The following is a 57,671-nucleotide window of genomic DNA, read 5'->3' as shown; positions in this document are numbered from 1 at the left end:
ACCTAGATAAACTGAAAATAGAACAAAACGGCCAGATGGTTTCCTACCGCGACATACTTGAACAACAGGGCATTAGCAATGTAAATGGCGCCGCCGCTGGTGAAGGTGAGATGTCAACATTGGCCAAAGGCTTGTTTATTGAAGGTCGAATGGATCGCGGTTCATTTGATGGCGATGCCAGTTCCGTTGGAAGTGATTATGACACCAACGGCTTAACTATTGGCTTTGACTACCGGTTTAATCCAAACCTGCTTGCCGGGGTTGCACTGGGCTACACTGATAACAATACCGAGCAAGATAATGACCAAGGTGAAACTGACACCGAAGCAACGTCTCTGTTTCTCTACGGTACTTATTATCCTACCAACAATGTATTTATCGACGGTTTAGTAGGCTATAGCTGGGCTAATCATGATATTAGCCGTAACTTCGGCGGTAATACCATGACAGCTTCTACTGATTCAGAAACTCAATACCTGATGGTGAAAGGCGGTTACAACTACGCTGTTTCAAACAGCTTGCAAGTAACTCCTACTCTCGCGGCTAACTACGAAAAAGTTAACGTAGATGGCTATACCGAAAGCGGTGTTGCACCACTGTCTGTTGGTGATGATGAGGCCGAATCTGTACGTCTAACACTCGGTGGCGAACTGGTTAAATACCTGCAAGTGAAACAGAAAGATGTTGAACTCAACGCTAATTTGGCTTTTGTCAAAGAGTTTGCGGATGATTCACGTAGTGTTGCGGTTAACTTTGTCGGTGGTTCATCTGTATTGAATATGGATATCAGTGAACTTGATCAGGAATATGTCACTCTAGGCCTTGGTACAACCGTATGGCTGTCTAAGACATCTAAACTGGCTCTGAGTTACAATACATTTATCGATAATAGTGATGTTGAAAGTCATAGCCTTGCAGCACAATTCCGCTATGAATTTTAACGGTAACTTACGCTGAAAAGCATTGTTAAAAAAGGCCATTGCCTGACGTTTGTCAGGCTTGGCCAAAGGGCGATACTAACACTGTGTATCGCCCTCTTTTCTCTCTTCATACATGGCTGCCAATCTCAGCCAACACAACCGAATCCAGCGCAGAGTTCAGCACCTGGATTTACGTTTGAAAAAATTCGTTCTACTGAATTTGACCACTGGCTTGCCACCCCTGAAAACACCATAACCAACCTTCGCTGCTTAACCATTTATCTTGAAGGAGATGGTATTCCGTTTTTAGCGCAGGGTAGTCGCATCTCGGCCAACCCCACCGGGTATAAAAACCCACTGTTACAGCTCAGCCAAAAAGATAATGAAAATGCGGTCTGGCTAGGACGCCCCTGTTATTTTGGCTTACAAACAAGCCGCCATTGTAACCCCCATCTATGGACCTTTGGCCGTTACTCGGAAGAAGTGGTTCGCAGCCTCACTGAACTGGTTAAGACACTCGCTGTGGATAAACCAGTTATTCTTGTGGGCCATAGCGGTGGCGGAGTACTTGCAACTCTGGTTGCTCAAAGATCACCACAGGTAACCGCAGTCGTAACACTCGCAGCCCCATTAGATACCGATCGCTGGACAGCATCACATGGTTACTCCCCTTTATACGATTCAATTAACCCTGCACAACTCCCTTCTCGAGCTGATATCTATCAACTTCACCTGACGGGCAGCCAAGATACCCAGGTTACTTTTCAGCATCAGCAAAAATACCTCCAGCATAATCCCTACGCTAAACATGCAAAACTTGCGGGTGTTAATCACCCACTGGACAATTTAGCCTCTAAAGACTGGCTAGCTTTAATACAGCAAGTAAGAAAAGCCAGTGGCTGTTACATGAACCACTAAGAAACCTTTCAAAGGATATAAAAAAACCGGATCAGATGATCCGGCTATGGAAAAGGGAAATGAATAACGCTATTAGAATGACTGGGTCACCCGAATCCAAGCGCTACGACCGGGTTCAGCCACTTGGAATGGATCAGGATTGATCGAATCATCACGACTTTCATGCACGGTATACGCCTTGTCCATCAGATTATCCACACCGGCTTGTAGGTTTAAGCCATTATCAAATTCATATTGAGCATGCAGGTTAACGACGCCATAGCCCGGTGTTTTACGTACATCTTGACCACCACAGTAACCGCTACCGGCTAAACAGATATCATTCTGATTAGACACCAGCTGCCACTCGACGCCCATTTGCAGACGGTCTTGCTGATAATCCAATGAGGTATTGAGTTCTAAAGGCGCGATACGTGATAGCGATGTGTCATCATCCAGATTATTACCCACCGTCCATGCTAAGGCACTACCTAACTGCCAATTGGCATTGATTTGATAGCCAGCTTCTAACTCAGCACCGTACAGTTCAGCGTCAACATTGCGATAAATATCGCGGCTTTTAGAGCCTACAGCGACGGTCTGCCGTAAAATATAATCATTAACTTGATTATACCAGCCGGTTGCCGACCAGTTCAGCGTATCAAGATTACCCTGCAGGCTGACCTCTATTTGATGATGCTTTTCAGGTTCTAACAATGGATTGCCTATCCAGTCACTGGTCATCGTTGACCGAGCCATATAGCGCTCCGTTGCATCGGCGGTACGAACACTGCGAGATAAAATAGTTTCAACACTATACTGGTCGTTTAAACGGTGGGTCCAACTAGCGAAACCGCCCACATTATCTTCATTGCGTTGCTCACCGGCTCCGGCAGGCGCGCCAGCCATCGACCAAATCGCCGCTGGCGTCATACCACCTACCACTTCATTCCGACGTGTTGCGACAGCACTAATATGATCATAACGCAGCCCTGCACGTACAATATCATCTGTACTCAGAACCTTTTCACCCTCTGCGAAAACACCCGTTTGATCAATTTCAACACCAGGCCAAAGCAGACGACTTGCTACTCCAGCACTGTTCTGCAACTCTGCATCGCGGTCATTGTTTTGCATATCTACACCAAAAGTCCAAGCAATATCCGCCGCCTGAGCATCAAAGGTTAACCGCCCACCTTCGGTATCGGAGGTAGAAGGCGCCTGCATCTTCATCATTCCGGCGGGACGCAGGCTATAGTTATCCATATTGTGCTTCACATCCGACTTATACAGCTCCAGCTGGACTTGCTGCAACACCCCCTGCTCAAACTCATGAGTGAGTTTTAAACGAGTAGTATCAGCATCAGCATAAGGGGAATCCATGCCTGCACCCGCAAACAGAACATCATCCTCTTCCTGCTTTTCATAGCTAGCTTCGATGGTGGTGAGATCCGTCAGGCGGTAACCCACCAGCAGCGATTTCGATAAGCTTTCAAACGATGAGCGAACCTCATTGCCATCCCCATCATCATAGTTATCAGCTTCCGCTTTATGCGCAATAACTCGGATATAACCCTCATCGGAACCGGCCGCAACATCCGCTCCCAGTTCATAACGATTACCATTACCGTGATAACTAGCGCTCAACTCACCGGCATAACTATTGTTATCAAATTGAGGCCATTGACGCTCAAACAGAACGGTACCACCGGAACCGCCGCCACCATAAACCACGGTACGGTTACCCTTAATAACGGTGACGCTGTCATAGCTATCCACCGAAGTATAAGAGGTCGGCGGATCCATACGGTTAGGACACCCTCCGTGGATATAAGCACCATCCAACAGAATATTCAGTTGAGTCTGGCTCTGCCCTCGAATCACAGGATCAATCGAACGCCCCCCCATCCGAATACCAGACACACCACTCAGGCTCTGCAACAGCTCACCACCATCAGTCGTTGGCGATGCCTGAACCGCAGCGGTTTCACTGTGTACCGTATTCTCAACCTGCGGGAGGCCTGATGTTATTTCAATCACGAGAGGTTTATCATCATGGCCTGCAAAAGCCTGTGCCGAAATCGTCGCAGCAATAGCCAGCGACAGCGTTGTTTTGATCATACAGCGTTCCTTAGCAGCGGAAGGTTATAAACTGCGCGTATTGTAGAGTGACCACCCTCTACTGAGATGTGACAGGATGCCGCAGTTGCTGTGACATAATGACGCACCAATTAAAAGGAACTTATTGAAAGCGAGTTGGGAGTCAACAGCGCGGGACTATTCCTCCCCTAAAGCACGCCTAGAATCGAGAGATGTAAATCGTATTCAAGGCTGCTGTCGAACCTCTGTTATTGCACTAAATGCCCCCATATCAAATAACCGGAGTAACAACAGCCTACTGCCGATAAAAACTCCGAAGTATTGTGACTTAAACGTATTCGAGTCCTCTGAAAACCAGCTACAATTCATCTATTACCTCAGCCAACCCCCTACTCATCAGTAGACCCATACAAAGCATCTGCGGTAACGATAAACAAGACTCTAGGACGTTTAATGATACCTTTCGACATTACCGCTGCAATTAACATCATGGGACTATCAGCCTGTGCCGTATTCGCCATCTCAGGTGCGCTTGATGCCGCACGTCAGAAGATGGATATTTTAGGCTTTATGCTTATAGGCACTGCCACCGGGTTGGGAGGCGGTACCCTACGGGATGTATTACTGGGTAAACTACCGGTGCTTTGGATCCGAGAACCCGTCTGGATTATCGTCTGTTTGATAGCATCCGCTGTTACCTATTTTATTGCCCCCAAACTGGCATCAAGAACACGAGCACTGATCTGGATGGACGCCGTGGGTATCGCCTTGTTTGCTGTCGTCGGCACTGAGATCGCCCTGGTATTCGGCACTTCTCCCCTTATCGCTGTCTGCATGGGGGTAATGACTGCCAGCTTTGGTGGTATTGCCCGCGACCTGCTCTGCGGTAGCAACCTGACCCTAATGAATGAAGAGCTCTATATCACCACCATGTTGGCCGGCTCCGTCACCTATTTAATCCTCGGCGAACTCAACCTACCCGACAACTATGACCTGATAGGCGGTTTTTTGGTGGCCTTTGTACTGCGAGCCTTAGCTATTGTGTTTGAACTAAAACTACCCAATATATACCACCGATAACCCCGTCATTTACGACGCTCAATTTAAAGGTGGCTGGTGTATGCCACCGGCTAAACCATAGGATTAACGATATGGATTTCATTCAAACCCAACAGGCTGGATTTGCCCTGCGCCACGGCACCCCAGATGATGCCGCCTTGGTCGTTGCTTACATGAAGAAGTTAGGCGCCTATCAAAAAATGTTGGATAAAATCACTGCAACCGAAGCCAGTATTCGTCAACGGCTAAAGAATAAGCAAGGCGAAGTGATTTTTGGCGAACTTGAAGGCGAGACCGTCGGTTTTATCTATTTTTATCAAAACTCGTCAGCTTTCACAGGACAATCGGGATTATATATTGATGGTTTCTTTATCGATCAACAGGTCCAGTCTAAAGGACTAGGACAGACGATGATGGCCTATATATCAAAACTGGCATTACAGCGCGGCTGCCAACGGCTGGAGTGGGGATGCCTCGACTGGAATGAACCCGCCATCAAGTTCTATCGACAAATGGGAGCATACAGCGTTGATGAGATGACGATTTATCGTTTTTCAGCAGAGCAACTTGCCCAGCATGCCGCACGTTTTTAACCTTAGGATTCAAACGCATTAGGCTCTGTACCTTCTAACAGGCCTGCATGTTGACAGAGCAGAGCATCTTTCCAGCCCTGAAGCCGATAATCGTCAGTGGCACGGGGGCGAGAAAGATCAACGGTTTTATCGAGAATCACCCGGCCGGGAGCCGAGGAAAGAAAGATAATCCTATCGGCTAGTTGAATCGCTTCATTAAGATCATGAGTTACAAACAAAACTGTCGGTTTTTGTTCAACCCATAACGCATATAACAATCTGCGTAATTTATCGGCATTCGGCGCATCCAACGAAGCAAACGGCTCATCTAACAACAGTAGATCTGGCTGAGTCAGAAAAGCCCGAGCAATACTTACTCGGCGCTGCATGCCTCCTGACAAGTGCTTCGGGTAACAGGCTGATTTACCCGCTAGACCTACCTTTGCCAACATCGATTCAATCGCCGCCGCATCTGCATCGGGCTGCACCAAACGCAGGTTCTCCGCTACGGTCAACCAAGGCATCAGTCTAGGCTGTTGAAAGATATATCCCAGCTTACAGTCCGGCTTATCCTGCAAAGGGCAACCATTAAGCTTAATCTCACCGGGCGCACTAGGCTCTAATCCAGCAATCATATTTAACAACGTGCTTTTACCGGTGCCTGAGGGGCCAAGCAAAGCCACAAATTCACCGCAAGACAGTTTAAACGACACGGCATCAAGCACCTGATCAGGGCTATTGCGATAAAACTTACCCAACAGTGAAATATCAAGACTGACCATATCCCCCCCGAGCGATATAACGATCTAGGGGACGCATAATCAGTCCCTCTAGCAGCAAAACAATAGCGGCAAACGCTAGGGTATAAGCGAGAATACTGGCGATATCAAAAAACTGGAAAAAACTACCCAACTGAAACCCCACCCCATCACTGCGACCAAGCAACTCAACCACCAGTACAATTTTCCAGATCAACGACAGGCCTGAACGGGCTGAAGCCATAATAAATGGATAAAGCTGGGGTAGATAAACCTTAAAAAAGTAACGCGCTGGCGCTACCCGAAACACTTTCGCTACCGCCAGTAAATCTTGGTCAACCACCCGGGCACCTTCACGTACCATCACCACCACGGTAGGAATTTTATTAATCGCCACGGCAGCAATAGCTGCCGCTTCAATCAAGCCAAACCAAACATAGCAAAGAATAATAGTCACTAACGCTGGTACATTAAGCGCCAGAATCAAGATAGCATCACCTGCTGCATTCAAGCGAGGAAAGGCCCCCATCATCATGCCAATGACGACACCCAGAGCCATCGCAATGATAAAACTCAGTAACACTCTGACCATCGTCACTAACAGATGATGCAGCATATCGCCTTCAAGCAGATGGCCACGTAAACTTGCACACACCTCAAACACACTCGGAAAACGACTATCATTCAGCAACATAGCGGCAAACTGCCACAGAAGAAACAATACCAGCAGTGGTAACACCGCCAGCGCTAGCCGCCGACACCTCACCATTATGGCACTCTCCGCGCATCAACCTGACGCATCCCCAAGGTAGCATCCGGCATCCAAAAGAGTGCCCGGTCTAATGTCTGCGCCCCTCCGGTAAGTTTTTTACCGCCCTCCTGAGCCAAGATCCCATACAGTGTTGCCAGTCCGTCCAGCTCGGTAACACCAAATTGTTGTTGCACTCCAGCACGATAGCCCTGCTTCAGCGCAGTGAAAATGTGTTCGTCTTCGGCCCGCGTTAAATGCCGAATACGTTGCCACTCCGCATCAGACGTTAATAATATCTGCCGAGCTGCCCGAGAGGCATTTAAAAAAGCACCCAGCGACGCCTGCTGTTGCTGCAGCATCTCATCAGTAAAGATCCACCCTAAAAGAGGCACCTGATGCTTCACACCTAACCCTTTAATCATTTCCTCGACGGTAAGAATGGGTTTAAAACCACGGGCCTTAAGCCGTGCGCTATAATGCCAAAAATTGAGACTAGCAGGCAGCTTGCTGTCATACATCAACTGATTCAGTAAAGGTGGCGCGGCGAATACCGGCTCTATGGCAGCGACCATATCTCGACCGAGTACCTGCTTACTATAGGCCTGCAGCAGCAACCAGCTTTTATCCACAGAGCCGCCGGCAATGCCTAATCGCAGTCGCTTTGCCTCCGCGTTTTGCAACCAATAATTTAGTAACTCATCAAGGGAGGATGCAGGGCTATCTGCTTGAACATAGAGCCCCCCTGTTGCTGAAGATACCGGCGAAAAACCAAATAGCCGTTGATTGAAGCGCTGACGGTTAACCCACACCCAATCACCATAGATAAGATCCACAGCCCCGCTTTGTAAGGCGACTGCACTGGCATTTTTGCTCCCCACCGGCATCACCTCTAAGGAGAAGTGGTATTTTTCATCGAGTCGATGATGGCGTATCACATCCATTTCCCAATTAACCGTACCAAATTGCAATACCGCCACCCGCACTAATGGTCGTGTGTCCGCATATAACGCTGCCGATGGCATTAATATCAGCGCAGTAACGACCATGCTGATGGCGTACGTTCTTAGCTCTTTAAACGGCACACACATAGTAAGCCGTTTTAACCCTGTCGTTGTTATCACTGACATGCCTAAAATAAACGCGCTTAAGATACGCCCCATAAAGGGCCTCAATATCAGGCTGAATGCAGCAGCGTAATAGACAATCTTCATAACAGCCTCCCAATGATTAAATGCTCAGATACCGTGCCCGTTCGGCACATCTATCGCTCATCACCCGATAAGAAAAAATGGGCATATCGTATAAAACACCCTGAAGGGGAAAGAATAAATAAGGTATCAGATACGATAAGCCAGACAACACAACCCCATAACACTGCTATCGGTAAACGGGCTTAAAGGTCTCAAGGAACAACGGTCTCTCATCTAACGAGGTTAGCAAAAACAGACTCCGTTAATCATTGTACGAAATAACTAAATACACCGTTAAATAGGGCTATAAAGCAACGCGAAATACGAACACAACAAACACACCTCAGGTACAACACAATCCGTTCGAGCAAAGTAGCGCTGTATCCTGACGGCGGTTTTACATACACTGTTAATTACCCACACACTCCCTAATGAATAATGTTTCAAACCATGATGCAGCCTCAGACACCGCATACAACAATCACTCGCCAACAATCTTCCACCGTGGTCGGCGGTTGGTCTGTGGCCGTGGGACGGGCTTTGGATGCATTAGGGTATGATGGCGATCGTTTACTACAGGCAGCAGGTGTCGATCTAGCGAAAAAAAGAGACAACGATATTCGTTTCTCCTCTGACAATACCCGTCAATTATGGCGTTTGGCGCTGGCGGAAACCGGCCAAGAGGATATCGGCTTACGGGTGGCTGAATATGTTTGCCCAACCACCTTTCATGCACTAGGATTTTCACTCTGGGCCAGTAGTCACCTGCTCGATGCACTTCAACGCATGGTGCGTTTTGAAGTCTTACTCAATGATGGTTGTACTCTGTCGCTTAAGGCGTCAAACAAGCAAACCTTCGACTTCTGCATGCAGGTAAAAAAATCCGCTCAGCAACCTTTGGTCGCCGATGAAGGTGTCGATTACTTTCTCGGCGCGGTGGTGAAAATGTTTCGCGATATGTCCGATCAGCACTTTTCACCCCAAGCGGTCAGTTTTACCCGCTCAACCCCAGCTAATCCCCTCCGCTGGGAAACTTACTTCCAGTGTCCGGTACTGTTCGGCCAGTCTTGCAATCATCTGCAACTAAGTGCCGAACAACTTAATCGCCCTCTCCCCGCAGGCAACCGTTTATTGGCAGAGCAAAATGACAAGCTGGTTGAAGAATATCTCCAACGACTACAGATGGCCGACCTTCGTGGCATCGTTCGCAGTGCTCTGATTAATCTGATGCCCCTCGGACTGACAACCTTAGATGCGGTTGCCTGCGAACTAAAGATGTCCCCCCGAACCCTACAATATAAGCTGAGTCAAAACGGCACCCCGCTACAGGCGCTGCGAGATCAGATACGTGAAGAGTTGGCGCGTCAATATTTACAGCATTCACGACAAAACATTACTCAAATCGCTTACTCGTTGGGTTTTTCTGACCCGGCCCATCTTAACCGCGCCTTTAAACGCTGGACCGGCGAAACGCCCACCGCATTCCGTGCCCGTCATTTAGCGAATCCGACAACGTAATTTGTCATAGGAGCAACTCACCGTTGCGCTAAAAAGCGTCTGTCTTAAATGGTAAAAGCTTTGCTTTAAATGGCAAAGACGTATGCAAAACCCACCGTATACTCACGCTCAATGGATATTTGATCCAGCACGACTATTCAAATAAAAAAACAACTGAGGTGAGTTATGGGCGAATTAGTTCTAGCAGCAAAAGTAACACATGTGCCATCGATGTTTATTTCTGAACAAGAAGGACCGCTCAACGGTATCCGCGAATCAGCTATTCAGGGGTTGCATCGCATCGGGGATATGTGTCGTGAGCTAAACGTCGATACGGTGGTTATTTCAGACACCCACTGGCTTGTGAATGCCGGTTTTCATATCAATGCCAAGCCGGATATGTCCGGTGTGTTCACCAGCACCGAGTTTCCACATTTTCTTAATAATATGGAGTATAGCCACAGCGGTGACCCCGAGCTGGGGCAACAGATTGCGACTATCGCCACCGCTAACGGAGTCAAGACTCTCTGCCATCATGAAGTAGCGACCCTTGAACTACAGTACGGTACTCTGGTGCCACTGCGCTACCTGGGTATTGGTAACGATATCAAGGTGGTCTCCATCGCCGGTTGGATGTATGACGCAGATATGGAAGAGTCTAAACAGGTTGGCGAAGCGGTGCTTGAAGCGATTAAACAGTCCGACAAACGCGTGGCTTTCCTTGCCAGCGGTTCATTATCCCACCGTATTCCACCCAACAAAGTGGTTAGCGACTACATGTTCAAAATCAGTGAGCCGATGAACCAAGAGATTGATTTGATGGTGTTGGATATGTGGAAATCAGGCAAAGCCAAAGAGTTTCTTGAAATTCTGCCGAAATACGCCAAAGACTGTGCGGGTGAAGGGGGTATGCACGATACCGCGATGCTGTTTGGACTATTGGGTTGGGACAGCTATACCGGCTGTGCCGAAATGATGACGGAGTACTTTCCAAGCTCTGGCACTGGACAGTGCAATGTGATTTTTCCTGTGTAACCCAACAAAGTATGTCGACCGGTTACAGCATACTGCTAGATTGATCTAACCTTCATCTGTAGATAACCCAGCGTATCGACTACTCATTGTCGATTCGCTGGGGACTTCCATGCGTTAATTCGTCCTGCTTTCCCGCCAGTAATGCACCAAAGCAAGCGCGATTACTTTGATGGCTGTTTTTCTGCCAACATCAGTTGCTCAGCCATCTGCGTTTTAATTAACGCCACCTGTTGTTTGAATTGATTACGTTTCTTACGGGAGATAGTCTGTACTACCGGAATAGGTGCCGTCATGGCGTTCACCGGACGACCATTAACATGCAGTTCATAGTGCAGGTGGGCGCCGGTCGAGCGACCAGAATTACCCGATGCGGCGATCTTTTGCCCACGGGAAACCTTCTGCCCTTTACGCACATAGGCCTTACTCAGGTGCAAATAACGAGTTTTATATTTACGGTTATGCTGAATCTCGATATAGAGACCAGCATAGCGATGCTTAATAACTCGGGAAACTACGCCATCACCTGCGGCTAACACCGGCGTACCGATACCCACCGCAAAGTCGGTGCCATTATGGGGCCGGATTAGCTTGGTAATGGGATGACGACGCCGTGGGTCAAACCGTGAGGAGATACGATAACGTTTTGCCAGAGGGATTCGCTGAAAAGCTTTTTCTAAACTCTCACCATCGGCATCAAAATAGTTATCATCAAACAAAAAGGCTGATTGTTTGCGGATCGCACCATCATAGACGAAGCCCTCAATAATACTGTTGCCGGTGTATTCACCCTTAACATATTGACGCGATACCGCCAGCTGAAAACGATCGCCTGCACGCAGGTGACTTCTGAAATTCATCCGTTCTTTCAGTAAATTGGTTACCTGATAGGCCTCAGCAATTCGCGCACCAGCCCGTTTCATTGACCGTGGCAGATCACCTTCAACAGTGCCGCTGATAATTTCCCGACGATAACCACCCTTCTCGATAAACTCTTCAAACTCAAAGTCGCCCTTCGCGCCCCGATCAAAGGTCACTTGATAGGTCAGGCCAGAACGGAAGATAAACTGCTTAAGCCCTGCGTCATCAAAATTAAATCCCAACTGGTGACCGGGCTGAATGGTATCGAGAGCCAGCAAGTTAAGATCGGCTTCCATCAATTTATAAAGGGTCGCTTGGGAGATATGCAAACGACTAAAGATAGTACTCAGGGTATCGCCCTTCTGCACCACATAACCGATAGAAGGGTTATCAACGGCGCTCGGTTCATGTGAAAACTCAAGCGGTTCGTCAACCACCTCTGCGGCGCTATCCACCGTCGGTAACTCAAGTTCAAGTTCGCTCCTGAACTGCCCCGGTGGAACAGGCACAGCAGAACTATTATCCGCTAGCATCAATGACACCAGCAGAATAAAACAAACACTTCCCAAGATAATGCGATGGGGGGTGGGTAGATGACTCAACACAGCTTTAGTTAAGCTAACAAACGACCGCAGTCGTGCACTTATATTACCGATTTTCAAACGCTGTCACTCTGCCTCAATACTGCTTAACGATAGTCCATACCCCATTGGCTGATGGTGTGACCACCAATGGAGAGGATTGTTCAGTAAATTATGCCTGAAAGATGACAGGATTACCCCCCGCCCGATAGTGGTATTAATGCTTTCTGCTACAATAGGCGGCTGTTATCGAGTATTTTCAATCCAGTGTTTCGGAGAGAGTCCTTTGACCCAGTTTCGCCCCTGTATCGACCTGCACCAGGGTCAGGTAAAACAGATTGTTGGTGGCAGCCTAAATGACCAAGGCGCTAAGACTAACTTTGTCAGTCAGTATGATGCTGAATACTACGCCACTTTATACCGCAAACATCATCTGACCGGAGGTCATGTCATTGCACTGGGGCCTGGTAATAAAGAGCAAGCACTGAAAGCGCTCGCAGCTTGGCCCGCCGGCTTACAGTTTGGGGGTGGCGTGAATAACACCAACGCTGCGGAATTTATTGCAGCAGGCGCTTCCCATGTCATCGTGACCTCATATCTGTTTGATAACGGCCAATTCAGTTGGCAACGATTAGAGCAGATCAAAGCGATCACCGGAAAAGAGCATTTGATTCTCGACCTAAGCTGTCGGCGTACCACCAGTGGTTGGCACATCGCCACTGATCGCTGGCAGACCGTCACCGACACCCCGGTGAATGCTCAGACACTGGCAGAACTGAGCCAGCACTGTGCAGAATTTCTAATCCATGCGGCGGATGTCGAAGGTCTACAAGCCGGCATCGATGAGGAATTAGTCAAGCTACTGGGTGAAGCCTGCCCGATCCCGGTGACCTACGCGGGCGGTGCCCGTTCCCTTGACGATTTAAAGCTAGTCGACCGTTTATCCGCCGGTAAAGTTGATCTTACCATCGGCAGTGCACTGGATATTTTTGGTGGCAACGGTGTCACCTTGGAGCAATGCATTGCTTGGAACAACCGTTAAAACTGCTTTAATTGCGCTGCTGCTGTTCATCGGTGGTTGCAGCGATCGCGCAGAACTGAGCTACGTCCCTGCCGACGGAGTTGTTCTAGCCTTTGGTGATAGTCTCACACAGGGCGTTGGCAGCACGGATGGCGGTGACTATCCTCATCAGTTGCAACAACTCATTGAACGTCGAGTGATCAATGCCGGTGTCGCCGGCGAAGTCAGCGCCGAAGGCTTACAGCGACTGCCAACACTGCTGGATGAATACCAGCCCACACTGTTAATCCTGCTAGAAGGCGGTAACGATATTCTGCGCAATCTTGATAAAACGAAGCTAAAACAAAACCTAGCACAGATGATCTCACTGGCGCAGCAACGTCAAATCGATGTTGTGCTATTGGCGGTGCCGGAAAAATCACTATTTTCCAATAGCGCACCGCTATATGGACAGTTAGCGCAGGAGTACTCCTTGGTGTGGGAACCCGAGATCATTGCCAACCTGCTGCGCTCTCCGCACTATAAATCGGACCCGGTGCATTTTAATAACCAGGGTTATCAAGCACTATCACAGCGTATCGCCTCTCTGCTAAAAGAACATAACGCTTTATAATAAATGGAATTTTTCCGTTATTGTAAAGTCTGATTCTGAAGTTCACCGTTATTCAAACCACTATTCAAAACCGGACTGTTGTAAAAATCTATGTTGATACGAATTTCGTCAATGATACTGAGTGTAATACTGACCGGCCAGTGTTATTCAGCCAGCCAAACGAATCAAGAAAGTCTGCAAGTAACGCAAGCATCACTCACTGACTTTCGTCAGCTATCGATCCGGGTGCTGGCCGCTTACAAGACTCCGCCCCGCTATATCGGCTCAACCCCGAAATGGCACCTATTTCTCAAGAAAGAGAGCCGCAAGGCTGTTGGTAAACGGTTTAGTACCATTTTTGGTTATAAAATTCCGCGCAAACACACTATCGACAACGGCTGGGATCTAGCGCTACCGATCCGCATTGATCCAGACCGCTGTCCTGAGGTAAGCCATTATAGCGATGACAGGCGCCGCTTTAGCCTTCCAATCGGTGAAGAGATAGCCGACCGCTGCATGGGCATCAACGCAAAATAAGCCGCAAACCGAACCGCTGATCACCCTAATATCGCCCCCCATAAACGATAGTTCAGCACTCACGGACAATAAAAAAGCCGCTTCACGCGGCTTTTGATCCCCTTCAAACTCAACATCGTTAACCCAACCCGCGGTGTTAACGACGCCCCTGAGTCAAAACTTTTTAAGACACCTTGCGCCCAAACATACGCGCCAATGAACCATCTTTAGTCGACAGTTGCAGCTTAACGGCCGCCGCAACATGCAGCAGAACCGCCGCGATCATCACCTTTGCGCCCAAGCCATGCACAATGTGCCCGGCATCAGCCAACAACTCTATTTTATCGCCCCCCGGTATTAGGTTTAGACCAAATACCGCGACCGGATAACCATTACCAACCGTCATTAAAATACCGGAGATCGGCATCAACACCGTGCCGGCTAACAAAGTCAGATGCACAATAGTGGCGACTTTTTCCTGCCACTGCTCAACCGGCGTCAAACGCTGTGGAAAGCCGTTACGAATACGCCAATAAATGCGATACAGAGCCACCAATAGAATAAGCACTCCGATCGATTTATGAATACCAACTAAAGCGCCTTTATCGGGGCTACGCGGCAGGTCTTCTAAATACATACCGAAAATAAGACTGCCGATAATCGCCAGCGCAATGATCCAGTGTAAAAACACCGTAGTTTTAGTGAATTGAGTGCGACTATCCATCATGAATTCCAATAAGCGTTTGATCTGCTAACTCTAAATCTTATTGATGAAAAACATAAGTCATGTAGGTGTTAAGAAAGGTAAAGTTTTATACTGAGGATAAATACCAACATTTTTATTCCGCATCACCTTTTTTAGCCTAATTATTAAGGTTATTTTAAGGTTTAATGATTAGACTGAATGTAATCAATTCGTCATTCCGTCTGGAGTACACACTATGCGCAAAACAACCCTCGGCAAAGTGGGCATCACGCTACTTTCTTGCAGTATCGCGGCCACCGCCTTTGCAGGCTTTGGCGATCTTCTTAAAAAAGTGGAAGATAGCGGCAAGCAGCTGCTAGAACAAAAACAAAGTACATCTACATCATCGGGCGCTGATAGCAACCTTAGCTATGACACTGTAATTGCCGGCCTGAAAGAAGCACTGGAAGTCGGTAGCCGCGAAGCGATCGAGTCCGTCAGTCAGAAAGATGGTTATTTTAGTAATGAACTCATCAAAATTCCTTTACCCGATCAATTAGAACAGGCAAGCAGTCTGTTGAAAAAGTTCGGCCTAGGTTCGCAGGTTGAGGCATTTGAGCTGAGCATGAACCGCGCCGCCGAACAAGCAGCGCCCGAAGCAACCGAAATACTGGTCGGCGCGATTAAAGAGATGAGCATCGAGGATGCACGAACTATTTTGAATGGCTCGGATGACGCCGCTACCGAATACTTCCGCGAGAAAACCTCAAGCAGCTTAGAAGCACTCTTTCGCCCATCGGTTAAAAGCTCGATGGATCAGGTTGGGGTGACTAAATCCTATAGCGACCTAACGAAACAAGCGGCTCAGGTACCGATGGTAGGCGATTTCGCTGAAGACTATAATCTTGAAAACTATGTCACTGAAGGCGCATTAAATGGCCTATTCACCATGCTAGCGGCCGAAGAGAAAAAAATCCGTGAAAACCCAGCTGCCCGTACCACCGACCTACTAAAACAAGTATTCGACTTTTAAGGAATCATAATGCTTAAGCAATACCTGCTATCGATATTACTGAGTGTCACGCTATTCAGCCCAGCGTTTGCTGATGATCTCAACCCTGTCGTGGTGATGACCACCAATGCTGGCGTTATTGAGCTCGAACTCATGCCGGAGCAAGCACCACTCACCGTGGCCAACTTCCTGCGCTATGTTGATAGCGGTTTCTTTACCGACACGATTTTCCACCGAGTTATCGATAACTTTATGATTCAAGGTGGCGGATTTAGCGCTGATCTGGAGCGTAAGGACACCCTACCTCCGGTCCGTAATGAATCGGCCAACGGTCTGCCCAATATGCGCGGTACCATTGCCATGGCCCGCACCAATGATCCTCACAGCGCAACATCACAGTTCTTTATCAACCTGAAGAACAACGACTTTCTCAATGCCAACGGCCCTCGTCCGGGCTACGCCGTATTTGGTAAAGTGATCAATGGGATGGATGTAATTACTCAAATAGGCCATGTACAAACCGGCCGCCAAGGACCATATAGCGATGTGCCTGTTGAGCCGATTGTGATTCAGAGCGTGGTATTGAAAAACAACCACTAAAGAAAGATGTCGATCGAAAAAGACTTGCGAGCATCAATGATGCAAAGCAAGTCTTCTTACTGACTTTCTGAGCGTCGAGTGAGTCGCTCTTTCTGCAACCTTCGAGCAATCCGCTACGAAGGTCTTTCCACCGCCACATAAGCACCAGCTAAGGTCATTGCAACCTTGTTACCCTGACGAACCTCAACGTCTAGATTCAGTCGGGCCCGCCCTTTGCTATCCATATACGCGATAAAACCATCTAGCTCGGCTTGCTCGGGAAGCGTCGTTGTTGCCGTAAAATCACCCAACACGGGCGCTAAATATTTGAGCTGACTGTCGCGAATCATCACGTCACAATCACGTCCCTGCTCGCGTAGATACAGGGTCACAATAGCCCAGCCGCAGAGGGTTGCCAGAGTCGCTAACGAGCCACCAAAACCGGTGCCTTTATCGTTAACATTAGGAGCCAATGCCGCCGTCAGTGTTAATGATCGACCATCATAAACCGGATCACCTAGTCCCATATGGCCAATCAATGGAATCTGCTCTTTCAGCCATAATTGAAAGAGATCTGCTGTTTGTTGATGATTCATCCAGTTAGCCCTGCTCTATCGTTTGAACAATCAGCTCCAATCGCTGACAAATTGGCTGATATCAGGCTGGGGAGCCTTACGTTGCCGTATCGGTGTGCCGACGTAGAGATAACCCACTATCTGTTCATCCGCCTGCAACCCTAAACCCGCCATCACCAGCGGATGATAAGCCAATTCGCCGGTACGCCAAATGGCCCCTAAGCCCTGAGCATGAGCGGCCAACAACATATTCTGTACCGCACAACCGGCAGCAAGAATCTGTTCCGAGTGAGGTACCTTGGGATGATCTTTAATAGCCGCAATCGCCACAATAATCAGCGGTGCTCTTAACGGCATATTTTTGAATTTCGTTTGCTGTTCAGCAGAAAGCAACTGATCCGCTGCCATTGCACTCAGGTAGAGTTCACCCAGCTTATGGCGCGCATCACCCGCTATATTCAGAAACCGCCATGGCTGTATCGCACCATGATCCGGCGCGCGAAGAGCCGCACGGTACATATTCTCCAACTGCTGAGGGCTAGGCCCAGGTGCTTCCAGCGCAGCGATGGAGACTCGCTGATGCAGATTATCCAGTGCGTCCATGTTAACTCCCGTTATTGGCGGCTTAAACGTAAATTCACAGGCTGACCCGCCTCACTACTACGCCAAGGGTTAATATCCAACCCTCCGCGTCGTAAATAACGGGCATAAACCGTTAGTTTCTCTGGTTGGCAGCGCTGCCAAATATCCATAAAAATCGACTCGACACACTGTTCATGAAAATCACCGTGCTCACGATAAGAGATCAGGTAGTGCAGCAAACCGGCTTTTTCGATAGCGGGGCCTCGATAGTCAATCGAAATACTCGCCCAATCGGGTTGTCCGGTCACCGGGCAATTCGATTTCAGCAGATGACTATATAATGCTTCTTCCACCACCGCACCCACCGCACTAAGACGCTGTGGAGCAGGGCTATAATCAACCACCTCAATATCCAAGTCATCTAAGCACTCACCCTTAAAGTGACTGATCGCAGCGCTGTTATCGACCGGCAATAACAACACCTCAACCGCACCACCAGCCGCCGCAGATAAGTCTTCAACCATACGCACCTGCACCTCAGCTTCACTCTCGAAGCGGGTCAGATTAAACGAGTTGAGATAAAGCTTAAACGATTTCGACTCAACAATATGGCTACTAGCAGCGGGTATACGAAACTCGGCCAGCCGAACCACCGGCTTTCCTCGGCTATTTAGCCAAGAAACTTCATAGGCGTTCCAGATATCACATCCCTGAAATGGCAGTGCAGCGCGATCAACGCCCTGAGCCTTCCAATTTAAATCCCGCGCAATCGGGTATAGCAGCGCCCCATCGTACTGATTAACATAGGTGGTATCAGCCCCCAGAGGCGCATGATCTAGGGCGTTTTGTTGATCTTTCATCTGGCGGACCTCGCTACTGTCGTATACCTTTTCCGGTATTGAGCAAATACATGGAATAACTGAACAACACCACAATCACAGCGATGATCATGGCATAAGCCAGACCGATATTAATATCACTGACACCTAAAATGCCATATCGGAAGGTGTTGACCATATAGAGTATGGGGTTCAACTGGGAAACGCCCTGCCAAAACTCAGGCAACAAACTGATGGAATAGAACACACCTCCAAGATAGGTCAACGGAGTTAACACAAAGGTCGGAATGATCGAGATATGATCAAAGCTGTTAGCGAAAATCGCATTAATAAAGCCGCCCAGCGAAAACAAAATAGCGGTTAAAAAGACGATAGAGGTAATCACCCAGAAGTTATGAATATGCAGATCGGTGAAGAACAACGACAATGTCGTCACGATCAAGCCCACCAATAACCCACGCACCGATCCCCCGATGACATACCCTGCCAAGATAATCCAGTTAGGTGTAGGGGAAACCAATAGCTCTTCTACATGCCGCTGAAACTTAGTGCTATAAAAAGAGGACACCACATTGCTGTATGAGTTGGTAATCACCGACATCATAATCAAGCCGGGCACAATAAACTGCATATAATCAAAGCCACCCATCTCACCGATACGTGAGCCAATCAGGTTACCGAAAATAATAAAGTAGAGTGTCATGGTAATCGCAGGGGGTAACAGTGTCTGCCCCCAGATACGCGTAAACCGGCGCACCTCTTTAACCAGCAGCGTCCAAAAAGCAATAAACAGTTGGCGATTATTCATTGTTTTCACCCTTATTTTTGTCGTCTAGGGTTTTATCCACCAATGAAACAAACAACTCTTCCAAGCGGTTGCTCTTGTTACGCATACTGGTCACTTCAACCCCCTGCTCGGATAATTGACTAAATAAACGATTCATCCCCTGAGACTTTTCGACCTCCACACGTAAAGAGAGATCTTTTTCCAGCGTCACCGGATAGCCCTCCAACACGGGACATTCACTCAACGACTGTGCCGTGTCGAGAATAAAGGTCTCGGTATTCAACTGTTGCAATAGGTCTCGCATACTGGAGTTTTTAACAATCACACCCCGGTCGATAATACCGATATTGCGACACAGGCTTTCCGCTTCTTCTAGGTAATGAGTGGTTAAAATAATCGTCGTGCCATTAGCATTTAACTCTTGCAGAAATGCCCACATTGAGCGGCGCAACTCAATATCAACCCCCGCTGTAGGCTCATCTAATATTAACAAGCGCGGCTGATGTATCAGCGCACGGGCAATCATTAAACGACGTTTCATCCCGCCAGAAAGACTCCGCGAGGGTTCATGTCGCTTATCCCATAAACCTAACTTACGTAGATAAAACTCACTGCGTTTCTTCGCCTCTGTCGCAGCAATGCCATAATAGCCGGCCTGAGTAATCAAAATATCTTCGACATTCTCGAACATATTAAAATTAAACTCCTGTGGCACAACACCCAGCTCACATTTAGCCTTATCGGCCTGACTATCGAGGTTGTAACCAAACACTTCGACCTGGCCACTGGTCTTATTCACCAATGAGGAGACGATACCCAGCGTCGTTGACTTACCTGCCCCGTTGGGGCCGAGTAACGCAAAAAAGTCACCTTCTTGCACCTCAAACGAGATACCTTTCAGTGCTTCAAAACCATTTTTGTAAACCTTACGCAGATCTTTGATGGAGAGTGCAGCTGTCATGCAGTTTCCTGTGGCATTGCTAAGAGGGAATGCTGAATCGATTAAACAGCATAGATTGGGGCAGCCGGAGACAATTTCAACGGTTACTGCCACTTAAATTCTGGGTTAAAATGTCGCTTTGCTCTCGTATATAACGCACGGAACACTATGACACCTTATCAGTTTCACCACCTTAATTTCCTTAAAATTGCCTATAACAATTTTATTCATCAGGAACCTTTCACCCTTGAGGAGATTTCGGCTGAAGAGGAGCAGTTTATTCTTGATTTTCAGCAGCTGATTCATGATTTTGAACAGGGTGATACGCAGATCTATCAAGAAGGTGAGCAGTTCCTTGACCGAGCATTTCGTATGTATCCTCAACTGGCGCATCTCATTGCCCGCGACCTTCTCTGGTTTTTCGGCGGCACCTGCCTACATAACATGGCGGATATCGAATTAGAAAAATTCCAACGTCTCGACGAGCTGCGCTTTACCGCAGAAGAGCAAGGCGAAGAGTTTGACTATATCAATACCCGCGCGAGCATTTTCGGGCAAAACTAATAGAGTACTTAATTCGGCTATTTGTTGCTGTAACACTTTACAGCAACCGAAATCCACACTTATCAACTCGTGGATTTCGGCTGACTAAAGTTTCAAATATCCTTCAACGGCTGTGAATGACAGATATATTGCATAAAGGCTTCAGGCGGCAAAGGTTTACTAAAATAGTAGCCCTGAATGATTTGGCAGTTATTCTCCCTTAAGAAACTCAACTGTTCACTGGTCTCAACCCCTTCGGCAACCACTTCCAGCCCCAGCGTATGGCACATCGCTAATGTCGCTTTGATAATCGACTCATCACTGCGATCAATACCAATATCTTTAACAAAGCTGCGATCAATTTTTAACCGATCGATCGGCAATTTCTTCAAATAACTAAGCGACGAATAACCGGTACCGAAATCATCCATCGCCAACGTAATTCCCCGCTCCCGCAGATAGGTTAACTTGCCCACCGCGACCTCAGGCTGACGAATAACAAAGTTTTCGGTCACTTCCAACTCAAGATTCTCGGGACTGAGGCCCGATTCAGACAAGGCCTCTTCAACACTACTGATCAGACGCTCATGGGCTATCTGTTGACCCGCCAGGTTAACCGATACTTTCATGTCCGGCAGACCAACATGAATCCAGGCCTGCATCTGCCGACAGGCTTCACGTAATACCCACTCACCTAAGGGTATAATCAGATCGAGCTCTTCCGCTAAAGGTATAAAGCGATCCGGCGGCAATAAACCGGCGCTAGGGTGCTGCCAACGCACTAAAGCTTCCACCCCGATAACCCGGCTCGTGACAGCATCCACCTGAGGTTGATAGTAAAGTACCAACTCATCATTCTGGATTGCTTTACGTAAATCAGCTCCTAGAGAGAAACGCTCAAAACGCTGATGATCTTTCTCTACATCGTAGATAAAGTAACAATTTTTACCGGCGTCTTTGGCTTGGAACATCGCAACATCAGCATGTTTGATCAGCGTAGCGCCATCATCGCCATGATCAGGGAACAGACTTATACCAATACTCACAGTGACCACAATTTCATATTCACCAATCCAGAAGGGTTGCTGAAACGCTTGAAGGACTTTACTAGCAACCACCTCTGCCCCTTCAAGATCTCGGATACTGGTGAGCAATACACTAAACTCATCGCCCCCTTGTCGCGCCAACAGGTCCGTATCACGAATACACTCACTGATCCGCCGGGTCGCCACTTTCAGTAGTTTATCGCCCACCGTATGACCCAAAGAATCATTAACCTCTTTAAAGCGATCTAGGTCAATGAACAGCACCCCAACATGGCTTCCGGTACTGCGACCCTTTTCAATCGCATCATTCAAGCAGCTCATAAAGAATAATCGATTGGGGCGCTCGGTAAGGGGATCATGATTCACTAGCCACTGGAGACGGCGCTCAGCTAGCTTACGATCACTGATATCCATACCAATACTTAACATCAGCGGTTCATCTTGGGATTTTCGCAACCGTACATGCAGCCAAGAAAGATCATGGCGATTACCACCACTATCAAGTAACACACTGTCAGTGCGCACTTCCGTTTCCAGGCCATCCATCAACCGGCCGGTATTAGATAGGAAGTCGAGCCGCTCTTCTTCCCGCTGCAGGGTATCCAAGAAAGTCGCTTTACGGAATGACTGACTATCGAGATCCATCAATTGCAGACCAAAGTGGTTAACACTGCGTAATTGCCCTTTACCATTCTGGGTAATAATAACCAGCGGTGCGGTTTCCAGCAGGCCGAATAAAAAGTCTCGTTCTTGAGTTAACGCATGACGGCTTTTTTCGAGGCTATCGGTGCGTTCAGCAACCTCATCCTCCAACCCTTCAAGCTGTTCACTCAACAGGACCGAACTTTGAACCAGCAGGTCCCGCTCGTCTTCACCAAAAATAGGCCGTCGGGTGCGAAACTCCGCCAAGTTTTTACGAAACTCGCCAAACTCTCCGCGACTTAACAGCGACATATCCTGCGCCAAACGGGTAAAGAAATGAATCGGTTTTTGTAACAACAGTGACAACAGCACCAAGGCCGTGAGAATACCGCCGAGACCCAGCAGCAGGTAGTTCAATAAACTTTGACGAATACTTAATAAATGGCCTGAGATATCATCCAATACAACCCAATAGGCCTGTCCTTCGCTAACCCCTTTTAAGGGAGAGAAAAGCACCTCGAAATACCGGTCATTATATTCCAACACATAACTCCCACCCCCGGGGTTGAAGCTTTGCTCTAAGCTAAGCCGCTCTAACAGTTCCTGATTTTGCGATCGGTTCGTCAGAGAGTTGATCAACAACCCCCAGTTACCTAATTCACCCACGCCAGCGGGAGCTTGCAGTGCCAAGCCAATATCCAACGTGGTCTGCTGTTTAATGTCATAAATAACATCATAGAGAAAACGGCCAACCATTAGCACGCCCTGCTTCTCTCCCGCCATCTGAATAGGAATGGCGACATATCGCAGACATACGGTGGTACACACCAACTTACGTAATGGTCGTTCAGTTTCATATACACGGCGAATATCATCTGCTTGGATATCAACTCTTTCGCCCCAAAAACCCACCATGCGGGCCTGACCATCAAAAAGATACGCAGCATTCACCGAGCCAGTCAGTTGAAACGCATCAAACTTAAGATTAATCATCTGCGTCAGATGGGCCAACGGCGTAGCGTGTTGCTCCTGCGAGCTGTTATCGATCAACGGCAATAGTTCAGCGACTTCAAGCAAGCGCTGATAAGAGGCTTCAACCGAGCCATCGAGGCGGGCCACCTCGGATAAATTGATCTGCTCTCGCTGTAATTTAAACTGCTCATTGAGCTGCGTCAGTGAGAAAAAAGCATACATGCCCTGCACCCCGACCAGCACAACCACTAGCAGGATGAAGATTTTCCACCTGATACTTACAAACTTTCGGTGTACGTCAACCATCATGCTCTATCTCACGATGTCATAGTTTAGAAACGGTAAGTCGCCTGCAAAGCAAAAATATTCCAGTACTTACGTAATTTGGCAGAATCTGGATTATCCTGTTCTGCAGCCCAGCCAGTACCTTCTACATTATGTAGCTCAGCCCGAAATAGCCAGTCCGAATTAGGCCGCCAGCCCACCCCAAGGGTGACATCTTGGCTATAAAAATTATGCGCTTGGCGGGGATAGAACATTTGGCTATTCTCTTTGCCTTTGGGATCATTACCATCCAGCATCAAGTCGTCATAGCGCAGCAACAGGTCCCAGTTGTAGTTGAGTCGATATTGCAGCTGTAAATAATAGGATGTTAACGGGGTCTTTGGCCGGGCAGCATAAATACCGCCTAATTCGGTCCAGTCAATGTCATGCACCATATACTCACCGGTTAAACTCCAGTGTTCGGTGTTGTACTGTGCCGAGAGCATCGCCACGTTCAGCTTAAGATCGCCGTCATGAAATTCAAACTGAGGATCGCCGCCATTATAGTCAAAGGGCACTGTTCCCCCTGCGGGCTGATAACCTAACCGATATTCAGACACTGTTGCCCCAAGCCGAAACCGACCGCTCTCAGAATTGTAAATCACCCGCCCCATAAAGCCTTCTGATTGATCAAACTCACCCACGGCATCCACGGCAAGGTAGGCATACTCAACATTTGTGTCGGTTTGCGGACTGCCATACAGTAGATCAACATCAAGCCAACCACCGGGCACCGATATAGAACCGTACAAAATCGCACCATCGATCGACAACTCTAAATCCCGCGCCTGATCAAAATAGAGCGACTGTGGCAACATAATGCTGGGCCGGGTAAAGGCTACATCACGAGTCTCATTGTAAAAACCAAAAGGGACTTTCAGCCGACCAACCCGCATGCCAACCGCATGTTCTACAGAGTCAGTGAAACGGTAGTCGAGCAGCGCATAATCCAGTTGAGGATCACCGTTGTCTACCTCTCCCGCCTGGCGCGACATCAACTGAACCGCGCCACGTAACTTTGGGGTAAAACGATAGGCCGTATTTAAGCCGATCTCATGAAAGTCAAAACTGCCATGTTCGCTACTTTCACCATAGACGTTGTTTTCATCGGTATAGAAGAAGCCCTGAGTGATGAAGCCATTCACCGAGAAATCATTATCTGAGCCCTCAGCAAAGGCAACGGAGCAAAAAGCGCCCAATCCTGAAACCAGCAGGGCCGAAAGATATTTAAAATTCATCGACAACCCTCACTTTTTCAAGATCTAGCTTAAATGACTCTTCAATATAGCCGATCGCCCCTTTGTTCTGACTGACATTGCGATACATCTCTTCCATGGTATCCACCCGTTCAGGTTCAGAGCCTGCGCCAGTAAAAACCTGACGATCCCATTTATTTCTTAACTGATAAGGAAAAACTTGTAGCTGTTGCTTAACAAACAGGCTGTGTAGAGGATGTCTATCGGGCAACACAAAGACCCGTATCGGCCTTCCATCTGGCCAACGGGTAACGCGCATCGAAAAAACAGCAAAAAGAAAATTTCTGTCGAGTGTTTGTTGTTTAACGTCTTGAGAGACGATCACTGAATGTGCGGAAGCGCTTCCTACAGAAAGGCTCAGTACGACAACAAAGAGCAGTGATATCCTTATCAGCCAGACCATTTAAATGATTACCTATCAAATCATTAAGTTACTGAGTATATACGAAGCTTATAAGACAAAAAATATTCCACAGCAAAAAGCTGAAGAATTTTAGGGATAATGAACAGATATGAGAGGAAAAAAGAAAAAAGTGGCGTCCCATAGGGGGTTCGAACCCCTGTTACCGCCGTGAAAGGGCGGTGTCCTAGACCACTAGACGAATGGGACGCATATTGATGAACTGTATATTGGAGCGGAATATCGGGCTCGAACCGACGACCTGAACCTTGGCAAGGTTCCGCTCTACCAACTGAGCTAATTCCGCGTTACAAAAGGTGGCGTCCCATAGGGGGTTCGAACCCCTGTTACCGCCGTGAAAGGGCGGTGTCCTAGGCCACTAGACGAATGGGACTAAACACATTTGTATCTCTCCTCGTCATCAGAGGAGGCGCGTATATTAATGACTAACCCTACCCCCGTCAAGAAAAAATATACAAAAAATTCATTCAATCGACACAACTGCAGCACGGCAAATAGTTGAGTCTAATACGGGTAAAAAGAATCAGGCTAACGAGCAGCGCTCAGCCACACAAGCAAGCGTAGAAGATGGTCGTACATTAAAGAGGGAAGTCTAAAGATTAAAGCTATACGTCACCGTCAATCGCAAGGTATTGAGCAATAAGGATGCAGAAAGAATTAATTCGAAGAAAAACAAAATCGAATAATAAAGAAGAGAGAGTATCAAGGATGGAGCGGAATATCGGGCTCGAACCGACGACCTGAACCTTGGCAAGGTTCCGCTCTACCAACTGAGCTAATTCCGCGTCATAAAAAGTGGCGTCCCATAGGGGGTTCGAACCCCTGTTACCGCCGTGAAAGGGCGGTGTCCTAGGCCACTAGACGAATGGGACGTGGCGTCCCATAGGGGGTTCGAACCCCTGTTACCGCCGTGAAAGGGCGGTGTCCTAGGCCACTAGACGAATGGGACGCTGTGGCTCTGTTTCCAGAAGACGGGGCGTATCTTATTGATCTGGCCCGTTTCGGTCAACCCCTTTCCATCAATTTTGTAATATTTTTTCAGTATTTTTAAAAAATACAGGCTCATGTCTCCAGCCCCGTTAACTCAACACGCCTAAGCCCCTACTATCTCGCCCTCAGCACCTAAAGTAACCATCCACCATACGGCTCAAAACACTATAAATAGAACCCGACTAATGCACTGTGCGAAAATTCGTCACTTATAAAGGAATCGCAGTACTAAACTTATCCCGCCGAAGTGAGATCAACGTTCTAAACTTACTCAGGTTCGCATCAGTCGATAAATATTGACGGGTGAAACGCTCATAACTTTCCATATCTTCCACCATCAGCATCAAGAGAAAATCAACCTCACCGGTCACCTGATAACATTGCGTCACCTCTGGAACCGATTCCATCTTGCGCTTAAAAGCAGCGTAGATATCCAGCTGATCACGCACCATCTCGACTTCAACAATGACATTTATATAACGCCCGACCAACCGCGGATTGATCAGCGCGACCTCCGCCATAATGACACCAGCCTCTCTCAGTCGACGAACTCGACGCAGGCACGCTGGCGGTGATAAACCGATCTGTTCTGCTAATGCTTGGTTGCTGGTGCGGCTGTCTCGCTGCAGGATATTGAGGATACGCCGATCGGTTCGATCAAGATCAAATAACATAAAGACAACCTATTTGTTAACTTTTAGAAAGTTTGATGATGAAATTTGCAATATTATTTCGTTTGAAGCCACTCATTGAAATCATAGGACAGAATTCTCATTTAGACTAGCCTTCTGTTACCCAGCCTTAGCGGAACCTCTTTTATGCGACAGTTATTCAATCAATTTTTCCATAGCACCCTGCCCCAGTTGGCACGGGAGATCTATGAGGTCTGCTGGCTACTCTTTAAAATCATGATTCCAGTGTTACTGGTTGTCAAAGCATTAGAAGAGTTCGGCGCTATTCCCTATATCAGCTTGGCATTAGAACCTATTATGCAGCTAGTCGGCTTACCCGACTCAATGGGCCTCGTCTGGACCACCACGCTATTAACCAATATCTACGGCGGTATGCTGATCTTTTTTCAATTAGCCCCGCAGGAACATCTGACTGTCGCCCAAGTCACGGTGCTTAGCAGCATGATGTTGATCGCCCACAGCCTACCGATAGAGCTACGTATCGTGCAAAAGGCTGGTGTAAAAATAATAGTCGCGCTGCTCATCCGTCTGTTATCGGCATTGGCGCTCGGCATGTTACTCCACTACAGCTATCAGTGGGCCGACTGGCTACAGCAGCCAGTGGTCCTCATCTGGCAACAACCCGTCACCGATAACAGCTTATTGAGTTGGGGCCTTAATCAACTTAAGAGCTTTATTATGATCATTGTGATTATCACCGCGCTAATGAGTCTGCTACGCTTTCTGCGCTGGGTGCATATTGAACGCTTGATGATCTGGCTACTGCAACCACTGTTGAAACTACTGGGGATTAGCACCCAAGCCACCTCGTTAACGATTATTGGCGTCACCTTAGGCTTATCTTTCGGAGGCGGACTACTAATAAGAGAAGCCCAGAGTGGACATATCAGCCCCAAAGACTGCTTTTCGGCACTCTGCCTACTCAGCCTGAGTCATAGCATTATCGAAGACACCTTACTGGTTATGACCCTCGGTGCAGACCTATCCGGCGTACTCTGGACACGCCTTGCCTTCAGTTTTGTCTTTGTTGCTATTATGACCCGTTGGCTAAACCGTACCTCAAAGACATTCCAGCATCGCTGGTTACTCAATACGCCCGACAACACCGGCATAGGACGTCTCAATGCAAACTGATACGCAAGAGCTAAAAAAAGGCATGTTGTTTGCCCTTTCCGCTTACGGCATGTGGGGGCTGTTTCCCATCTACTTTAAAAGTGTTGCTGAGGTCAGTCCCTTTGAAGTGCTGTGTCACCGGATTATCTGGTCGCTGGTCTTCCTTGGATTATTTATTATGGTATCGGGCCGTTGGCAAACACTGGTCGGCAACCTGCGCCAAAAACGCTTACTGGTCAGCCTTGCCATGTCCGCTATCTTTGTCTCCTTGAACTGGCTGGTGTTTATTTGGGCCGTTGGCCAGGGACGGATTCTGGAAACCTCTCTCGGTTATTTTATCAACCCCTTGATCAGCCTACTGTTAGGCATGATCTTTCTCGGCGAGCGCCTACGTAGAGGACAATGGATCGCTATTCTATTGGCGGTCGCTGGTGTCGGATATCAATTGGTATTACTTGGCAGCCTGCCCTGGGTCGCACTGTTTCTCGCCTGCAGTTTCGGTATCTACGGTTTATTACGTAAACGTATCGTCGTTGACCCATTTTCCGGTCTGTTAATCGAAACCTTACTGATCAGCCCGTTTGCCCTACTCTATCTATTCTGGTTAGAGCAGCACGACCAACTGACGTTTTTAACCCAAGGAATTGATATGGACCTACTGCTAATTGCTGCAGGGATTATCACCAGCCTACCGCTGATCTGCTTTGCTGCGGGGGCCCGCCGGCTAACATTAACCCTCAATGGGCTGCTACAGTACACCGCACCAAGCATCACCTTTTTATTAGCGGTACTGGTCTACCATGAACCACTGGATGCTAATCGCCTAGTCACCTTTGCCCTTATCTGGGCCGGCTTAATCTTCTTTACCGCCGAAGGTCTGTGGAAAAACAAACAGAGCGCGTTTTAGCGCGCCCCTATCAGACAAAAAAATACCGGCTTTCGCCGGTATTGCTTACATAAAATCAAACCTTCGCTGATAGCTCAGGGCGCTAACTCTTCATACGGCAGACCCACATATTGCTCAGCAATTACCCGGCGGCCGTTCTCAGAGTTTAGATAGTAATCCAGCTCTGAATCCATAAAGCGTTTAAAGGTTGCCGCATCCATATCACCGGTTTCCATCTGACCGAAGTTATGCAACATATTACTCATCCACCAAGAGAAACGTTCACCGTTCCAAACCCGACGCAGCGCAATCGCCGAATATTGGGTAATACATTCAGGATCATTCTCCTGATAAACCCGCGTCATGATTTTATACAGCGTCGCCACATCAGAAGCCGCTAGGTTAAGTCCTTTCGCCCCTGTCGGAGGCACAATATGCGCAGCATCACCAACTAAAAACAAACGCCCATACTGCATCGGTTCACAAACAAATGATCGCAGCGGCGCAATACTCTTTTCAATACTAGGTCCGGTAACCATATTGTCCGCCACATCTGCTGGCAGACGTTTTTTCAGCTCATCCCAGAATGCATCATCAGACCAGTCTTCAACTTTATCGGTCAGTGGCACTTGCAGATAATAACGGGAGCGGGTTTCGGAACGCATACTCGCCAGCGCAAAACCACGCTCATGTTTACAATAGATCAACTCACTATTACACGGAGGCGTATCACTCAGCAGCCCTAACCAACCGAACGGATAGACGCGTTCATATTCGGTGCGCTTTTCCTCGGGAATGGTCTGGCGAGAAATGCCGTGGAAACCATCACAACCGGCAATATAGTCACACTGTAGTTCATACTGCTCACCGCCATGCTCAAAGGTGATCGAAGGTGTGTCTGAGGTAACATTGTGCGGCTGCACGGCAGAGGCTTCATAATAGGTCGTCAGACCTGCCGCTTCACGGGCGTTCATCAGATCTTGAGTAATCTCGACCTGACCATAACAAACCACGGTTTTACCGCCGGTCAGTCCTTGCAGATCAATATGATGACGCTGGCCATTAGCGGAAATTTCGAAGCCATGGTGGACATCACCACTTTGATCCATGCGTTCAGCAACACCCGCCTCACGCACCAAGTCAGCAAACCCTTGTTCCAGAATACCCGCGCGAATGCGCCCTAAGACATAGTCACCCGTTACCCGTTCTAAAATAATATTACTAATGCCCTGCTTCGCTAACAACTGACCTAGCAATAGCCCTGAAGGGCCCGCACCAATAATTGCAACTTGAGTTTTTATAGTATTCATAATCATCTCTTGTCTTAGCAGCTTTAAACCACAATGCTTCGAATTAATAGAGATCTATACTGCCGGGAACCCGGCGTGCAAAAAATAGACGATTAGATCTATTGATTGTACTTTTTAAACAGTTTACCCCTTAGCCCGCACTCTCGATATTCACCAGTGAGCGACACTTCACACTCAAATACCCCGAAAACGAAAAAAGGGACCCTCAATGAGGATCCCAATATCGCAATGACTCAGCTAAGGCTTATTTAAGAATAAAGCCTGATTTAAATTAAGTGTCTTGCTGGCCGTACTCCTTAGCCAACATCGCCTCAATTTTTCTACGCGCCTGCACTGCGGGCACATCCGCAAGTGCGAGCAATTCTTTCTGCACACTCGCCGCCACGTCTAAACGCTCTTCAACCGCATTAATCGCATCGACATCCTGCTGACGAATGGTGATATCAGATTCTTGTTGGAAGCGGTCTAACGCCTCATCACCCTGCCTAAAATTACGTACAGAAAAACCAAAGTAATGGGTGGTTGTTTCTGTTTCAGGAGTGATCGCATGGAGAATCAATAACGCCCCCAACGCCTCAGGCACTGTATCGTGACCCGCCAACTTAGTCACAATCGGCAAACTGGTTTTAATCAATTCTGGACCATAGAAATCACTCAATGAGTCAAAGTCTGCCAGCCCTTCATAGGCCGCCTCAGCACCAAACACCTCGGTGAAGAAGGGGTTCCATGGCGCCTTACCACTGCGCACAATGCGGTAACTTCTTTCACGCTCTTCAGTCTTCAGGGGTATTTTTTTCATCGCTTCGCCACCACCTACATGATGATGCACATACGGCAGATGAGTCAGATCCATTAGGTTGTCAATTAACAGTTGCGAACGACCGTTAAGCAGAAAATAGTTTTCTGAACTGTAATGCCAACCGGGCAGGCCTAGACCAAAGTCTTCGTAAGGGGGAATCAAGTTCGTATCACACTGATCAAGATCGCCCATCCAGATCCAGCAAAGGGGGCCGCGTTCTTCTAATGGATACACCGGTTGGCAAAACTTAGCTTTGACACTGTCCTGGGAGGGAATATCAACACACTCACCCGTATCCGCAAAGGTAAAGCCATGATAACCGCACACAATAGCATCACCTTCAAGCCGTCCTTTTGCTAAAGGATAATAACGGTGAGGGCATAAGCCATACATCGCTACCGGCGTACCATTCTCTTTGCGATACATCACAACCGGTTTATTCAATAAGGTGCGTTCGATAGGTTCGCGTGAAATCTCATTCGAAAACGCCGCTATATACCAACGGTTACGAACAATTGAGCTTTCATATTTGTATGGATACATAATTAAATATTCCCCAATTTATATTTTTATATTTGTTGTGCTTTTTGAGCAGCTCTTGCGATTCAAATAGACTCGTTTTAGCAAACCCAAAAATAGCGCCCATGGGTTAACCCCTGCAGCGCTTAAAGCGTTCTGGTATACATAGACTCAAGTCATAACAGAACGCTCAATAGAGAGCGAACGACTCACTTACCATTCCGTTTTAAATGGGCCGTAAGTTGGCGTACGTCCGTTAGTTTCCTCTTCGACAATGTTATTCCGCTGACGGCCAAGGTAAGTAATAGAACTTTCCATAACATCTCCCGGCTTCAGCCATAAACCACCGAGCGTGGCGGCGTTACCCGGAGGAGACCCCATAATCATCAGATCGCCGGGCAGTAACTTGATCCGCTCAGACGCATGGGACAGCACCTGACTAGGTGAAAAAATCATATCTTCAGCGGGCCAGTCTTGGCGCTTCTCACCGTTAACATTCAACTTAATCTGCATTTTTTGACGATCAACAAACTCTTTCGGCACCGCAAAAGGGCCAAACGGTTTGAAGTTAGGCTGGAATTTACTGATCCAGTCGAAGTTAAACTTAATATCAGCCCGTTTAAATTCATCCACCGTACCAATATCGTTGACCATGACATAAGCCGCGATCAGGTTTTCTGCGTCCTCAGGCCTAACATAACGCTCGCTTTTTCCAACGATGATACCAAGTTCTAACTCCCAATCCGGTTGATCGCCAACGAGTGGTAAAGGAACATCATCATTCGCGCCACATAAAGCTGAATGCATACCCACAAAAAAGAAAGGTGTGCCTTCACGACCGCGACGATCGACCTCTTCATAGTTGCGTTTGAAAAACGCTTCATCGTCTTCGCCTGGCAAGCGCTTATCTTGGTTAAACTTGTTGAACGTCATCATCTCAGCAACATGCTGACGATAGTTCGATGCGGCACATAGCATATTAGGATGAGCCAGCACCGGCAAGATAATCAGATCTTGAAACGATTGTGCGGGACGATCTTGCTTTTCGGCTAATGATTTAGCCCATTCAAGAGCACGATCCCAATCATTAAAGATCGCATGGGTATCCACATAACGATCCGACAGATTTAACACATTGCCACCGGGCAACACTAAACCTGGAAACGGGAGTTCACCTTCGCCCCGTGCTTGATAAGTACCAATACCAAAAGTCCCCTCGACGAGGCCGGTAATCGGGTCAATATTCTCTGGCTCTACTGCAGGCTGTACCTGGTATGCCGTAAATTCTTTTGAGCTCATAAACTGTATTCCTCTACTCAATGCTGTTTACTGTGTGCGAACATGGCGATCAGCTAAAGTAGCGATCTGGTGGCTCTGAACTCCACACATCCATTTCGACATCAGCAATATTGTGTACGCGTGAACCATCACTGGCTTTCATCCGGTCGGTATCTGAGAAAGTTTCAAAACGGTTACGATCCGGGTCACGCCATACATCAAAAATATGACTACCATGGGGGTGACGTCCGACGCCCCACACCAATTCGTAGTCTTTCGATTCTAAGAAGCGGTGCGTCATAAATTGCGCTTCGAAATCTTGTGCTTCGAAACTAATATGATGGCAGGCGCTTTCACCTGTTTGACTCTGCATCAAGGCAATAACATGGTGGTCGACCAACTCTTCACCACGGTCAAGACGCAAGAAGCCAACGATCTGGGCATGCGGCTGACCCGGGATGTGATAAACATCACTCGGAATAAGCCCTAACACCTTTTGATACCAAGGGAGGCTTTCTCCAAAACTTGGCACAAACAATCCCACATGGCCTAAACGAAATAGTTTTGCCGGCCCCATCGGACGCTTAGGTTCAAAACGGCCTTCGCGCGCGTATTCCTGTGGCGAGTTCATAATAAGCGAGGCATACGCGGGCTCTGCTGCGACAGATTCAATGCCATGGACCAAATCAATCTCGAAACCATTTGGATCCATCAAGGTCACCGCCACACCACCGCCGGGAGTCGTCAATTGACGAATGGGCGAAGCGCCATGTTCATCAATCGCATGACGCAGATCACTTTCACTTTCAACCTCAAACGCGAGGCCAATAAAACGGGGTTCGTCGGCCTTTTCGGCGACATAAGCAAAGGCGTCACCGCCGCCTGTGCGCATCACTAAACGCTGCTCGGTTCGCTCAACGGTCAATAGACCAAAATCTTGCGCAAACGCTTCAGTTTGAGCAAGGTCCTGCACCTGAAATCTCACATGATGAGGGCTTTTAAGACGCATATAAGGGTTACTCCTTTTTTATTTTATTTTTGAACCGGTCAGCAGCACACCACAAATCACTTACTCATCGAAACCGCGACTCGACTAAAGGTTGGATCAATATAGGCGCCTAACCTATCAGCGTCCAATATAATAAAAACCATCAAGCTATTCGCATTACTTATAGGTTAAGTTATCAGTACTCACTATAGGTGCCCCCCAAATAACTCAGGTTCGCAATGTTAATCCCAATAGATCCGCCGCATTTAGCCCCATAATTTTGGCTTTATCCCCATCACAAAGATGCTGATGGAACTCAACTGGGTTTGGTTCAGCCATATCAAAAGGATAATCGCTACCGAGGCATAAACGATCAGCCCCTTGAGTACGCACTAAAGAATCGAGTTGATCCTTATCGAACACCAGAGTGTCGAACCATAGCTTACGCAGATAACTCGATGGCAGGTGCTGACAATGTTCGCTGCAATCGGCCCGTGCACGCCAGCCATGATCCATACGTCCCCAGTAGCCCGGAATATAACCGCCACCGTGCGCAACACAGATTTTCAAACCGGGATAGCGATCCAACACACCGCCAAAAATCAGATGACCCACAGCCAACGTGGATTCCAAGGGGTTACCAATCAGGTTATTAAAATAGTATTCCGTCATACGGTTAGCTTGGGTGAAACCTAACGGATGAATAAAGAGTAGAACACCCAACGCCTCGGCGGCAGCAAAGAAAGGACGAAACTCTTCGCTGTGTAAATCTTTACCATTGACATTTGAGCTTATCTCAATGCCCCGTAGATTCAGTTCACGCACACAGCGTTTCATCTCGGCAATCGCCATCGGCACGTTTTGTAATGGCACAGTCCCCATACCCACAAAACGATCGGGATTCGCCTCCACCGCTTGTGCAATGCCATCATTAACCAGTTTAGCGGCGTGCAAACCGATGTCAGCATCCGTGAAATAAAAATATTGGCCCGGATTCGGAGACATCGCTTGGACATCAATGCCCAACCGATCCATATCCTTAATACGTTGCTCTACACCATTGAGTGTCGCACCGATTGTGCCAAATTGAGCACGGTTAACCTCTAAGGTTTTAGCACATGAAAATTCATTAATCCCCGGCGGTGGTCCCGGGTAATTAACCTGCACAATGCCATCCGCAGCGGACACATTTAAATGACAATGGATATCCACCACCAAGTGTTTGCCTTTACGCTCAACCGGAATTAAATTTTGATCTGCACAACTAACAACACTCATGAATTAAAACCCCATTAACTATTATTTTTATAATGACGAAGGTACACACAAAGAAAATCAGTTGCAGAAACCGTTATGCGACTTCGCGGTGCTAAACGCACACATAGATATAAAGACTGATGGTCTAATTTCCCATCTAACACATATAAGCGTCCAATCATAATTAACCTTGCAAGCTATAAGTGCCGCTGATAGATTAGCCCAATGCGATTTGACGGATTAGATTTAAACCTACTGGTTGCCCTTGAGGCACTGATTGAGGAGCGACACGTTTCGGCGGCGGCGCGACGCATTCACTTGAGCCAACCGGCGGTGACCGGGGCTCTTAAGCGACTGCGGGAATACTTTAATGATGAGTTACTCGTGCAACGTGGTCGCCGCATGTTTCTGACGCCTAAAGCCGAGGCACTAGCGGAACCGGTACACCGAGCACTGCTGCAAATCAGGGGCGAAATCACCCGGGCTGGCAGTTTTGATCCGGCCACCACCGCACGTCACTTCGTGATATCCGCCTCGGATTACGCCTACACTATCCTGCTCGGCAATGTAGTGGCTAAAGCGGCAACCCTAGCCCCTAAAGTGACCTTCGAGATCGTCCCCCCAAGCGAACAAACCATTAACCGCTTTGATCGCGCCGAAATAGATCTACTGCTAACCGTCGATACATTGGCACTGTCGAATCATACCTTTACAGAACTTTGGCGGGATGATGAGGTGATCATCAGTTGGGATGAAGCCGGTTTTGAAGAGATAGATGTGGATACTTTTTTCGCCTGTGGTCACGCCATTGCCGCGTTTGGCCCGGAGCGGCGCCCCTCGATTGCAGACCATTATATTGACAGAAACGGCTGGAAACGCCGCGTAGAAGTGCAACTACCTGAATTTGGTGCACTCTGTCAGGCGATCATCGGTACCAAGCGACTGGCGACAATGCATCGCCGCTATGCTCTGCATTTCGCCAAGTTATATCCCATCAAACTACACCCAACCTGGACCCCCTTCCCGGAGATTGTCGAGGGGATCCAGTGGCATAACGTCAGGGACTCTGACCCCGGGTTGCAATGGTTAGCAGGCCTATTGCAAACCAGCAGCCAAGAGCTAGATAAAAAGTCATAAACAACGGTTGATATTCAGCCCGACGTCAACTTAAGCCGAACAGTTAAAACAACCTCTGCCCTTATCTAGCATCACCTAACGCTCATGACTCAGGAAAACAGCAGAGGTATTGAGCAGTGCCTCTACGTGAGATAACACTGCTTTAAGATGACGTCGACTCAAGGCTCAATCAGTGCATTTTGAGAGATCGACATAAACGGCTCGAACAGGTAACTAACAACCGTGCGTGTACCCACCAATATCGATACCTGAACACGTACTCCGGGAATCAAGCGAAACGATTGCACGCCACGAATAAACTCATAGGAATCAGGCTTCACTCTGACCTTATAAAATGGCATGCCATCATTATCCATCATGCGATCAGCACTCACCGAAACCACCTTACCCGTGATAGGCCGGAACCCTCGGGCCGTGCCTGACATCAATTCCATCCGTACCCGATGACCGACTCTGACCAAACCAACATCCCCCACCGGCAAACGGGTTTCAATCACTAAAGGATCATCCACCGGCACTAGGTTCATCAAGGTACCACCAGGCTTCACAATCACTCCAGGCCCCAAGACATTAAGATTTAATACCACTCCATCGGAAGGCGCCATAACAATCAGCCGATCCTGAGTATCGGTTAGCTTCAAGCGCTGATCTTTCAGCTCCTCAAGCTCCATATTCGTTTCTGAGAACTCCGTTTCTAACGCTTCAGTCTCTGTTGACCTAAAAGACTCTAATTCAGACTTTGCTCCGGCTATCGAGGCCTCGGCACTTTGTTTGGTCGAACGGATCTCAGCCACTGCACCGGTCACCGTTCGCTCCTCTTTCAATAAGTTTAATTGCTCATACTTAGTGACCAAACCATCTTTGAGCAGTGCATTATTAATACTCACCTGCTCTCTGAGTAAGCGTAACTTCTGATTAAGATGCAACTCCCTCGATTTTAACTCTCGCAATTCTGCCTGCCGCTGTTCAATCAAGCGGGACAAACGATCCTCTGTGGAGTGATAGCGATCGAACGCGGCGGTCAAAATCTGATTAGCATTATTGACCTGTTGAGCATCCTGTTGCGAATAGCCTTTTGGTACGGGGAAAGATTGTTCACCGGCAAGCTGCGCCCGAATTCTCATCATTCGAATTTCGAGTGAGCGTATACGTTTCTCGACGACCCCTAGGTCGGCTTCGGATGCAACACGTTTTAGCTCCACCAGCGGCTGCCCCTTCACGACTCGCTGCCCTTCAGACACCAGAATCGCGTGAACAATACCACCTTCGAAGTGTTGTATCGGTTTAGTCAGTGTCGATGGCACCACCTCACCCACGGAGCGACTGGCCATATCGAGGGTAAAAAAGGAGACCCACAATGCCAAAGCAAACAGCAGGATACTTAGCCCCCAGATATGCACCCGGCTGGAAAACAAGCTGGTGATATCATCGGGATCATGTGCCGGTGCAAAGTACGATTTTAACCTACCGATTAATTGATTATTTGCCATCAGTCTTCAGCCGCCTCATGGTTTATTTGCGCGGCATGAACAACCGTCGGCTGCGGCTTGCTATCAAGATCGATCATAAAGTTTGCTGCCTTGATAATAAAAGGCTCATTCGTCATCACAACAACGGTTTTTCCCCCCTTCACTAATCGATTAAGAATATTGGCAACCGCGATACAGCCTTGGCTATCCAAAGCTTCCGTCGGATCATCAAAGATGACAATTTGGCCATCGACCAATAGCGCCCGCGCTAAGGTAATACGCCGCCTAACCCCCATAGAAAGGGAAGCTCCGTTCGCATAAAGCGGCATCAGAAGTCCCTCTTTACTGTTCTGTAAAAAAGCCCCCAAACCCACTTCTTGCATAACCTCAACTAACCGATCATCAGCAATATCCGCCCCCATTGAGAGATTTTCTCGCAATGAGCCATCCAAAAACGCTGGCTCCTGGGGGAAATAACTTAACTGCTGGCTCCACCACTCCTGAGAGGCCTGCCTTAAATCCATATCATCAATTTTAATTCGCCCTCTGGCAGGCTCAAGCAGCCCACTCAATAAGCGAGCAAAGGTGGTTTTACCCGCACCATTGCTGCCTTTAAACACCAAAACAGTGCCTGGTGGTTGTTTAAAATCGAGAGATTCAAACAGCGGTACAGGCTGCCCTGCATAAGCAAAGGCAAGGTCTTCAAAGGTAATATCCCCTTTCACATGCGTCAGACTCATGCCCTGCTCATTCTGCCGTGGCAAGCGCGCAAGCTGGCCAAGAAGTTCGAGAGAACGCAGTCCTCTTTTTACCGGTTCAACCAGTTGCATCACGCGGTTCAACTGGCCAATCGCCCGAGAACCGAGAATACTGGCGCCAATTAATGAGCCCACATCAAGGTTACCCGCCAGCACTTCCCGGGAACCTAAACCGAAAATAACAATACTGCCAAGTGCCGCACTGATAATACCAATGGTACCGATATGCCCCTGCAAGCCAGCCACCATTCCTCGGAAGCGTGTTACATCTTGGACATTTTCATCCCACTTAGTGCTAATCAACGCCTGAGTTGGAAAAGCCCGCGTCAGTTCAGAACTCGAACACAGCCCATTCTGTAACCGTCCCCAAGAGACAACAGATTTAATCAGCCCCTTAGACGGATCGTCGATGGCGTTATAAAGCAACCATGTCAGTGCGGCAATCAATAGTGTTAATAGCAACACACCTAGCCCCACAACAGGGCTCAGCAAAAAGACAAACAGCACGAAAATCAATCCGAACGGACCATCAACCACTGATAACAGGTTTTGCGGTCCGAATGACATCTGCACCGTATTCAGCCCACTCAATGCCTCTCGCCGCGCCTCTGCGGGTAAGTTTTCAAACGACATATAACGGCTGGTCGTAATCGCATGCATAGCCGCTTGCGCCATTTGCTTATCAGACTTTCGACAGAGCCACTTCACCACATTATGTCGTGCGCCACGGAGAAAGACCTCAAGCCCGATAGCGATAAGTGCACCCAATGTCAGCGTAATCAGTGTTTCATCAATCCCCAATGCTAAATATCGATTCAGCACCTGAATGCTATATAACGATGACACTAGACCCAACATATTGATGATCAGTGACACAACGAGTACTTCGATAGCGAGGCGTCTCTCCTGAGTGAGACGCCGGTAGAACTCCTTCATTTAATCTCCCAATTAAACCCTAAAGTGACTCGGTAACAATCGCATCATCAACGGTGCTTGCATCAGCAACAGAGGTCATCTCGGCCACAGCAATCAAGCCACTACCATCATCACCCGCGTTGGTATCTGCATCATAATACAAACGCGTCTGAGCACCATTGGACACAAGGAATAGCGCCGAGCCACTGTGATCACCGTTAGTCATGGCGGCTTCAAGCTCATCCAGATGGCCTGCTTCACTGTTATCGAAATTAAAACTCGCATCCAGATTCACCACATAGAGATCGGCATCGGCCTGCGCTGCCAGCACCCCGAGAGTGGTATTCACATCGGTAGTAAAGGAAGCGAACGCCTTAGTCATGGTCGCCGGCAAACCGCTAAAGGTTGCGCTATTCAAGACGATGCTGTCACCTTCGGCCGCATCAAAATCCTGCATCACATCCATACCCTGTGTTGGCGCCTCAAAGACAAAACGGTCAGCGTCGGCGCCACCAATCAGCACATCCGCACCTTCTCCTCCGAATAGACTATCATTGCCATCACCACCTTCCAGGCGATCGCCACCGGCAAAGCCATAGAGGGAATCATTACCCAGCAACCCAAGCAGCGTATCCGCCTGATTATTGCCCTCCACCACATCATCACCTTCACCGGCAACATCATCGTCGGTGATCAGAGTGGTGGCACTGTTATTCAACAAGGTCATCGCACTATCGATTTCAGCGCTGATTAACTCATCCAACTCAACAGTTGCATCTTGATTAACATTAACTGTAAACGACTGGGTTCCATCGGCCTCGAAAACCAGCGAACCGGTTGGCATAACAGCACCACTGAAATCACTCGCAGACACATCCGCACCGCCGGTACCCACGAGCCCCCAGGTCACTTCGGTACTGCCCGTTACACCGGTTGCCACCACATCGAAGGTGACCTGCGTTACCCCGCCTGTGCCTTCAACCACACTGCTTTCTCGAGCAACGATTCGAATACCCTGTTCATCTGCCAAGATAGTGCTATTCACCGGTGTGCTATCGATATTCAAACCCTCGCCACTGAGAGTCAGCAGGAATCCCTCGTCGACTTCGATCACATCATCACCTTGGACGGTGACAACAAACTGCTGACTACTGACACCGGCCGCCATGGTAATGGTACCCGTCAGTGACGTGATAAAGTCATCTTGATCCACATCCCCAGTAATGGCGTAGTCGATCGTGACCGGATTATCCGTATTACCAGAACGTAAGATTTGATAGGTAAACTGGGTTTGTGTACCGGCTTCGCCTTCAAAGCGTTCCACATCCAGCCCAAGTAAGACAACACCCTCATCATCGGTAGCAATCGTCGCCGTTGCTTGTGAGTTATTAGGATCTAGGGCAACACCCTGTGACGGGTTTTGTAGCTGTACCGCAAAGCCTTCATCCACCTCGGTCAACATATCCGATGCAACTTCAACCGAAATCGTTTTGCTAGTTTCACCAAGCCCAAAGGTGACCGTATCGCTCAGCAATCCCCCTACAAAGTCACTCGCATCGGCCTGATTACCACCATTGCCAACCACGACCCACTCAACCGTATCGACCTTATCGACGGCCCCTGTCCGTGTCAGCGTGAACTGATAGATAACCGAACCGCTATCTCCTTCAAGCTGGCTATCAGCCCCTTCGTTAGCAATAGTAATCAGGCTATCGTCATTCTGGATAACACCCAAGGCAACATCGTTAACGAGGTTAGCGCCATCAATCACAACCCTAAAGGTTTGATCCTGACCCGGTTCATTATCACCAGCGACCACAATTTCAATCTCTGCAGAGGCTTGATTCTCAGCAAACTCAATGCTGCCCGATGGAATTACCCCACCGACAAAGTCATCGGCACCCGCTTGATAGCTACCATAGCCCTCAACTGCCCAAGTAATGGTTGTCGCGGACAAATCACCGACACGCTCAACACGATAAGTGAAGGTGCTGGTCTCACCAATATTACCTTCTGCTTTTTCCGCATCCACCGCAAAGATAGACACCCCGGTATCATCATTCGATACCACGGTACTTGCCTCACTCTGGAGAATATCGACACCATCGGGTTCGGACAGGACGACGGTGAAGGATTCATCAAATTCACCAACATCATCCCCCATCACCACCACGCTAATCGTCGCCGTTTCTTGGCCGGGGCTAAAACCAACCACCCCAGAAGGATAAAATCCGCCAAAGTCCAACGCGTTTGCAGGGTTATCACCACTCGGTTGCACCGACCACGCTGCACTACCCGAACCACTAATATCGCCGCTACGCGTTGCCGTAAAGGTAAAGACAGTTTCGACGCCATCCGCGCCTTCATCGCGTGATACCTGATCGGCAGTAATGGTTAACACCGCATCATCATTCAGGACTGTCCCTTGCGCTGTTACATTGGCCACCGTCGAACCAAAACTTGGATTCTCAAGCGACACGAGGAAGCTTTCATCATACTCGCCTAGGTTATCCCCATAGACTTCAACGGTGAAGGTTTTACTGGTCTCGCCATCGGCAAACTCAACGCTGCCCGAAGTATTAGCAAATTCAGTTAACTCAAGCGGATGCTCACCGGAACCGGCAACCGTCCAATCCACACTCGCGGAGCCCGTTGTGGTGCCGGTGCGATCGATACGGAAAGTAAATGTACCACTGCCACTATCCCCTTCGGCCTGTGGGCCCGAAACTGCCACCACCGTCAGGGTATCATCGTCATCAATAATAGAACCCGTCACACTGTCGACGATAATATCCGCTTCACCGCTCGGGTTCGTCAGCTCAACATTAAAGGTCTCATTGCCTTCATCCAAACCATCGGCTGCGAGGTCAACGGTAATGGTTTTACTGGTTTCACCCGCCACAAAGGTGAGGCTACCGGAGGGTAAGACCGCGCCGACAAAATCATCCGCGGTCGCCGAACCGGCAACCACCTGCCAATCCACCGTGGTATTCACGCTCAAGTCACCACTTCGACTGACCGTAAAGGTTGTCGAACTGGCACTGGACTCATCGCCTTCGACTGCACTGGTGACCAAACCACTGAGAGCCAAATCAACATCGTCATTACTAATCAGCGCCTCGGCACTGCCGGCCGTTGCCGCAATAGTGCTGCCGCTGCCCGCATCATAGAGTTCGACCGAGAACGCCTCGTCAGCTTCAACCTCGCGATCGCCGACAATATTAATGGTCAACACCTGACTGGATTCACCATCGGCAAACTCAACCACGCCTGAGGTGGCTTCGAAGTCAGCCGCCGACGTCTCCGTATTGAGAATATGCCAGCCCACGGTCGATATTCCATCCAAGCTGCCGTCCCGCGTAACAGTGAAGGTAAAGCCAGTGTTGGTGCCAGACCCTTCTGTCTGATCAGCATCCAGCGCGGCGATGGACATAACATCATCATCATTGGTGATAGTGACATCGACGCTTTGCTGAGCAAAAGTATGGTTAAGTCCATCCGTCGGCGCGACCAGTGAAACCGTAAATCCTTCATCGGCTTCTCGCTGATTATCGCCATTGATATTGACGATAAATGTTTGGCTAACCTGCCCTTGAGTAAAGGTAAGGGTTCCCGATGGCAGGAAGCCACCGACAAAGTCATTGGTATCGGCGGCATCAGCGCCGCTACCCGCGATCGACCAATCCAGCGTGGTTGCCGATAGACTACCGGTACGCGAAACAGTGAACACAAATTCACTATTGCTATCACCCTCCACCGGTATAGTAGTTGCATTTACCGTCCATGCCAGATCATCACTGACCAGTGTGCCGGTCGCACTGCCATCCACCACACCATGACCGATTGAATCGGTGGCAATTTCGATATTGAAGAGTTCATCAGGCTCCACCAACAGATCGCCCATAACCGCGATAGTGATGGTTTTACTGTCGCTGTCCCCAGCGCTGAAACTCACTCGACCTGAAGGTAGACCACCGTTGTCTCCCAGATCATCCTGCCCGGTAACAAAATCATCTAACGACGCGGCATCTTGCCCCGCTGGTAGTGTCAGGCTCCAATCCACATCGGCGGCCAATGCTTTATTGCCCTCTCGGCTGATAACAAAGGTGTAATAGGTTAGATCACCCTCTTGCCCTTCCGCTTTATAAGCATCCGTTGCGGTGATATTCACAGCAGTTTCATCATCGACAATCACCGCATCGGCAGTGCTGTTGATAAAATGGATACCATCAGGGCCCGTCAGGCTAATCTGGAAGCTTTCATTATCTTCAACTAGGTAATCGCCGGTGACAGGGACTCGAATCGTTTGTTCGGTATCATTAACGTCGAATGTTACCGTACCCGTAATGGCATCAAAGTCACTGGCGGCGGCCGGATTGCTACCAATACCAGCAACATTCCATGTCAATGTCTGGCTGGCATCGAGATTACCGCTGCGAGTGACAACAAAATCGTAGTAGGTTGTGGTGCCGGTATCGCCTTCCACCACGGGAGTCGCCGGGGCCACTATGTCAAACACAATATCGTCCGTTTGAATAATACCCTCTGCCGAAGCCTGCGCCAGTGTCACACCAGTGCTAGGGTTATTCAGCGTCACGGTAAAGCCTTCATCAAATTCGCCGGCAATATCACCACTGACATAGATCGTTAAGGTCGTAGCAGCTTCGCCGGACGCTAGACTCAAAGTACCGGACGGCAAAGCACCGCCAAAGTCAGTGCCATCGACCGCCTGAGCACCATTGCCTGTCACCACATAATCAACCGTTGCCGCCGTCGCTAAATAACCGGTACGCGCGATTGTAAAGGTAAAGGCTGTCAGACTTGCATCACCCTCGGCCTTAACCGCATCGGCGGCGCTAATGGACAGTGCAGAATCATCATTCACGACCGTTGTCGATGCGGTAGCCGTTGTAACGGTAGCTGTTCCAGCCGTTGTTGAGGCTGCATCAGACAATGTTAGGGTGAAGAGTTCATCCGCTTCTAACGTTTCATCGCCACTGACTTCAATGGTAATCGTCTGATAACGATCGCCTGTAAATGTCAGTGAACCACTGGGCAAGCCGCTGTTATTACCTAGCTCGTCTGCCGTTATAAAGTCAGCTTCCGTTAACGCAGCTTCACCTGATAAGGCCCAATTCACGGTGCCATACCCTGAGACGCTATCAACGGTGAAGGTCAATGAACGAGTGCCGCTGTTACCTTCTAGTTCGGTGGCAGCATCAGCGGTAATACTAAACTCGGCATCATTATCAAGAATCGTCCCTACCGCAGATCCCGTTGTGATGATGTCGCCACTGGTACCGTCCCCCAAACTGATTTCAACCGCGTACGCCTCAGGGGTTTCAGCGCTGGCGTCATCAAAGGCGGTTACCTCGAAGGTTTTACTAAACTCACCAGCCGCGAATGTCACTGATCCGGTAGGGAAACTACCATTAAAGTCAGCCGTCTCCGTATCGGTGCCGGCACTGACCGACCAGTTAATCGTTTGTGATTGCGCCGTATCATTGCTACGTGTCACGGTAAAGGTTTGAGCTGTACCTTCAACAGCCGCACTACCGGCCTGAATCGCGAAGCTACTATCGTCGTTATTAATAATACCGGCAGCGGAACTGTCGATCACTTCGTCGATATTAACAATATTACTCAACTGTATGGTGAAGTTTTCTGAATCTTCCGGCGTGATATCGCCAGCCAGGGTCACCTGAATCTGCTGACTGCTCTCACCCACCGCAAAGCTAATTGCACCGGTTGTCGCACCAACAAAATCACTCGCCGCCGTGGAGATGTTCACTAGGCTCCAGTTCATTGAAGAGCTACCACTCAAATCCCCACTACGCGTAACGGTAAAGCTCAATGTCTTATCCGCATCCCCTTCGGCAATCTGCGCATCAGCAATGCTTATTCCGGTATCATCCGTCAGGATCGTCAGGTCAGCACTGGCAATACTATGGGTATTAGTGATATCAGGATCAGGAGACGTTAACGTGTCCTCAAACAACACAACCCTAAACTGCTCGTTATTCTCAGCAAGAATATCCCCCGACACCACAACACTGAACTGGTTGGTCAGCACGCCATCGGCAAAGGAAACCGTGCCACTCGGTAACCCACTATTGGTCCCTAATGCATCAGCCGAACTGAAGTCATCTGCATCGGCACCATCATCACCTACCGCTTCAACGCGCCAGCTGAGGGTGGCCGCACCACTATAACCGGTGCTGGCACGATCCACCGTAAAGGAGAATGTCTGGCTGGAGCCCGTATCCGTCTCAACCAGGCTAGTGCTCGCCGGCGTCAGAGTGTAAGAGGTATCATCATCATAGAGCGTGGCAGACAGATCTAAGGTAGTAGATTCACCACTGTAACCGTTGTTCCATGCAGTTGAGTTGAGCGCATAGCTCTGGAAACGGACATAGGAACCTTCTGCATCACCCGGCGTGGTTAGCCGTAAGGTAAAGGTCTCATTTGTTTCGACCAGTGTATCGTCGCTCAGCAGATCCTCTATAGAAATATTATAGGTATAGCCACCACTGTAACTGCTAGCTTGGGCATCCAGTGTAAAGGTGCCACTGGTGGTCCCGAAATCGCCGGCAGTTGCACTACCAGTAATAATTTCATAACCCACCGTCACATCGTTATCCATGCGTCCGGCACGAATCATGGTAAACGAGAGCGGGTTGCCCTCATAAGCACTGACATTTAGGTTAGTGTTATAGCCCTCGGCATCACCGTTATAGGTATCCCAACCACCAACCCACAAGCGAACATCATCATTTTTGATAATCACTTGCTGCTCAATGTAATTATTTTCAGTGCTGATATCGATGTTGGCCGGACCATAACCGTTCTGATCCGCTGCACCACCATAAATATCATAATAAGAACTTTCTGCCTGATCAGCTTCAAATAACCGGAAGGTCAAGGTTTCATCATTTTCGACGAAGTCATCACCATTATAGGTAATGGTTATCTGTTTTTCGGTTTCATTAGCGGCAAACAAAACATTGCCCCAGGTACTACTGCCATTACCTTCCCAAGCCCTATTGACTGTGCCGTAGTCTTTGATATCACCATAACTGCCATTATTGATATTTGAACCACTCAGATACCAAGCAACCGTTGATGTGTAATCAAGGGCCTCTCCGTTTTGAGCGGTACGGGTGACCGTAAAGGTAACCGTGTTCCCGGTATTCTGATCATTGTAAGCAGGATTCGCCGCGGTGCCTTCAAACACTGAAGTTTGGTCAACCGATAGGGTTAAAATTGGGCTTGGTTCATTATCATAAACATAGGCTGTATCCGTATAACCTGTCACAGCGGTTTCGGCATCATGATTCGCTTCGCCTTCGTCCACATTATTGGCGTTACCTAAGGTGATCGAAACACTCTCACGCCAAGTTTCTGTCCAACTATCGTCAAGCGTGTCCACGGTAATCACTTGGGTGGTTTCACCGTCGGCAAAACTTAGCGTACCCGTCCAATAATTATTGGCCGCATCAAAGCTTACTGTGCCATTAGCAGGAACGGGGTCTTGCACATCGGAGGCATCCAGTTGATACCAGCTTGACTCATCACTGGTGCTCTCATTGGTGGTTTCGCTACCGGGGAAAGTAATAAACCAATCGACGGTATCCGTGCCTCGGGCATCACCATCACGGGTAATCGTAAAGGTCAGAGTTTCACCTTCGGTTACATCACTCACCGTCACATCGAAGCGGGTATCGTCGTTATTGAGATAGCCTGTATTGCGATAGCGATTACCTGAATTATCTGTGCCATTGACTGACGAACCCGCACTTGGGTTTTCTAAATAAAGGCTAAAGCTTTCATCATATTCACCCACATCATCGGCAAGTGTATAAAACTTGAGATACGCCCACTCTTGACCATCAACAAAGGTAACGGTGCCTGAAGGAAATTCATTTGAAACACTGGCAGCGGTTACCACACCACCGGCATCAAAGGTTAAATCAAGGAAGTCATCCACTTCAACCGCATCACCATAGTAAGTGCTAACACGCCAATCGACGGTTGCCTCTCCAGCGGTTGCTACCTGACGTTGAACCGCAAAAATATGTTCAACATAGGAATAATCGGTGCCGCCAACATTAACGGTTATCGAACCTGCACCACCATCGGCAGCACTATCGCCTTCGTCCCGTTGATAGAGACTATCGCCCGGTGACAGTGTTTCAATCGTCTCATCAGCGACCTCACGGTCACTGAGATAAAAAATGGCTTCATCACGCTCAATCGAGGTAAACAGGTAGTTTTTATCAACCGTGGTGTTATTACGGGCACTGGTTACTTCCTGATTATCGTAATAATAGGTCCAGTTGCCACTGTAGTTATTATTATAGGTTCTAAAGAGAGTGGTATTATCCGTCTCATTCGGGTCGTCATATTTAACAACAACTTCGTCATAACCGCTTGTTGCGGCGATATTAACAACAAACCACTGATCATCCTCAACGGTATTATCACCTGGCACTGTCACCGCAAAAGAAGCGGTTTCATCACCACTCGCCATGGTGATATTGCCTCCCGCGGGGAAACTGCCTCCAAAGTCTGTTGTATCGGCATCATACTCCCACCGCGAGGACGGAGTATGGTCATAAACGCCACCATTATTGTAGTGCGTTATACTCTCTGCATCATTGACGTTCCAGTTGAACTCGGTAGTTTGACTCAGATAACCTTCCCGAGTGACCGTATAGTTATATACGGTATTTTCACCGGTTTTACCTTCGGCTTTCTCATAATCATCAACGGTTAGAACTAGTTTTGCATCATCATTGAGAATGGTGCTATCAAAGGATGAGGTGTCACCCAATGAACTGCCCGAGTTGACATTACTAAGCTTAATACTGAAGGTTTCATCCGTTTCAATACTACCCACGCCGGTATCACCAGACACATAAACCGTAATCTCTTTCGAGGTTTCGCCAGCACTGAATGTTAGTGTACCACTGGGGGTAATATTCGCATTGCTACCGTTACTGAAATCATTGATATCCGTAGTACCGTGAGCCAAATCCCAATCGACCGTGGTGACCTGATCGGTATTACCGGTACGAGTGACGGTATAGGTATACGCCACATCGGTGCCATGACCCGCGTCCCCTTCAGACAAGCTGGCAGTCCCCGCAGTGATATTCAACTCGGCATCATCATTACGCACAACGCCGGTTGCCACGGCAGTACCAATAACAGATCCGCTGCTAGGATCAGACAGAGTTACTTGAAGGCTCTCATCCGCTTCAAGAAGCGAATCAGCTGATACTTGAACGGTCAGGGTTTTAGTGGTTTCACCAACGGCAAAAGTGACACTGCCACTGGGTAAGCCGCTGTTATCGCCCAACGTATCCACCGTACCGTAAAAATCGGTTGTGGTGACCGCATCATCACCGCCACCAACACGCCACTCAACAGTGCTTTCCTGATCGAGATAGCCGTTACGAGTGACAGTAAACGTGTAATCAACCAAAGTAATTATTGGGGCACTTACGTCTGCGCCTGACGTCGTCTGATCAGAAATCGTTAAGGTATAAGTTCCGGTTGTACCTCCAAAATCACCTGGATAGCCCCCAGCCGACACAAAATAGACTCCTGTTTCATTGGCAGTATAATTGCTTTGTCCTTTGTAGCCGCCTAATCCTGAGTCATAACCAAAATTATTAGCCCCTAAAAAAGCTCCATCGCTGCTATATACTCCCCAAAGATAAGGGTAGGTAATTGTTCCTTCACCTGCAGGACTTCCATTGACACTAATTTGGTAAGTATGCCCCGCTGTTAAATTTACACGATACCAATCCTTATCATATGAAACCTCAACATCACCAATAGCAACCCCAGTGCTATCCACAGTAAATGTAGAAGTGTTATCTTCAGGCACTTCTCCTGATGCCACGTCACTATTACCTTCCACTTTATCTGCTAACAGATTGGCAATCGACAGGCTGGCATCATCATTCAGAATATCGGTACTCGCCGCAGCCGTGCCAATCACTGAGTTAGCAGGCGCGCCCGATAAGGTTACCGTGAGTGTCTCATCAGCTTCGGTGACCGTATCGGCTTTAAGCGTAATCTCGATATCCGCCGTATCCTGTCCATCGGCGAAGCTGACCGTTCCAGTCATGTCCTGAGCATCGCCTAGATCGGCCGCATCGACGCCCGTTATTGTCCAGGTCAACTCTCTAGCGCCCACCAACGAACCGCTGCGGCTAACGCTATAGGTCAGAGTGCTGTCATCGACATGCCCTTCAAATGTTGAGGTGGTCTGAGTATCAATACTGAAACTATCATCGTCACTCAGAATCGTCGCAGAATCCGTCACGCTGCTGACTTGAGCACCGGATTGATCCAAGAAAATACCATTGGTTGGGTTGGAGAACAGCACCGACAGCGTCTCATCACTTTCCAGATTCAGATCGCCCAATACGTTAACCGTAATGGTTTTACTGCTTTCATTGGCGGCGAATGACACGACGTCACTGGGTAAACCACCATTACTTAACGCGTCTTGGCCGGCGACAAAATCCCCTGCCGTCAGACCTGTTGCGGCCTGCACCGCCCACTCCACCGAGCCTGCTAGACTGATATCTCCGGTGCGACTAACAACAAAAGTGAATGCCGTTGAGCCACCCTCATCGCCCTCATAAGCATCCGCTGGTGCAGACACCTCATAGCTCGCATCATCATTGGTAATCGTCGTGGCAGCCGTATCACCGGTAATAACCCCGACGCTAGGGTTGGACAATGTTAGGGTATAGGTTTCATCATCTTCACCTAGCAGATCCCCTTGAACAAATACTGACACGGTTAGCTCACTAACCCCCGCAGCAAAAGCCAGCGCACCGGATGGCAGTGCAGTACTGGTGTCGTCATTATCAACACCCGCACCACCGGTCACGGCATAGTCAATACTGGCAGAACCTGACACATCACCCGTGCGGGTAATCGTAAAGACAACTTCCTGAGTACTGTTATCACCCTCAGCTAAGCTAGCATTCGCGGCACTGACCGCAAAGTTCTGATCATCGTTAACAATACTACCGACCGCCGTATTGGTTTCAGCTGATATACCTAGCGCCCCACCCGCCTGCAAACGGGCATTACTGATCGCCACGGTAAACGCTTCAGCAAACTCGGCCAGGGTATCACCCGACACCTCAATGCTCAGAGTAACGGTCTCGGTATCCGCAGGAATACTCAAGGTTCCCTGCGGCAAACTACCGCCAAAGTCATCCGCATCAGCAGGGTTCTGAGAACCTCCGCCAACCGCCCAATCAACCAAGGCGGCGCCAGATAGATCCCCGGCCCGAACCACCTCAAACGTGAAGGTAGTGGTGCCACTATCGCCCTCAGCTTTAGTACTCTCAGCAGCAAAAATAGAGAAACCCGAATCATCGTTGCTAATTGAGCCGCTGGCGGACGGCGACGATAAATCGACGTTGTCCGCATCAGCGACATTCAACACAACACTAAACGCTTCACTCTGCTCAACATTTTCATCCGCAGCAATGTTAACCGTAATCTGTTGGCTAAGTTGACCATCAGCAAAAGCGACCGTGCCTGAAGGCAGTGCACTGTTAGATCCAAGTGCATCCTGACCGGTAACAAAGTCACTCAGCGCGGCGGAGGTAAGCCCTCCGGCTAACTGTACAGCCCAATCGACCGATGAAGGCCCAAATTGATTGCTACGAGTTACCGTAAAGGAATAAGCGGTGCTGGCCGTATCGGCGGTGTTGCCCTCCACAATGGCAGCAACATCCGCGCTAATCGTAAATTGCACATCATCATTATTAATTTGAGTAGTCGCAGTATCAGTCCCCAACCAAGTACGATCAAAGGCCGCATCTCCGGCGTGTTTAGTCAGCGCGACGGACAGGGTTTCATCTGCCTCTAAGGTATTGTCACCAGCCAAGGTTAAGCTGATTAACTTACTGGTTTCATTGGCGGCAAAAGCAACCGTGCCACTAAACTGCGCCCCCGTTGCAAAATCATCCGCGGTAAGACCGGTAGCCAACCAATCGATACTAACCGCTGACGCTAAATCACCTGAACGAGTAATACTAAATTGCACCACCTGATTACTACCGCTCGCACCTTCTATGACCGCAGCCTCAAGCGCACTAATAGAAAGGGCAATATCATCCGCCAGAATCGAGCCTGACGCCGACGCAGTTTCGATATCCGAATTACCACTCGCTCCCGACAGCGTCACTACAAACGCTTCATCGGACTCTATATCCGTATCGCCAGTGGCCGCTAACTCGATAGTTTTACTCGACTCACCCTCGGCAAAAGTCAGTACACCGGAGGGTACTGCGCCACCAAAATCGGCGGCATCAACCTCTCCAGAGAGGGTCCAGTTAACCGTTGTTGTGCCGTTTGTCGTACCAGTGCGAGAAACCGTAAAGATATGGGTATTTGAACCACTATCACCTTCGGCTAAATTGGTGGTTGTCGCTGCAATAACCAAACCCGTATCGTCGTTACGGATAACGCCTGCGGCAGAGCCATCAACCACCTCAGTACCCGCCGTGGGTGTTCCCAATACCACCTGAAAGCCTTCGTCGACTTCCCGCAGATAATCCCCTTGAGCGGTAACTGTAATGGTAGCGCTGGCCTGATCGGCGGCGAAGTCGATTGTGCCACTCGGTAATACTCCACCCGAGAAGTCATTGGCATCAGCAGGGTCAGCCCCTGACCCTAAGACACTCCAGCTAATGCTGGTCGCTTTATCAAGGAATCCACTGCGGTTAACCGTGAAGGTAAATTCGGTTGTGGTACCGTTTTCGCCTTCGTTAAGATCGGCCGAGGCGGCGGTGACATTGAGCTGGTCGTCATCATTAGTGATAACGACCGTTGCCTCACTGGCACTCGCAGCAATCGTCGAGCCTTCGCTCGGATTGCCAAGTGACACCAAAAAGCTTTCATCGTCTTCTGCGATAGAGTCAGCCACAATATCAAAGCTAATCAGTTTGCTGAGCTCATTAGCGGCAAACGTCAAAGTACCTGAAGGATACGCACCCCCAACAAAATCGGCGGCACTAATCGCCGAGCCCATGGCGGCGGCAAGAGAGTACTCAACATTGTCAGACCCTGATAGATCACCACTTCGCTCAACTGTCAGGGTGACCGTTTTACTGCCACCATGACCTTCACTTACAGCACTGAGCGGTAGCAGGCTAAAGACCGCATCATCATTACGTATACTGCCACTGACCTCGGCTACTAAAATTTCAGTCCCAATTGCAGGATCAGGATTACTCAGTTGAACACTGAAGCCTTTATCGACTTCAAGATCATTATCGGCTGCCAGCGTAATATTCACCACTTGACTACTGATACCCCGAGCAAAGGTTAAGGTGCCGGAAAAAGCCGCTGCGCCAGCCGCAAAATCGTCGACGGACACGCCGTTAACCGCATCAGCCAGCAGCGTCCAATCCACCGAAGTGACCGAGTTAAGATCACCACTACGCTGCACCGTAAATGAAAGCTGCGACACACTACTCGGGTTGCCCTCTACTTCATCTAAATTGGTGGCAACCAGCGTCAAACCAACATCATCATTGAGTACCACGCCGGCAGCAGTATCGTTGAGCAAGACAAAACCGTCAGACCCTGTCGTCAAAACAATACCGTAGCTTTCATTGCCTTCAAATGTTGTATCAGCAGAAGGCGTGATGGTCAGTGTTTTCGATGTTTCACCGGGCGCAAACGTAATGGACCCTGAGGGTAAGGTGCCGCCAAAATCATCGGCATCCACAGGGTTAGCACCCGTCCCAAGCAGACTCCAATTAACCGTTATCGTTGAACCTGCATACTCGGTGCGAGACAGGGTAAAGGTATGTTCTTGAGAGGCTGCTGACCCTTCTTTCAAGACCGTATTAGTGGCCTCAATAGAAACCGCCGCATCATCAGGATCAATAATATGTGTTGCTGTTTTGGTGGTGATCAGGGTATTAGCGTCTTGCTCAGACAGGGTCATCACGAATGTTTCAAACCCCTCCAATTGAGTATCCCCGGACAGAACGATATCAACCAATTGGGAAGCTTCACCGGCGGCAAAAGAGACCGTTCCCGATGGATAAACACCGCCCGCAAAATCGGCCGCGTTTGCAGGGTTTTCACCCACTGCGCCTATCTGGAAACCAACCGTTGATGCGATCGATAGATCTCCAACCCGAGTCACGAGGAACTGAGCCGTTCCCCCTTCGCCTGTGCCTTCCATCGTCGAGGCGGTGACCGCAGCAACGCTGTACTGCATCTCATCACTACGTATCTGACCGGAAATTTCACCAAAGATAATCTGGGCATTCCCTGGAGCGTTCGCCAGAATAATACTAAACGTTTCATTCGCTTCGGGGATCGCATCACCCTGAACATACAGGGTTACGGTTTGTGTTGTTTGCCCAGCGGCAAAATCAACAGTTCCACTAGGCCGGCCACCATTACTATTTAGCTGATCCTGCCCGGTAACAAAATCGGCAGCATCAACACCACTATCACCGGTTGGGATCAACCGATAATCAATACTGGTTGCCTCATCAAGCACCGAGGTGCGCACAACCTGAAAGGTAATGGCGGTCTGAGTAGCCGATGCGCCTTCAACAACATCGGTCTGCTCGGTGAAAATACCAAAGCCGATATCATCAGTCGTGATCGTCGTACTGGCAGACTGAACGCCAATAGAGGCGTTATTACCCGCATTTTCAAGTACTAAGGTGACAGTCTCGTCATACTCTAAGGTTCGATCACCCGCAATCTGTACAGTAATGTATTGTTCGGTCTCGCCGACGGCAAAACTGAGAGAGCCCGACGGAACCACACCACCAACAAAATCATCCGCATCGACATCATCCGTCACCCGCCAATCGACGGTAGTGGCTTCAAGGCCCGATGTTCGAGTGACTTTAAACACAACATCAGTCACCTCGCCGTCTTGGCCTTCATTAACTCGTGCTTGGCTGGCCGCGACAGAGATAAGCGAATCATCATCTTGAACAACTGCGCTAGCGCTTGTCGATGCCGAATCAAGATTAAGGTTATCACCGGGATTACTCAGCGTTAACGTCCAGCTTTCATCCGGTTCAATCACCCGATCACCCGTCACGATTAATTCGACCGTTTGACTGTTTTCACCGACGACAAACGTCGCCGTACCGCTGGGTAATGTTCCACCAAAACGCAGCGGATCCAAACCGCTTAAAGCCCAGTCAACACTGCTGGCGGTTAATGCATTGTCACGTGTCAGGGTATAGACCAGTGTCTGGCTACTACCTAAATCGCCTTCGAGTAGGCTGACTGGACTTACGGCGATACCGACCTGTCCATCATCATTTGTCAGGGTTGTCGTTGCCGAAGAGGTCGTAATTTCAAGGTTATCGCCAGGGTTAGAAAGTGTCACGATCAGGTTTTCATCGGTTTCAATCGAACGATCACCGGCGACTGCAACGGTAAAAGTCACACTGTCTTGCCCATCAGCAAAATTAATAGTCCCGCTCATCGACTGACCGCTAGACAGGTCGGTCTGATCAATACCGCTGATCGACCAATCGACACTGTTTTCACCCACCGACGCACCCCTGACAACGGTATACGTCAACAGAGTTTCATCACCATTGGCTCCCTCAAGCATTTCTGTGCTATCAACACTGATCCCTACAGATACGTCATCGTTCAACACCGTGGTATCCACCTGAGATACAGTGCCTAAGATCAAGTTATCACCGGCATTGGACAAACTCACACTCAGCAGCTCATCCGCTTCGATGGTTTTATCGCCTAGTACTTCGATGGTGAAGGTCTGGCTAGCAACATCCGCCGCAAAAGCGAGGCTGCCATTTTGCGCTTGGCCGGAGACGAGGTCATCTGCATCCAAACCGGTGAGCGCCCAGTCGACGCTGGAGGCATTAACCGTGTTAGTGCGGGTAACGGTGTAGGTTAAGACTTGGCTGGTGCCCGTTGAGCCTTCTTCAATCGAGGCTTGGCTGACAGCGATTCTGACGGTGCCATCATCGTTAACGACCGTGGTATCCACCTGAGACACAGCGCCCAAGGTCAGGTTATCACCGGCATTGGACAAACTCACACTCAGCAGCTCATCCGCTTCAATGGTTTTATCGCCTAACACTTCGATAGTGAAGGTCTGGCTGGCAACACCCGCCGCAAAACTTAAGCTGCCATTTTGGGCTTGTCCGGAGACGAGGTCATCTGCATCCAAACCGCTGAGCGACCAGTCGACACTAGAAGTATTAACAGTATTAGTGCGGGTGACGGTGTAAGTCAGTAATTGGCTAGTATCGAGACTGCCTTCTTCAACTGACGTTTTATCCACTACGATAGAGACCAAACCATCATCATTCACAACCTTGGTATCGACCTGAGATACAGGCCCCAGCGTCAGGTTATCACCCGCGTTAGACAGGCTTACATTCAACACTTCATCCGTTTCGACGCTTAGATCACCCAATACTTCGATCGTGAAGGTCTGGCTAGCTTCACCTGCAGCAAAGCTTAAGCTGCCACTTTGGGCTTGTCCGTCCAGTAGATCGGCGGTATCAAGACCCGTAAGAGACCAGTCCACACTTGAGGTATTAACGGTATTAGTACGAATTACCGTATAGGTCAGTACCTGGCTGCTGTCCGCGGTGCCCTCTTCAATAGAGGCCTTGTCCACAACAATAAAGACTAAACCATCATCGTTAACGACCGTGGTATCGACCTGAGATACAGATCCCAGCGTCAAATTATCACCCGCGTTAGATAGGCTTACATTTAGCACCTTATCCGCTTCGATACTTTTATTACCCAGCACTTCGACAGTGAAAGTTTGACTCGCTTCGCCGGCAGCAAAATTTAAACTTCCGCTTTGATCTTGCCCAATAACGAGGTCACCGGTATCAAGGCCGGTCAACGCCCAATCGACACTGGATGCATTAACGGTATTAGTCCGAGTCACGATATAGGTCAACACTTGGCTAGTACCTGTTGACCCCTCTTCGATGGATGCTTTATCCACCGTGATAGAGACTAAACCATCATCATTCACCACGGTGGTATCAGCCTGAGATGCACTGCTCAAAGTAAGGTTATCACCAGCGTTAGATAGACTAACACTCAGCAGCTCATCGGCTTCGATGGTTTTATCGCCTAACACTTCGATGGTAAAAGTATGGCTCGCTTCGCCAGCAGCAAAGCTTAAACTCCCGTTTTGTGCCTGCCCCGAGACTAAATCATCCGCATCCAACCCCGTCAGAGACCAGTCGACACTAGAAGTATTGACGGTGTTGGTACGGGTAACGGTATAGGTCAATAACTGACTGGTGCCGGTGCCCTCTTCAATAGCGGTTTTATCCACAACGATAGAGACTAAGCCATCATCATTCAACACGGTGGTATCGACCTGAGACACAGGGCCCAAGGTCAGGTTATCACCGGCATTGGACAAACTCACACTCAGCAGCTCATCGGCTTCGATGGTTTTATCGCCCAGCACTTCGATGGTAAAGGTCTGGCTGGCAACACCCACCGCAAAAGCGAGGCTGCCATTTTGCGCTTGGCCGTCTAATAGATCGGCAGCATCAAGACCCGTCAGAGCCCAATCCACGCTTGACGCATTGATGGTATTAGTACGGATCACGGTATATGTCAGCAATTGACTGCTGTCCGCTGTCCCCTCTTCAATGGAGGCTTTATCTACAACAATAAAGACTAAACCATCATCGTTAACGACCGCGGTATCGACCTGAGTCACAGCACCCAAAGTCAGGTTATCACCGGGGTTGGACAAACTCACACTCAGCAGCTCATCGGCTTCAATGGTTTTATCGCCTAGTACTTCGATGGTAAAGGTCTGGCTAGCAACACCCGCTGCAAAAGCGAGACTGCCATTTTGGGCTTGTCCGGAGACGAGGTCATCTGCATCCAAACCGGTGAGCGCCCAGTCCACGCTGGAGGCATTGACGCTATTGGTGCGGGTGACAGTGTAGGTCAACAGTTG

General features: G+C 48.8%; 38 protein-coding genes and 6 tRNA genes (1 of these 44 cut by a window edge). 15 read left to right on the top strand and 29 right to left on the bottom strand.

The window, feature by feature from the left end:
- Together ACN0T0_RS16160 and ACN0T0_RS16155 are read left to right on the top strand one after the other, a co-directional pair.
- A protein-coding gene (locus tag ACN0T0_RS16160) for an autotransporter domain-containing protein (RefSeq protein ID WP_417227763.1) crosses the window boundary here: on the top strand, positions 1 to 941 show its 3' portion. Its footprint begins 931 nt before the window's first position; 941 of the gene's 1,872 nt are visible here — the last part of the coding sequence; its start codon lies beyond the left edge, outside the window; it ends in the stop codon at positions 939 to 941.
- A 12-nt stretch (positions 942 to 953) separates the two neighbouring features.
- Positions 954 to 1,838 (top strand): alpha/beta fold hydrolase, encoded by an 885-nt coding sequence (locus ACN0T0_RS16155; RefSeq protein WP_417227785.1) that lies wholly within the window; start codon positions 954 to 956, stop codon positions 1,836 to 1,838.
- 72 nt (positions 1,839 to 1,910) lie between these two features.
- Here the strand turns inward: ACN0T0_RS16155 and ACN0T0_RS16150 are convergent, their stop codons facing one another.
- Entirely contained in the window at positions 1,911 to 3,938 is a 2,028-nt protein-coding gene (locus ACN0T0_RS16150) for a TonB-dependent copper receptor (RefSeq protein ID WP_417227762.1), read from the bottom strand.
- A gap of 432 nt (positions 3,939 to 4,370) precedes the next feature.
- Here ACN0T0_RS16150 and ACN0T0_RS16145 point away from each other — a divergent pair, with 432 nt between their 5' ends.
- Both ACN0T0_RS16145 and ACN0T0_RS16140 read left to right on the top strand, forming a co-directional pair.
- Positions 4,371 to 4,997, top strand: coding sequence for a trimeric intracellular cation channel family protein (locus tag ACN0T0_RS16145; RefSeq protein WP_417227761.1), 627 nt, complete (start codon positions 4,371 to 4,373; stop codon positions 4,995 to 4,997).
- Between the two features lie 71 nt (positions 4,998 to 5,068).
- Complete coding sequence (locus tag ACN0T0_RS16140; RefSeq protein ID WP_417227760.1) at positions 5,069 to 5,569, top strand: GNAT family N-acetyltransferase; 501 nt, start codon at positions 5,069 to 5,071, stop codon at positions 5,567 to 5,569.
- Positions 5,570 to 5,571: 2 nt separating this feature from the next.
- On the opposite strand, the gene ACN0T0_RS16135 is transcribed toward ACN0T0_RS16140, so the two are convergent.
- From ACN0T0_RS16135 to ACN0T0_RS16125, 3 genes are read right to left on the bottom strand one after another with little or no spacing between them, the layout of a single operon-like run.
- Entirely contained in the window at positions 5,572 to 6,330 is a 759-nt protein-coding gene (locus ACN0T0_RS16135; protein ID WP_417227759.1) for an ABC transporter ATP-binding protein, read from the bottom strand.
- Positions 6,317 to 7,075 carry an ABC transporter permease gene (locus tag ACN0T0_RS16130; protein ID WP_417227758.1) on the bottom strand — a complete coding sequence of 253 codons (759 nt, stop codon included), beginning with the start codon at positions 7,073 to 7,075 and terminating at the stop codon, positions 6,317 to 6,319. The genes ACN0T0_RS16135 and ACN0T0_RS16130 overlap by 14 nt, the downstream gene beginning before the upstream one ends.
- On the bottom strand, positions 7,075 to 8,268 hold the full coding sequence (locus ACN0T0_RS16125; protein ID WP_417227757.1) for an ABC transporter substrate-binding protein: 1,194 nt from the start codon (positions 8,266 to 8,268) through the stop codon (positions 7,075 to 7,077). Before ACN0T0_RS16125 ends, ACN0T0_RS16130 begins: the two co-directional genes overlap by 1 nt.
- A 429-nt stretch (positions 8,269 to 8,697) precedes the next feature.
- Between ACN0T0_RS16125 and ACN0T0_RS16120 the strand changes: the two genes are divergently transcribed.
- The gene (locus tag ACN0T0_RS16120) at positions 8,698 to 9,765 is read left to right on the top strand and encodes an AraC family transcriptional regulator (RefSeq protein WP_417227756.1); all 1,068 of its coding nucleotides are present in this window, start codon (positions 8,698 to 8,700) and stop codon (positions 9,763 to 9,765) included.
- Positions 9,766 to 9,930: 165 nt separating this feature from the next.
- Complete coding sequence (hpaD, locus tag ACN0T0_RS16115; RefSeq protein WP_417227755.1) at positions 9,931 to 10,779, top strand: 3,4-dihydroxyphenylacetate 2,3-dioxygenase; 849 nt, start codon at positions 9,931 to 9,933, stop codon at positions 10,777 to 10,779.
- 161 nt (positions 10,780 to 10,940) lie between these two features.
- Here the strand turns inward: hpaD and ACN0T0_RS16110 are convergent, their stop codons facing one another.
- Positions 10,941 to 12,299: a peptidoglycan DD-metalloendopeptidase family protein gene (locus ACN0T0_RS16110; RefSeq protein ID WP_417227754.1), complete on the bottom strand. Its 1,359-nt coding sequence runs from the start codon at positions 12,297 to 12,299 to the stop codon at positions 10,941 to 10,943.
- Positions 12,300 to 12,504: 205 nt separating this feature from the next.
- Here ACN0T0_RS16110 and hisA point away from each other — a divergent pair, with 205 nt between their 5' ends.
- The 3 genes from hisA (at position 12,505) to ACN0T0_RS16095 (ending at position 14,368) form a co-directional block, all read left to right on the top strand.
- Complete coding sequence (gene hisA / locus ACN0T0_RS16105) at positions 12,505 to 13,260, top strand: phosphoribosylformimino-5-aminoimidazole carboxamide ribotide isomerase (protein WP_417227753.1); 756 nt, start codon at positions 12,505 to 12,507, stop codon at positions 13,258 to 13,260.
- Positions 13,241 to 13,852 (top strand): GDSL-type esterase/lipase family protein, encoded by a 612-nt coding sequence (locus tag ACN0T0_RS16100; RefSeq protein ID WP_417227752.1) that lies wholly within the window; start codon positions 13,241 to 13,243, stop codon positions 13,850 to 13,852. The genes hisA and ACN0T0_RS16100 overlap by 20 nt, the downstream gene beginning before the upstream one ends.
- A gap of 111 nt (positions 13,853 to 13,963) precedes the next feature.
- Positions 13,964 to 14,368, top strand: a complete 405-nt coding sequence (locus tag ACN0T0_RS16095; RefSeq protein ID WP_417227751.1) for a hypothetical protein — start codon at positions 13,964 to 13,966, stop codon at positions 14,366 to 14,368.
- A 163-nt stretch (positions 14,369 to 14,531) separates the two neighbouring features.
- Here ACN0T0_RS16095 and ACN0T0_RS16090 read toward each other — a convergent pair whose 3' ends face one another.
- Entirely contained in the window at positions 14,532 to 15,071 is a 540-nt protein-coding gene (locus ACN0T0_RS16090) for a cytochrome b (protein WP_417227750.1), read from the bottom strand.
- Between the two features lie 217 nt (positions 15,072 to 15,288).
- Between ACN0T0_RS16090 and ACN0T0_RS16085 the strand changes: the two genes are divergently transcribed.
- Positions 15,289 to 16,065 carry a DUF4197 domain-containing protein gene (locus ACN0T0_RS16085; protein ID WP_417227749.1) on the top strand — a complete coding sequence of 259 codons (777 nt, stop codon included), beginning with the start codon at positions 15,289 to 15,291 and terminating at the stop codon, positions 16,063 to 16,065.
- A 9-nt stretch (positions 16,066 to 16,074) separates the two neighbouring features.
- Positions 16,075 to 16,644: a peptidylprolyl isomerase gene (locus tag ACN0T0_RS16080; RefSeq protein ID WP_417227748.1), complete on the top strand. Its 570-nt coding sequence runs from the start codon at positions 16,075 to 16,077 to the stop codon at positions 16,642 to 16,644.
- A 113-nt stretch (positions 16,645 to 16,757) separates the two neighbouring features.
- Here ACN0T0_RS16080 and ACN0T0_RS16075 read toward each other — a convergent pair whose 3' ends face one another.
- The 5 genes from ACN0T0_RS16075 to ACN0T0_RS16055 are packed head-to-tail and all read right to left on the bottom strand — an operon-like array spanning position 16,758 to position 20,367.
- Positions 16,758 to 17,219: a YiiD C-terminal domain-containing protein gene (locus ACN0T0_RS16075; protein ID WP_417227747.1), complete on the bottom strand. Its 462-nt coding sequence runs from the start codon at positions 17,217 to 17,219 to the stop codon at positions 16,758 to 16,760.
- Between the two features lie 30 nt (positions 17,220 to 17,249).
- Positions 17,250 to 17,801 carry a nitroreductase family protein gene (locus tag ACN0T0_RS16070; RefSeq protein ID WP_417227746.1) on the bottom strand — a complete coding sequence of 184 codons (552 nt, stop codon included), beginning with the start codon at positions 17,799 to 17,801 and terminating at the stop codon, positions 17,250 to 17,252.
- Positions 17,802 to 17,812: 11 nt separating this feature from the next.
- Positions 17,813 to 18,640: an NADPH-dependent 7-cyano-7-deazaguanine reductase QueF gene (gene queF, locus ACN0T0_RS16065; protein WP_417227745.1), complete on the bottom strand. Its 828-nt coding sequence runs from the start codon at positions 18,638 to 18,640 to the stop codon at positions 17,813 to 17,815.
- A 13-nt stretch (positions 18,641 to 18,653) separates the two neighbouring features.
- Positions 18,654 to 19,427 carry an ABC transporter permease gene (locus tag ACN0T0_RS16060; protein ID WP_417227744.1) on the bottom strand — a complete coding sequence of 258 codons (774 nt, stop codon included), beginning with the start codon at positions 19,425 to 19,427 and terminating at the stop codon, positions 18,654 to 18,656.
- Entirely contained in the window at positions 19,420 to 20,367 is a 948-nt protein-coding gene (locus tag ACN0T0_RS16055) for an ABC transporter ATP-binding protein (protein ID WP_417227743.1), read from the bottom strand. The genes ACN0T0_RS16060 and ACN0T0_RS16055 overlap by 8 nt, the downstream gene beginning before the upstream one ends.
- 147 nt (positions 20,368 to 20,514) lie before the next feature.
- Between ACN0T0_RS16055 and ACN0T0_RS16050 the strand changes: the two genes are divergently transcribed.
- Positions 20,515 to 20,910 carry a PA2817 family protein gene (locus ACN0T0_RS16050; RefSeq protein WP_417227742.1) on the top strand — a complete coding sequence of 132 codons (396 nt, stop codon included), beginning with the start codon at positions 20,515 to 20,517 and terminating at the stop codon, positions 20,908 to 20,910.
- A 92-nt stretch (positions 20,911 to 21,002) separates the two neighbouring features.
- On the opposite strand, the gene ACN0T0_RS16045 is transcribed toward ACN0T0_RS16050, so the two are convergent.
- The 10 genes from ACN0T0_RS16045 to ACN0T0_RS16000 all read right to left on the bottom strand — a co-directional run bounded on the left by ACN0T0_RS16045 (position 21,003) and on the right by ACN0T0_RS16000 (position 27,214).
- Entirely contained in the window at positions 21,003 to 23,858 is a 2,856-nt protein-coding gene (locus ACN0T0_RS16045) for an EAL domain-containing protein (RefSeq protein WP_417227741.1), read from the bottom strand.
- A gap of 23 nt (positions 23,859 to 23,881) precedes the next feature.
- Positions 23,882 to 25,111, bottom strand: a complete 1,230-nt coding sequence (locus tag ACN0T0_RS16040; protein ID WP_417227740.1) for a hypothetical protein — start codon at positions 25,109 to 25,111, stop codon at positions 23,882 to 23,884.
- Positions 25,101 to 25,532, bottom strand: coding sequence for a hypothetical protein (locus ACN0T0_RS16035; protein WP_417227739.1), 432 nt, complete (start codon positions 25,530 to 25,532; stop codon positions 25,101 to 25,103). Before ACN0T0_RS16035 ends, ACN0T0_RS16040 begins: the two co-directional genes overlap by 11 nt.
- A 131-nt stretch (positions 25,533 to 25,663) precedes the next feature.
- Positions 25,664 to 25,739 (bottom strand) — tRNA-Glu (locus tag ACN0T0_RS16030).
- Between the two features lie 21 nt (positions 25,740 to 25,760).
- A tRNA-Gly gene (locus ACN0T0_RS16025) sits at positions 25,761 to 25,836 on the bottom strand.
- 11 nt (positions 25,837 to 25,847) lie between these two features.
- Positions 25,848 to 25,923: transfer RNA gene (locus tag ACN0T0_RS16020), tRNA-Glu, on the bottom strand.
- A 336-nt stretch (positions 25,924 to 26,259) separates the two neighbouring features.
- Positions 26,260 to 26,335: transfer RNA gene (locus ACN0T0_RS16015), tRNA-Gly, on the bottom strand.
- Positions 26,336 to 26,346: 11 nt separating this feature from the next.
- Positions 26,347 to 26,422, bottom strand: a tRNA-Glu gene (locus tag ACN0T0_RS16010).
- A 1-nt stretch (position 26,423) separates the two neighbouring features.
- Positions 26,424 to 26,499, bottom strand: a tRNA-Glu gene (locus ACN0T0_RS16005).
- A 250-nt stretch (positions 26,500 to 26,749) separates the two neighbouring features.
- Positions 26,750 to 27,214 carry an Lrp/AsnC family transcriptional regulator gene (locus ACN0T0_RS16000; RefSeq protein WP_417227738.1) on the bottom strand — a complete coding sequence of 155 codons (465 nt, stop codon included), beginning with the start codon at positions 27,212 to 27,214 and terminating at the stop codon, positions 26,750 to 26,752.
- A 144-nt stretch (positions 27,215 to 27,358) separates the two neighbouring features.
- Here ACN0T0_RS16000 and ACN0T0_RS15995 point away from each other — a divergent pair, with 144 nt between their 5' ends.
- A complete protein-coding gene (locus ACN0T0_RS15995; protein ID WP_417227737.1) occupies positions 27,359 to 28,366 on the top strand; it encodes a hypothetical protein in 1,008 nt (335 codons plus the stop codon).
- Complete coding sequence (rarD, locus tag ACN0T0_RS15990) at positions 28,356 to 29,252, top strand: EamA family transporter RarD (RefSeq protein WP_417227736.1); 897 nt, start codon at positions 28,356 to 28,358, stop codon at positions 29,250 to 29,252. The genes ACN0T0_RS15995 and rarD overlap by 11 nt, the downstream gene beginning before the upstream one ends.
- A 74-nt stretch (positions 29,253 to 29,326) precedes the next feature.
- Here rarD and pobA read toward each other — a convergent pair whose 3' ends face one another.
- From pobA to ACN0T0_RS15965, 5 genes are all read right to left on the bottom strand, one after another.
- The gene (gene pobA, locus ACN0T0_RS15985; RefSeq protein WP_417227784.1) at positions 29,327 to 30,532 is read right to left on the bottom strand and encodes a 4-hydroxybenzoate 3-monooxygenase; all 1,206 of its coding nucleotides are present in this window, start codon (positions 30,530 to 30,532) and stop codon (positions 29,327 to 29,329) included.
- A 280-nt stretch (positions 30,533 to 30,812) separates the two neighbouring features.
- Complete coding sequence (locus ACN0T0_RS15980; protein ID WP_417227735.1) at positions 30,813 to 31,883, bottom strand: Rieske 2Fe-2S domain-containing protein; 1,071 nt, start codon at positions 31,881 to 31,883, stop codon at positions 30,813 to 30,815.
- 189 nt (positions 31,884 to 32,072) lie between these two features.
- Entirely contained in the window at positions 32,073 to 33,158 is a 1,086-nt protein-coding gene (locus ACN0T0_RS15975; RefSeq protein ID WP_417227734.1) for a fumarylacetoacetate hydrolase family protein, read from the bottom strand.
- Between the two features lie 49 nt (positions 33,159 to 33,207).
- Positions 33,208 to 34,146: a VOC family protein gene (locus tag ACN0T0_RS15970; protein ID WP_417227733.1), complete on the bottom strand. Its 939-nt coding sequence runs from the start codon at positions 34,144 to 34,146 to the stop codon at positions 33,208 to 33,210.
- A gap of 207 nt (positions 34,147 to 34,353) precedes the next feature.
- Positions 34,354 to 35,403 (bottom strand): amidohydrolase family protein, encoded by a 1,050-nt coding sequence (locus tag ACN0T0_RS15965; RefSeq protein ID WP_417227732.1) that lies wholly within the window; start codon positions 35,401 to 35,403, stop codon positions 34,354 to 34,356.
- 204 nt (positions 35,404 to 35,607) lie between these two features.
- On the opposite strand from ACN0T0_RS15965, the gene ACN0T0_RS15960 reads away from it, so the two are divergent.
- Entirely contained in the window at positions 35,608 to 36,519 is a 912-nt protein-coding gene (locus ACN0T0_RS15960; protein WP_417227731.1) for a LysR family transcriptional regulator, read from the top strand.
- 158 nt (positions 36,520 to 36,677) lie between these two features.
- Here the strand turns inward: ACN0T0_RS15960 and ACN0T0_RS15955 are convergent, their stop codons facing one another.
- From ACN0T0_RS15955 to ACN0T0_RS15945, 3 genes are read right to left on the bottom strand one after another with little or no spacing between them, the layout of a single operon-like run.
- Positions 36,678 to 38,009: an HlyD family type I secretion periplasmic adaptor subunit gene (locus ACN0T0_RS15955; protein ID WP_417227730.1), complete on the bottom strand. Its 1,332-nt coding sequence runs from the start codon at positions 38,007 to 38,009 to the stop codon at positions 36,678 to 36,680.
- Positions 38,009 to 39,682, bottom strand: coding sequence for an ATP-binding cassette domain-containing protein (locus ACN0T0_RS15950; RefSeq protein ID WP_417227729.1), 1,674 nt, complete (start codon positions 39,680 to 39,682; stop codon positions 38,009 to 38,011). Before ACN0T0_RS15950 ends, ACN0T0_RS15955 begins: the two co-directional genes overlap by 1 nt.
- A gap of 19 nt (positions 39,683 to 39,701) precedes the next feature.
- Positions 39,702 to 57,665, bottom strand: coding sequence for a Calx-beta domain-containing protein (locus ACN0T0_RS15945; protein ID WP_417227728.1), 17,964 nt, complete (start codon positions 57,663 to 57,665; stop codon positions 39,702 to 39,704).
- Between the last annotated feature and the right edge of the window lie 6 nt (positions 57,666 to 57,671).

The sequence above is a fragment of the Amphritea sp. genome, assembly GCF_048266285.1.
Classification (GTDB): domain Bacteria; phylum Pseudomonadota; class Gammaproteobacteria; order Pseudomonadales; family Balneatricaceae; genus Amphritea.
The sequence above is the reverse complement of the archived record's forward strand: the minus strand, read 5'-3'. Positions and strand labels throughout refer to the sequence as shown.

What these genes read in the sequence shown, in the direction of transcription:
- ACN0T0_RS16150 (WP_417227762.1), bottom strand. Translation starts at nt 3,938, where the DNA reads ATGATCAAAACAACGCTGTCGCTGGCTATTGCTGCGACGATTTCGGCA.
- ACN0T0_RS16145 (WP_417227761.1), top strand. Translation starts at nt 4,371, where the DNA reads ATGATACCTTTCGACATTACCGCTGCAATTAACATCATGGGACTATCA.
- ACN0T0_RS16140 (WP_417227760.1), top strand. Translation starts at nt 5,069, where the DNA reads ATGGATTTCATTCAAACCCAACAGGCTGGATTTGCCCTGCGCCACGGC.
- ACN0T0_RS16135 (WP_417227759.1), bottom strand. Translation starts at nt 6,330, where the DNA reads ATGGTCAGTCTTGATATTTCACTGTTGGGTAAGTTTTATCGCAATAGC.
- ACN0T0_RS16130 (WP_417227758.1), bottom strand. Translation starts at nt 7,075, where the DNA reads ATGGTGAGGTGTCGGCGGCTAGCGCTGGCGGTGTTACCACTGCTGGTA.
- ACN0T0_RS16125 (WP_417227757.1), bottom strand. Translation starts at nt 8,268, where the DNA reads ATGAAGATTGTCTATTACGCTGCTGCATTCAGCCTGATATTGAGGCCC.
- ACN0T0_RS16120 (WP_417227756.1), top strand. Translation starts at nt 8,698, where the DNA reads ATGATGCAGCCTCAGACACCGCATACAACAATCACTCGCCAACAATCT.
- hpaD (WP_417227755.1), top strand. Translation starts at nt 9,931, where the DNA reads ATGGGCGAATTAGTTCTAGCAGCAAAAGTAACACATGTGCCATCGATG.
- ACN0T0_RS16095 (WP_417227751.1), top strand. Translation starts at nt 13,964, where the DNA reads ATGATACTGAGTGTAATACTGACCGGCCAGTGTTATTCAGCCAGCCAA.
- ACN0T0_RS16090 (WP_417227750.1), bottom strand. Translation starts at nt 15,071, where the DNA reads ATGGATAGTCGCACTCAATTCACTAAAACTACGGTGTTTTTACACTGG.
- ACN0T0_RS16085 (WP_417227749.1), top strand. Translation starts at nt 15,289, where the DNA reads ATGCGCAAAACAACCCTCGGCAAAGTGGGCATCACGCTACTTTCTTGC.
- ACN0T0_RS16080 (WP_417227748.1), top strand. Translation starts at nt 16,075, where the DNA reads ATGCTTAAGCAATACCTGCTATCGATATTACTGAGTGTCACGCTATTC.
- ACN0T0_RS16075 (WP_417227747.1), bottom strand. Translation starts at nt 17,219, where the DNA reads ATGAATCATCAACAAACAGCAGATCTCTTTCAATTATGGCTGAAAGAG.
- ACN0T0_RS16070 (WP_417227746.1), bottom strand. Translation starts at nt 17,801, where the DNA reads ATGGACGCACTGGATAATCTGCATCAGCGAGTCTCCATCGCTGCGCTG.
- queF (WP_417227745.1), bottom strand. Translation starts at nt 18,640, where the DNA reads ATGAAAGATCAACAAAACGCCCTAGATCATGCGCCTCTGGGGGCTGAT.
- ACN0T0_RS16060 (WP_417227744.1), bottom strand. Translation starts at nt 19,427, where the DNA reads ATGAATAATCGCCAACTGTTTATTGCTTTTTGGACGCTGCTGGTTAAA.
- ACN0T0_RS16055 (WP_417227743.1), bottom strand. Translation starts at nt 20,367, where the DNA reads ATGACAGCTGCACTCTCCATCAAAGATCTGCGTAAGGTTTACAAAAAT.
- ACN0T0_RS16050 (WP_417227742.1), top strand. Translation starts at nt 20,515, where the DNA reads ATGACACCTTATCAGTTTCACCACCTTAATTTCCTTAAAATTGCCTAT.
- ACN0T0_RS16045 (WP_417227741.1), bottom strand. Translation starts at nt 23,858, where the DNA reads ATGATGGTTGACGTACACCGAAAGTTTGTAAGTATCAGGTGGAAAATC.
- ACN0T0_RS16040 (WP_417227740.1), bottom strand. Translation starts at nt 25,111, where the DNA reads ATGAATTTTAAATATCTTTCGGCCCTGCTGGTTTCAGGATTGGGCGCT.
- ACN0T0_RS16035 (WP_417227739.1), bottom strand. Translation starts at nt 25,532, where the DNA reads ATGGTCTGGCTGATAAGGATATCACTGCTCTTTGTTGTCGTACTGAGC.
- ACN0T0_RS16000 (WP_417227738.1), bottom strand. Translation starts at nt 27,214, where the DNA reads ATGTTATTTGATCTTGATCGAACCGATCGGCGTATCCTCAATATCCTG.
- ACN0T0_RS15995 (WP_417227737.1), top strand. Translation starts at nt 27,359, where the DNA reads ATGCGACAGTTATTCAATCAATTTTTCCATAGCACCCTGCCCCAGTTG.
- rarD (WP_417227736.1), top strand. Translation starts at nt 28,356, where the DNA reads ATGCAAACTGATACGCAAGAGCTAAAAAAAGGCATGTTGTTTGCCCTT.
- ACN0T0_RS15980 (WP_417227735.1), bottom strand. Translation starts at nt 31,883, where the DNA reads ATGTATCCATACAAATATGAAAGCTCAATTGTTCGTAACCGTTGGTAT.
- ACN0T0_RS15975 (WP_417227734.1), bottom strand. Translation starts at nt 33,158, where the DNA reads ATGAGCTCAAAAGAATTTACGGCATACCAGGTACAGCCTGCAGTAGAG.
- ACN0T0_RS15970 (WP_417227733.1), bottom strand. Translation starts at nt 34,146, where the DNA reads ATGCGTCTTAAAAGCCCTCATCATGTGAGATTTCAGGTGCAGGACCTT.
- ACN0T0_RS15965 (WP_417227732.1), bottom strand. Translation starts at nt 35,403, where the DNA reads ATGAGTGTTGTTAGTTGTGCAGATCAAAATTTAATTCCGGTTGAGCGT.
- ACN0T0_RS15960 (WP_417227731.1), top strand. Translation starts at nt 35,608, where the DNA reads ATGCGATTTGACGGATTAGATTTAAACCTACTGGTTGCCCTTGAGGCA.
- ACN0T0_RS15955 (WP_417227730.1), bottom strand. Translation starts at nt 38,009, where the DNA reads ATGGCAAATAATCAATTAATCGGTAGGTTAAAATCGTACTTTGCACCG.
- ACN0T0_RS15950 (WP_417227729.1), bottom strand. Translation starts at nt 39,682, where the DNA reads ATGAAGGAGTTCTACCGGCGTCTCACTCAGGAGAGACGCCTCGCTATC.